This window comes from Paucibacter sp. XJ19-41, from assembly GCF_028462495.1.
GTDB lineage: Bacteria > Pseudomonadota > Gammaproteobacteria > Burkholderiales > Burkholderiaceae_C > Roseateles_E.
Genome location: NZ_JAQOWX010000037.1, coordinates 1 through 43,127 on the forward strand (window position 1 = coordinate 1; position 43,127 = coordinate 43,127).

Sequence of the window (43,127 nt, forward strand, 5' to 3'; positions counted from 1 at the left end):
GACGCCGCGCTGCGCCAGCGCCTGGCCGGGCGGGTTGCGGCGGCCTGCCTGCCCGAGGGCGCGCTGGCCACGCTGCACCCGCTGATGCAGGCCATCACGCTGACCATGCTGGAGGCCCGCTGGGAAGGGCTGGAGGCGGGCTATGGGCAGGAGATGGTGCTGTCGGGTGAGGCGCGCTCGCGCGGCCTGGCCATCGTCTCGCTGGAAACCGTGCGCCAGCAGCTCGATGCGCTGCTGCCCGCCGATGCCCGGGAAGCGCGCCGCCTGACCGCCGATACGCTGGAACAGCTGGAGCAGGGCAAGGTCCGGCCCATGCTCAGGCGCCTGGTGCAGGCCTGGGAACAGGGCGATCTGCAGACGCTGGCCGACTATGAACGCTGGTGCGACTGCGCCGACACACCGGTCGACCGTGCCTTTCTGCGGCGATTGATCGAGGGTCGCAATCCGGCGCTGGCCGCGCGCATAGCCGCGCTGCACGCCGAGGGTCGCCAGGTCTTTGCCGCCGTCGGTGCGCTGCACATGACCGGCCCGCGAGGCCTGCCGGCCCTGCTGGCGCAGCGCGGCTACCGGGTCGAAAGAATGGAACTGAAGCGATGAACGCGAGAATCCTGATCGTCGAGGACCAGGCCGACATTCGCCGCCTGATCCGCTGGGCGCTGGAAGACAGTGGCCACCGCCTGCACGAGGCCGCCAACGGGGCGCTGGCGCTGCAGATCGTGCAGGCGATGCGGCCCGACCTGATGCTGATCGATGTGGTGATGCCCGGCGAGATCAGCGGCCTCGATCTCTGCAAGCAGATCAGGCAAGACCCGACCCTGGCCGGGATCCGGCTGGTGGTGCTGAGCGCCAGCGCCGCCCTGCACGAACAGCACGCGGCACTGGACGCTGGCGCCGACGCCTTTCTAGCCAAGCCCTTCAGCCCCGGCCGGCTGCGTGAGCTGGTCGAGGAGCTGCTGCACGGCTGAACCGGGCAACAGGAAGCCATGACCATTGCCCGCAAGCCCTATCTGCTGCGCGCCGGCTTCCACCCCGATGCGCAGCCGGATTTCGACACCTATCCCTTCAGCATCGCGGCGGTGCGCGATCTCGCCCAGATCGACTTCCATCCCGATGTGACCTTCTTCGTCGGCGAGAACGGAGCCGGCAAGTCCACCGTGCTGGAAGCCCTTGCGGTGGCCCTGGGCCACAACCCCGAGGGCGGCACGCGCAATGCCAGCTTTCAAACCACCGGCGCAGCGGTCTCGCCGCTGCACGAGGCACTGCGCCTGGTGCGCAGCGCCTTCCGGCCGAGCGAAGGCTATTTCTTGCGCGCCGAGAGTCTGTTCAATGTGGCGACCTATCTGGACGAGATCGGCGGCCCCGCGCCATCCCTGCATGCCTGCTCGCATGGCGAGGCCTTCATGGCCGTGCTGTTCGAGCAATTGCGCGGCCAGGGCCTGTATCTGCTGGACGAGCCAGAGGCCGCGCTGTCGCCGAACCGCCAGCTGGCCGCGCTGCGGGTGATCGACGAGCTGGTGCGCAAGGGTTCGCAGTTCATCATCGCCACCCATTCGCCCATCCTGCTGGCCTATCCGCGCGCCCGCATCCTGCAGTTCGACGCCGCCGGCATCACCGAGCTGCGCTACGAGGACACCGAGCACTATGCGGTCACGCGCGACTTTCTGAACCACTATCCGAGGCGGCTGGAGCAGTTGCTCAAGGATGAAAACTGACCCGCTCGACGACTCTGTATCGACACTCGTGCTGCTGCCCGGCATGGACGGGACCGGCGAGCTCTTTGCGCGCTTCGTGCGTGCGCTCCCCGCCGAGCTGGATGTGCGCATCGCCCGCTACCCGCTGCGCGAGCCCAGGGCTTATGCCGAACTCGAAGAACAGGTACTGAGCATGCTGCCCACAGACCGTCCCTACGGCTTGTTGGCGGAGTCCTTCTCCGGTCCCATCGGTATTCGGATCGCCGCCCGGGCACCGAAGGGGCTCAGGCGGCTCCTGCTTTGCTGCAGCTTCGCCAGGAATCCTAGGCCCACCCTGGCACCGTTGCAGATGCTGTTGCCGCTGCTGCCCCTGTCACGCCTGCCCCGGTCAATGCTCGGTCGAGTCTTGATGGGAGAACACCATGACCCGACCCTGCAAACCGAACTCGACGCAGCGATGGATCAGGTCTCCCCCGAGGTGCTGCGTGCTCGGCTGCTCGCAGTCATCGATGTGGATGTGCTCGCGCAACTCACGCAGATCGCCGTGCCCATGCTGTACATGCAGGCGGCGAGCGACAGGCTGGTGCCGCGAACGGCCGCCGATCTCCTGCTCGCGCACAGACCCGACATCAGAAAAGTGCAACTGGCCGGCCCGCACTTCCTGCTCCAGACACAGCCCGCAGCAGCAGCGCGCGAGGTGTTGCGGTTTCTAGCAGTTCCGCCGTCGAGATAAATCGAGGATCCAGTGGCCTATCCGGTGCGGCGATGGTGGACCCACGCACCGCAGAACGGCCAGGGATGTGACTCAGTTGGATCCTCAGGGACGTCATTAGGCAGCCCGCCCCTCTCGGTTGGGCAACAAACTTGCGCGGGCTTAGAAATGAACACAACCTTCAGGCTCCATGATCAACGCGCCGCTGGCGCAATTGCCATGCAAACCACCCGCACATCGTGCATCCATCCCGTGATCGGTCTGCTAGTCATCATTGACTTTCGCTACGAAGTACTCCGCGATTCGAACGTCGGGGCGGCTCTCTGGGGCGCCACCCTGTACGTCGCCGACTCTGTGCTGGAGCTACCAAATCGCTGGAGCGCAATGAGCACCTATGGTCTGAGCTTCGATCCAGTCGCCGAAGGAGCGAGGCTTGTTCACAGCCATTTGCTGCCTGATCCGAACGACCTTTCCTGACAAAGCTCTTCGGCCTTTGCTGCACTGGCTTGCTATTAGTCGCAGTTTTGCCCCTGCCAAGCGGCCCAAAGAAGACGCCGCCCGAAGGCGGCCTCAAATCGGCTGGAGACGGGCCTATGGGCCCGCCCGGCCGGTTCTGCGTTTTGCTTACTTGTGGTACGCCGTCTCGCCGTGCGAGGTGATGTCCAGGCCTTCGCGTTCGGCCTCTTCCGGCACGCGCAGACCGATCACCAGGTCGACGATCTTGAAGGCGATCACCGAGACCACACCCGACCAGACGATGGTCAGCAGCACGCCCTTGAACTGGATCCAGACCTGGCTGGCGATCGAGTAGGCGTCCGGTGCCACCATGGCCACCGTGACCCAGTCACCGACGGCGCTGGGGCCGCCCAGGTTGGGCGAGTTGAACACGCCGGTCAGCAGCGCGCCGACGATACCGCCGACGCCGTGGACGCCGAACACGTCGAGCGAGTCATCGGCACCCAGCATCTTCTTCAGGCCCGACACGCCCCACAGGCAGGCAAAGCCGGCGATGAAGCCGATCACGATGCCGCCGCCGATGCCGACATTGCCGGCCGCCGGCGTGATGGCCACCAGGCCAGCCACCGCGCCGGACGCAGCGCCCAGCATCGAGGCCTTGCCCTTCAGCAGCGCCTCACCAATGCACCAGGCCAGCACGGCGGCAGCGGTGGCGGCCAACGTGTTGATGAAGCCCAGCGCGGCGAAGCCATTCGCTTCCAGTGCGGAACCGGCGTTGAAGCCGAACCAGCCCACCCACAGCAGCGAGGCGCCGACCATGGTCAGGGTCAGGCTGTGCGGGGTGAACGATTCCTTGCCATAGCCGACGCGCTTGCCGACCATATAGGCACCGACCAGGCCGGCCACGGCCGCGTTGATGTGCACCACGGTGCCACCGGCGAAGTCCAGCGCGCCCCATTGCCAGATCAGGCCGGCCTTGCCGGTCATCTCGGCAGCCACCTCGGCCGAGGCATAGGCATCCGGGCCCATCCAGAACCAGACCATATGCGCCATCGGCAGATAGCTGAAGGTGAACCAGATCGCCATGAACAGCAGCACGGCGCCGAACTTGATGCGCTCGGCGAAGGCGCCGACGATCAGGCAGGCGGTGATGCCGGCAAAGGTGGCCTGGAAGGCGGCGAACACGATCTCGGGGATGTAGACACCCTTGCTGAAGGTGGCCGCGTTGGCAAAGGTGCCGGCCGCGTTGTCCCAGATGCCCTTCATGAAAAGGCGATCAAAGCCGCCGATGAAGGCATTGCCCTCGGTGAAGGCCAGGCTGTAGCCGTAGATGACCCACAGCACGACGATCATCGAGAAGGTGACCATCACCTGCATCAGCACCGACAGCATGTTCTTGCTGCGCACCAGGCCGCCGTAGAACAGCGCCAGGCCCGGCACCGTCATCATGATGACGAGCAGGGTGCAGACCATCATCCAGGCGGTGTCGCCCTTGTTGGGCACGGGGGCGGGAGCAGCGGCGGCTGCGTCGGCCGCCGGGGCAGCCACGGCGGCCACCGCTTCGGAGGCCGCTGCGACGACCGCCGAGGCGGCCTCGGCGAGGGCGGGCGCGGAAGCAGCCGCGTCTTGGGCCCAGGCTGCAGGGGCGAACACCGCCGCAGCCAGCGCCAGGCTGGCAAGTAGTTTCTTCATGAAGAATCTCCGGGGATTTGTCTGTCTAGTCTTGTGATCGGTGAAGCTCAGAGCGCGTCGGCCCCGGTCTCGCCGGTGCGGATGCGCACCACCTGGTCCAGCGGCGAGACAAAGATCTTGCCGTCGCCGATCTTGCCGGTGCGGGCCGAGGCCTCGATGGCCTCGATGACCTGCTCGACCACCGCATCGTCGACCGCCGCCTCGACCTTGACCTTGGGCAGGAAGTCGACGACGTACTCGGCGCCGCGATACAGCTCGGTGTGGCCCTTCTGGCGGCCGAAGCCCTTGACCTCGGTGACGGTCAGGCCCTGCACGCCGATGGCGCTCAGCGCCTCGCGCACTTCGTCAAGCTTGAAGGGCTTGATGATGGCGGTGATCAGTTTCATTGCGTTCTCCTCACACGGTTTCAGAAGTTGTACTTGACGCTGACCACGACCGCGTTCTTGCCCAGGAACTTGTCCTTGACGGTGTAGAAGCCCTTGTCAGCGTCGGTGCCGACCAGCGCGATGCTGGGCACCAGGCCGCTGAAGTCCTTGGACAGCGCCAGCGAATAGTCGGTGTAGGAACCCACACCGCGCGAGGGGCCGTCAATGCGCTGGTAGCCGATATGGGGCGCCAGCATCCAGCCGTCCATCACTTCGAAGCTGGCCGACAGATCGGCATACCAGCTGTTCTTGCTGTCGGCGTTGCCGAAGGTGTCGGTGACCGCGTGCGAGTACTTGGCCGTGAACGGGCCATAGCTCAGCGCGCCATAGATCTCGGTGGTGTTGGCGCTGGTCGGCAGCTTGTTGCTCGGGTAGATGTAGGTCAGTACACCGATGTCGAGATTGACACCCTTGCTGATCTCGGTCTTGTAGCCGCCGTAGAGGTCGACCTCGACCTTGGCGTCGCCGCCAACGTCCTTGATCCAATTGATCGTCGAAGCCCAGGCGCCCACATAGAAGCCGCTCGGGTGCGCATAGTCCAGCCCGCCTTGCAGCGCCGGCTTCAGCCGGGTCTGCGAGATGCCGCGGTAGCGGTAGTCGCTGGTCAGGCTCGCGTTGAAGGCGACCGATGCGTCCTGAGCCTGGGCCGGCAGCGCACCGAGGGTCATGGCGGCGGCAAGCGTGGCAAGAATCAACTTCATGCGGGACTCCTAGCTGTTTGGAGGGGGAGGAAGCAGGTTCGATCCGGGGATTGCAGCTTCCGTGCCAGGCTCGGCGCCCCAGGCGAAACCGGGAAAGAGGCCCGGATCGCGCAGCGATGCACCAAAAGAGGATGGCCACGCTCGATGCCCGCACTTGGTGCAAGCACTTCATTGGTGCGCCAACGACGGCCCGCCGGGCGCGGCAAACGTGCAGAATCCACCCAGGATCGGTACGCACCGGTCCCGGGGAGGAGGCTATGTCTCTGGCCGTCGTACACAGCCGGGCGCTGGACGGGCTGGCCGCCGCGCCGGTCAGCGTCGAGGTGCATCTGGCCAATGGGCTGCCGATGTTCACCCTGGTGGGCCTGGCCGAGACCGAGGTCAAGGAGTCGCGCGAGCGGGTGCGCGCGGCCCTGCTGAACAGCGGCCTGAGCTTCCCCCACAACCGCCGCATCACGGTCAACCTGGCCCCGGCCGACCTGCCCAAGGAGGGTGGCCGCTTCGATCTGCCGATTGCACTGGGCATCCTGGCGGCCAGCGAACAGATCGACCCCGAGCGGCTGCAAGACATGGAATGCGCCGGCGAGCTGTCGCTGGCCGGCGAGCTGCGGCCGGTGCGCGGCGCGCTGGCGATGAGCCTGGCGCTGCGCCAGTCGGGCCTGGCCCGCGATCTGGTCCTGCCCGAGGCGAATGCCGCCGAGGCGGCCCTGGTCGGCGGCGTGGCGGTGTTCGGCGCCGCCCATCTGCTGGACCTGGTGGCCGCGCTGAGCCCGGGCGGCGATGGGTCGCCGCTGCAGCGCGCCCGCCCCGCCACCGTCTCGCTGGCCCCGGATGCCGCCCCCGATCTGCGCGATATCAAGGGCCAGGCCGGCCCGAAGCGGGCGCTGGAGATCGCCGCCGCCGGCGCGCTGAACCTCTTGCTGATCGGCCCGCCGGGCACCGGCAAATCGATGCTGGCCCAGCGCCTGCTGGGGCTCTTGCCACCGCTGGACGAGGAGCAGGCACTGGAGTCGGCGGCGGTGCTGAGCCTGGCCGGCCAGTTCGAGCCGGCGCTGTGGGGGCGGCGCGTGCTGCGCGCGCCGCACCACAGCGCCTCCAGCGTGGCCCTGGTGGGCGGTGGCTCGCCACCGAGGCCGGGCGAGATCACGCTGGCCCAGCACGGCGTGCTCTTTCTCGATGAGCTGCCCGAGTACCCCCGGGCCGCGCTGGAGGCCTTGCGCGAGCCGATGGAGAACGGCCGCATCCTGATCGCCCGCGCCGCCCGGCATGCCGAGTTCCCGGCCCGCTTTCAGCTCGTCGCGGCCATGAACCCCTGCCCCTGCGGTCAGCTGGGCAATCCGCTGGGCGAATGCCGCTGCTCGCCGGACCAGGTCTCGCGCTACCAGCGCCGGCTCAGCGGCCCTTTTCTGGACCGGCTCGACCTGCTGGTCGAGGTGCCGGTGCTGCCGCCCCAGGTGCTGGCGGCCGCGCCGGACGGCGAGCCCTCGGCCGTGGTCGCCGCTCGCGTCGCGGCCGCCCGTGAACTGGCCCTGGCCCGCCAGGGCTGCTGCAATGCGCTGCTGAGCCCCGCCCTGCTGGAGGCGCATGCCCAGGCCGAGCCGGCCGCTGCCGCGCTGTTGCAGAAAACCGCCACCCGGCTGGGCTGGTCGGGGCGCGGCTACCACCGGGTGCTGCGGGTCGCGCGCACGATTGCCGATCTGGCCGCCAGCCCCTTGATTGCACCGGCGCATATGGCCGAGGCCGTGCAGCTGCGGCGCGGTCTGCAAACCAAGGGTTAACACCAGGCATCAGCAAATCTAGCCACGGTCCATAAAGATTTCTCGGTCGACCTCGGTGCCGGATTGGTAGACATTCGCGCCACTACCCCATTCCATACAAGGAAGCCCGAGATGAAACGCCTGTTGCTCAGCGCCACCGCCGCCGTCCTGCTCTCCAGCACCGCCCAGGCCGCCACCTGGAATATGTCGGCCGAACAGCCCGACGCCAATTACCTGACCGTCAATGTGCGCCAGTTCGCCGAGGACGTGAAGGCCGCCACCGCCGGCCAGCTGGAGTTCAAGGTGCAGAGCAATAGCGTGCTGCTCAAGCGCCCCGAGGTGAAGCGCGGCGTGCAGCAGGGCATCGTGCCGATCGGCGAGGTGCTGATGTCGGCGCTGGGCAACGAGGATGCGATGTTCGAGATCGACAGCGTGCCCTTCCTGGCCAGCTCCTTCGACGCCTCCGAGAAGCTCTGGAAGGCCGCCCGCGAGCAGATCGCCGCCCGTCTGGACAAACAGGGCCTGGTGCTGGTCTATGGCTCGCCGTGGCCGCCGCAAGGCATCTACACCAAGAAGCCGGTGGCCGCGATCGGCGACTTCAAGGGCGCGCGCTTTCGCGCCTACAGCGCCTCGACCAGCCGGATGGTCACGCTGATGGGCGCGGTGCCCACGACGATCCAGACCGCCGAGGTGCCGCAGGCCTTCTCGACCGGCGTGATCGACATGATGATCACCTCGCCGGCCACCGGCGTGGACACCCAGGCCTGGGACTATGTGAAGCACTACTACGACGCCCAGGCCTTCATCCCGCAGGCCATCGTCATCGCCAACAAGCGCTCGCTGATGGCCCTGCCCGAGGCGCAGCGCCAAGCCGTGATGGCCGCCGGTGCCAAGGCCGAGGCGCGCGGCTGGGCCCAGGCCCGCGAGCTGACCGCCAAGCTGACCCAGACCCTGGCCGCCAAGGGCATCACGGTGCAGCCGGTGCCGGCAGCGATCGCCGCCGAGCTGAACAAGGTCGGCGCGACGATGGCCGAGGAATGGACCAAGAAGGCCGGCCCGGACGGCGCCAAGGTCCTCGACGCCTTCAACAAGAAGTAAACGAACGCCATGGCCGTCCTCGACCGTCTCTCCAAGGCCTCCGGGGCGGCCTCGGCCGTCGCGCTGGCCGCCATCGGCCTGGTGATCGCCGCGCAGATCGTCGCGCGCCTGCTAGGCCATCAGATCCCGGCCGCCGATGATTTCGCCGCCTGGGCCATGGCGGCCTCGGCCTTTCTGGCCCTGCCCTATGCGATGCGCCATGGCGACCACATCCGCGTGACGCTGGTGCTGCAGTTCCTGCCCAAGCGCTGGGAGCGCGGCTACGAGCTGCTGGCCTCGGCGCTGGGCGTGGCGCTGGCGGTCTGGGCCGCCTGGCACACGCTGCAGTTCGTCTACGGCTCCTGGCAGTACGAGGAGGTTGCCCAGGGCATGTTGCGGGTGTCGCTGTGGATTCCGCAGCTGGCCATGGCCATCGGCATGCTGCTGCTGGCCCTGATGCTGATCGACCGCCTCTGGCGTGGCCTGCGCGGCCGGCCGCTGAGCGATGCGCCGGACGGCGAGACCGCCCGCACCGAATAGAAAAGGACACCTCATGAGCGATCTTGCACAAGCGGGCGTCCTGATGGCCCTGCTCTTCCTCTTGCTGGGCCTGGGCGTCTGGGTGGCCCTGGCCCTGATCGGCTGCGGCCTGCTGGGCCTGCTGCTGTTCACCGACGCGCCGGCCGGCGTGATCTTCGCGACCACCGCCTGGGGCTCGACCGCAAGCTGGTCGCTGACCGCACTGCCGCTGTTCATCTGGATGGGCGAGATCCTCTACCGCACCCGTCTGGCCGAGGACATGTTCTCGGGCCTGGGCCCCTGGGTCAACGGCCTGCCGGGCCGGCTGGTTCACGTCAACGTACTGGGCTGCGGCATCTTCGCGGCGGTCAGCGGCAGCTCGGCCGCGACGGCCGCCACCATCGGCAAGATCTCGCTGCCCGAACTGAAGGCGCGCGGCTATGACGAGAGCATCAGCATCGGCTCGCTGGCCGGCGCCGGCACGCTGGGTCTCTTGATCCCGCCGTCCATCGTGATGATCGTCTATGGCGTCGCGGCCCAGGTCTCCATCGTCAAGCTGTTCACCGCCGGCATCCTGCCGGGCCTGATGATGATGCTGCTGTTCTCGGGCTATATCGCGATCTGGGCGCTGCGCAATCCGGCCAAGGTGCCGCGCGACGCCGAGCAGGTCGGTTGGGCCGAGCGCTTCAAGCGCCTGCGCCTGCTGGCCCCGGTGGTGCTCTTGATCGTCGGCGTGATCGGCTCCATCTACGCCGGCATCGCCACCGCCACCGAGGCCGCCACCATCGGCGTGATCGGCTCGCTGATCATTGCCGGCCTGGGCGGCTCGCTGGGCCGGGCCTCCTTCGTCGCCAGCCTGATGGGCGCGGCGCGCACCTCCTGCATGATCACCTTCATCCTGCTGGGCGCGGCCTATCTGACCAGCGCGATGAGCTTTACCGGTCTGCCGGCCAATGTCGCGCAGTGGATCGCTTCGATGAATCTGTCGGCCTATGGTCTGCTGGCGGTGCTGACGGTGTTCTTCGTGCTGCTGGGCTGCTTCCTCGACGGCATCTCCATCGTCGTGCTGACCACGGCCGTGCTGCTGCCCGCGGTGCAGGCCGCCGGCATCGACCCGCTGTGGTTCGGCATCTACCTGATCCTGGTGGTCGAGATGGCCCAGATCACGCCGCCGGTGGGCTTCAATCTGTTCGTGATCCAGGGCATCACCGGCAAGGGCCTGTTCACGCTGGCGCGCATGGCCTTCCCCTTCTTCCTGCTGCTGGTGCTGGCCGCCGTGCTGATCACGCTGTTCCCGCAGATCGTGATGCTGCTGCCCAACGCGATGGGCTGATGAAGATGAAAAAGATACTGATTGCCAACCGCGGCGAGATCGCCTGCCGCATCATCCGCGCCTGCAAGGCCTTGGGCATAGCGACCGTCGCGGTGTATTCCGAAGCGGATGCCAAGTCCCTGCACGTGGAACTGGCCGACTTCGCCGAGCCCATCGGCCCGGCGCCGGCCGCGCAGAGCTATCTGAACGGCGAGCGCATTCTTGAGGCCGCGCTGCGCCACGGCGCCGACGGCGTGCACCCCGGCTACGGCTTCCTGTCCGAGAACACCGGCTTCGCCCGCGCCGCCGAGGCCGCTGGCGTCACCTGGATCGGCCCGGCGCCCGACAGCATCGAGGCCATGGGCGACAAAGAGCGCGCCCGCGCCATCGCCCAGGCCGCCGGCGTGCCGACCCTGCCGGGCAGTCCGCGCTTCGCGGTCGACGTACTCGACGGCATCGAACAAGCCGCGCAAGAGGTCGGCTACCCGCTGCTGGTGAAAGCCACCGGCGGTGGCGGCGGCATCGGCATGCGCCGGGTCGACACGCCCGAGCAGCTGCTGGCCGCGGTGGCCGCGACCCAGGCCCTGGCGGCCAAGGCCTTCAAGGACGGCACCGTCTATCTGGAGCGCCTGGTGGCGCGCGCCCGCCATATCGAGATCCAGGTCTTCGGCCATGGCGACGGCACGGCCGTGCATCTGTTCGAGCGCGAGTGCTCGGTGCAGCGCCGCTTCCAGAAGATCATCGAGGAAAGCCCGGCGCCGGGCCTGCCTGCGGCGATGGTCGAGCGCATGGCAGCGGCCGCCGTCGCGCTGGCCGCACACCAGCGCTACCGCGGGCCGGGCACGGTGGAATTCATCGTCGACGCCGACAGCTTGGAGTTCTTCTTCCTGGAGATGAACACCCGCATCCAGGTCGAGCATCCGGTCACCGAGATGGTCACGGGCTGGGACCTGGTCCAGGCCCAGATCCGGCTCGCGGCCGGCACGTTCTCACCGCTTCCGCAGGCGCAGATCGCGCAGCTCGGCGCGGCCATCGAATGCCGGCTCTATGCCGAGAACCCGGCCAAGAATTTCTTCCCTTCGCCGGGGCCCTTGAAGGTCTTCAAGCTACCGCTGGCGATGTCGCATGTGCGCATCGACACCGGCGTGCGCGAGGGCGACCAGATCACGCCCTTCTACGACCCGATGATCGCCAAGCTGATCGTCTGGGGCGAGAACCGCGAGGCCGCGCTGGCACGGCTGCGCGAAGCGCTGGCGGCCAGCCGTATCGAGGGCGTCAAGAACAATCTCGGCTTCCTGGCTGCGGTGGCCGAGCACGCCGACTTCATCGCCGGCGAGGTCGACACCGGCTGGGTCGAGCGCGAGCGCCAGGGCTTGCTGACGGAAGTGACTGCTGTATGACGACTGAAAACTGGCGCATTGACGCGGTCGGTGACCGCTGCCTGCTGGTGGGGCTGGGCACGACCGTGGACCCCGAGACCAGCGCCCGGGTGCACGCCTTTGTGCAGCGCCTGCGCGCCCAGCCGATAGCCGGCCTGCGCGACATCGTGCCCGCCTTCAGCACCGTGGCCCTGCACTACCGCCCCGAGTGCTTCGGACCGACACCGTTCGCGACGCTGAAGGCCCTGCTGCTGGAGCGGCTGGCCCAGCCGCTCGATGCCCAGCAGGCCGCGCCGCGCGTGATCGAGATCCCGGTCTGCTATGGCGGCGACTACGGTCCCGATCTGGAGGATGTGGCCCAGCGCTGCGGCCTGAGCCCCGAGCGCGTGATCGCGCTGCATCTGGAATCGGCGCACCGCGTCTATATGCTGGGCTTCGCACCGGGCTTTCCCTTCATCGGCGGGCTGAACCCGCAGCTCGCGATGCCGCGCCGCACGACACCGCGCACCCATATCCCCCCCGGCTCGGTGGCCATCGCCCGCGAGCAGACCTGCATCTACCCGCTGGAAACCCCCGGCGGCTGGAACATCCTGGGCCGCACGCCGGTGCGCCTGTTCGAGGCCGGCGCCGAGCCGCCCTGCCTGCTGGGCCCGGGCGACGCGATCCGCTTCGTGCGCATCGACGCCATCACCTATGAGGCGATGTTGGAGGCGCGGCAATGAGCATCAGCATCGAAGTCATCAAACCCGGCGCGCAATCGCAGCTGCAGGACCTGGGCCGTTACGGCTACCAGCACCTGGGCGTGCCGGTCTGCGGCGCGATGGACGAGTGTTCGCACCGCCTAGCCAATCTGCTGGCGGGCAATGTGCGGGACGAGGCCACGCTGGAGATCGTGCTGATGGGACCCAGCCTGCGCTTCGCGGCGGCCACCCAGATCGCCATCTGCGGCGCCGACCTGTCGGCCACGCTGGACGGCGCCCCTGTGGCGCTGAACCAGCGCATCGACGTGCCGGCCGGCGCGCTGCTGGCCTTTGGCCGGCGCATCAACGGCCTGCGCAGCTATCTGGCGGTGCGCGGCGGCTTCTCCGTGGCGCCGCTGATGGGCAGCCGCAGCACCTTTGTGCGCGGCGGCTTTGGCGGCCATCTGGGCCGGGCGCTGCGCAAGGGCGATGTGCTGCAGGCGGCCGACTTCCAAGCGGCCGGCGCGCTGCCGGACTTGCCGCTCGTCAGCACCCTGCCCAGCGCCGAGATCACGCCGCTGCGCGTCGTGCTCGGCGAGCACTGGGCCGGCTTCACGGCCGAGGCGCAGGTACTGTTCACCAAGGCCAGCTACCGCATCAGCCCGCAGTCCGACCGCATGGGCTACCGGCTCGAAGGCCCGGCGCTCTCGCGCAGCCAGCCCGGCGAGCTGATCTCGGAAGCGGTCAACTTCGGCAGCATCCAGGTGCCGCCCGATGGTCAGCCCATCGTCCTGATGGCCGAGCGCCAGAGCACCGGCGGCTATCCGAAGATCGGCCATGTGATCAGCGTGGACCTGCCGCTGCTCGCGCAGCTGGCGCCGCAGCAGGCGCTGCGCTTCGTGCCGGTCTCGCTGGAGACCGCGCAGACCCTGTATCTGCAACGTGAGCAGCAGTTCGCCGCTGCACTGGGAGCCGCCTCATGACGAGCAAGACCCTGGATCTCAACTGTGACATGGGCGAAGGCTTCGGCGCCTACACCATGGGCAACGACATCGCCATCCTCGACCATGTGTCATCGGCCAATATCGCCTGCGGCTTCCATGCCGGCGACCCGGGCACGATGCGCCGCATCGTCGGTGCGGCCATCGCCAAGGGCGTCGCGGTCGGTGCCCATCCGGGCCTGCCGGACCTGCAGGGCTTCGGCCGCCGCGAGATGAAGATCTCGCCGGCCGAGGCCTATGCGATGGTGCTCTACCAGATCGGCGCGCTGGCAGGCTTTGCCCGCGCCGCCGGCGGCCGCCTGAACCATGTGAAGCCGCATGGCGCGCTCTACAACATGGCGGTCAAGGATCGCAAGCTCTCCGACGCGATTGTCCAGGCGGTGCGCGACTTCGATCCCGGCCTGGTCTTCTTCGGCCTGGCCGGCAGCGAGATGATCAAGGCGGCCGAAGCCCTGGGCCTGCGCGCGGCCAACGAGGTCTTCGCCGACCGCAGCTACCAGGACGACGGCTCGCTGTCGCCGCGCGGCCTGCCCGGCGCGATGATCGAAGACCCTGAGCAATCGCTGGCCCAAGTCAGGCAAATGCTCGCCGGCAGCGTCACCGCCTTGAGCGGAAACGTCGTGCCGGTCCAGGCCGACACCTTGTGCCTGCACGGCGACCAACCCGGCGCGTTGGAGTTCGCGCGCCATATCCGCGCCGCGCTGACGACCGATGGTGTCGCGCTGCGGGCGCCGGGAGCCCCCGTTCAGCCCTGATCCGGCCCCAGTGGCCGCACCCAGTCGGCCCCGACCCGCTCGCAAAACCCCGCCACCACCTCGCGCACCAGGCCGACCGTCTCACGCACCGCCGTGCTGACCCGGCCTTCGGTGATCACGCTGATCGCCATCGAGGGCAGCGGCGGCCCTTCGCACTGCCATAGCGAGCCCCGCTCCAGCTGCGCGCGCACAAACACCGGCGGGATCGCCGCGATGCCGTAGCCGTCGCTGGCCAATTGGATGATGGACTCGACCGAGGGGAAGCTGCAGACGCGCGGCTCAATGTCGCGGTCGACGAAGAGCGCGCGCACATGGGCTTGCGGGCTCGATGTCTTCGAGAAGGTCAGCAGCGGCACCCGCTCCAGATCCTCCATCGTCAGCCGCCCGCTGGCCGGTAGCAGCTCGGGCCTGGCGACCCAGCGCAGCGGAAACTCGCACAGCGGCGTGACCCGGTAGTCCAGCGTGCCTATGGCCTCGGCAAAGGGGTCGTTCTGGATCATCAGGTCCAGCTTGCGCAGGCGGAACTGGTCCTGCAGATGGCGCGCGGTGTCCACCGTGATGTCCGGGTTGATCTGCGGATAGCGCTCGGCCAGCTGGCGTATCAGCGGCGACAGCCAGGTGTGCACCACCGACTCGATCGCGCCGATGCGCACCCGGCCGGCCGCCGGCGCATCGGGCCGGGTCGAGAGCTTCAACTCGCGCTCCAGCGCCAGCATGCGCTCGGCCTGGCGCAGCACCTGCTCGCCGACCTGGGTCAGGCCCAGCCGGCGCGCGCTGCGGTCCACCAGCTCGGCGCCCAGCTCGTCCTCCAGCGCGGCGATGCGCTGCGAGATCGCCGCCTGCGTGGTGTTCATCACCTGGGCGGTCTCGCGGAAGCTGCCGACCCGGGCCAGCACCACCAGGGTTTCAAGGAATTTGGTGTTCACGGCGCCCAGTGTAGGCCGTGCTCGGCCTGGGGTATTTATCTCTATATCAAGATTAATGCTACAGTTATTTATCTTGAAGTAGAGGCAATAAATGGGCACTGCATCGCAACAATCCTCCGGAGCCGACGCCTGGCTGACGGCGCTGGCGCCCGCCATCTGGGGCAGCACCTATATCGTCACGACCGAGCTGCTGCCGCCCGACCGGCCCTTCACGGCGGCGCTGATACGCTCGCTGCCGGCCGGGTTGCTGCTGGTGCTCTACGCCCGGCGCCTGCCGGCGCGCGGCGACTGGGGCCGCCTGCTGGTGCTGGCGGCGCTGAACCTGGGCTTTTTCCAGGCCATGCTCTTCATCGCCGCCTACCGCCTGCCCGGCGGCCTGGCCGCCGTGGTCGGCGCGATCCAGCCCCTGCTGGTAATCGGCATGAGCTGGGCGGTGGACCGGCGCCGGCCGCCCTCGCTGGCGATAGGCGCCGGCGTCACCGGCGTGCTGGGCATGGCCGCGCTGCTGCTGTCGCCGGGCGCCGTCTGGGACCCGGTCGGCGTGGCGGCGGCCCTGGCCGGCGCGGTCAGCATGGCCGCCGGCACCTATCTGGCGCGGCGCTGGCAGACCGGCATGCCGGTGCTGGCCCTGACCGGCTGGCAGCTGCTGCTCGCCGGGCTGATGCTGCTTCCGCTGGCCTGGCGCGTCGATGCGCCGCTGCCCGCGCTGGGCATGGGCCAAGTGCTCGGCTATGCCTATCTGTCTCTCGCCGGCGCCCTGCTCGCCTATGCACTGTGGTTCCGCGGCATCGCCCGGCTGTCACCGGTGGCCGTGTCCTCGCTGGGTCTGCTGAGCCCGCTGACCGCCGTGCTGCTGGGCTGGCTGCTGCTGGGACAGGCCATGGGCGGCTTGTCCCTGCTGGGCCTGCTGGTCGTGCTCGGCAGCGTGCTGGCGATGCAGCTGGCGATGAACGCGAGGCGCTGACACCCTTCCCCCACTTCAGAAGAAGGAACCCATGCAACACCCCGTCCATGCACTGATAGCCTCGCGCCAATCGGTCACCCGCTACGAACCCGGCCAGGCCCTTGACGATGCCAGCATCGCCGAGCTGGTGCGCCTGGCCACGCTGGCGCCCTCGGCCTACAACTTCCAGAACTGGCATTTCATCGCGGTGCGCACGCCCGCCGCGAAAGCGCGCCTGCAGGCCGCTGCCTACGGCCAGCCCCAGGTGGCCGATGCGGCCGTCACCTTCATCATCAGCGGCCTGCTGGCGGCGCACGAGAGCCTGCCGCGCGCGCTGCGGCCGGCGGTGGGCATCGTCGGCGACGCGGTGTTCCAGAACTGGCTGGCTGCGGCCACCGAGGCCCATGCCCACGACCCGCAGCTGCAGCGCGACGAGGCGATACGATCGGCCTCGCTGGCCGCGATGACGCTAATGCTGGCGGCCCAGGGCATGGGCCTGGCCAGCGGCGCGATGGGCGGCTTCGATGCACAGGCCGTGGCCAGGGAATTCGGGCTCGACGCGCACACCCTGCCCGTCATGCTGGTCACCGTGGGCCGGGCCCGGGCGGACAACTGGCCGCAGAAACCGCGCCTGCCAGTCAGCGAGGTGCTGGTTTTTGCCTGAGCCGTCGGCCGCTGGCGCGATTGTTCAAGACCCGGTCCGGCCGCCGGACCAAGATCGCTGCTCATCTCAAGCAGGGAGTGGCGATGATGGAAGTGATGGTCAATGGCCGGACCCGGGTCGTGCCCGAGGGCTGGCGGGACGAGCAGCTGCTGTGGGTGTTGCGCGAGGCCTGGGGCCTGGTGGGCGCTAAATTCGGCTGCGGCCTCGGCCAGTGCGGCGCCTGCACCGTGCTGCTGGACGGAGCGCCGCAGCGCAGCTGCCTGCTGCCGGTGGCGGCGGTGCAGGGCCGCACGGTGACCACGGTCGAGGGCCTGGCCGATGGCGAGCGGCTGCACCCGCTGCAACAGGCCTGGCTGGACGAGGCCGTGCCGCAATGCGGCTATTGCCAGAGCGGCCACCTGCTCGCCGCTGCGGCCCTGCTGCGGCAGACAGCGCAGCCCAGCGAGACCGAGATCAAGACCGCGCTGGCCGGCCATCTGTGCCGCTGCGGCAGCCAGCCCCGCATGTGCCGCGCGATCCAGCGCGCCGCCCGTTCATCATGAAGCGCCGCGAGCTGCTGGGCGCGCTGCTGAGCGTGCCCCTCCTGGCCGGCTGCTCGATGCTGCCCGTGATCCCGCGTCGCCCCGAGCCCACACGGGCCGACGCGATGGGCTGGATCAGCCATCTGGGCGCGGGCCGTTTCGAGCTGCGGCTGCCGCGCGCCGAGATCGGCCAGCACATCGGCACCGCGCTGCGCCGCATCGCCGCCGACGAGCTGGGCGTGGCCGTGGGCGCGATCAGCCTGGCGCTGCCCGACAGCCGGAGCATGTCACCGGTGCGCGCCACCGTCGGCAGCGACTCGGTCAAGGACTTCGCGCTGCCGCTGGCCCAGGCCTGCGACGCACTGCGCGAGGCCCTGGCCGGTCGCCCGCCGCGCGAGTGGCCGGCCAGCGCGCTGCGCAGCCTGAACGGAGCGCCACGCCAACAGTCCGACGCCCTGGGCTTCGGCCGCGAGATCGTGAGCGGCGCGCCGCTGTTTGCGGCCGATGTGCGGCTGCCGGGCCTGCTTTACGGCCGTGTGCTGCGGGCGCCCGTGTCGCCCGAGCTGGCCTCGCGNGCGAGTGGCCGGCCAGCGCGCTGCGCAGCCTGAACGGAGCGCCACGCCAACAGTCCGACGCCCTGGGCTTCGGCCGCGAGATCGTGAGCGGCGCGCCGCTGTTTGCGGCCGATGTGCGGCTGCCGGGCCTGCTTTACGGCCGTGTGCTGCGGGCGCCCGTGTCGCCCGAGCTGGCCTCGCGGCCCGCCGGTTTCAACGCCGCAGCGGCCCGCGCGCTGCCCGGCTTCGTGGCCCTGGTCGAGCACCCGGGGCTGACAAGCGCCAACAGCCAGGGCCTGGGCCTGCTGGCCCGCACGCCGGGCGCACTGGACCGCATCGAGGCGGCGCTGGCCCTGCAGTGGCAGGTCGAGGACGGCGATGCCAACGACATCGAGCGCCTGCTGCAGCTGCCCCCGCAGGGCCGGCTGCGCCACCAACTGCGCGAGGACGAGGTGTCCGAGGCCGGCCCCTGGGACGTGGACCTGGTCTTCGAGACCCCGCTGGCGGCGCACAACGGCATCGAGCCGCGCTGCGCCGTCGCCGACTACCGGGCGGCCGACCAGAGCCTGCGGCTATGGACCGGCACGCAGGACCTTTTCTATGTTCGCGACACGCTGGTGCGGCGGCTGGCGCTGGATGAGGCCAAGGTCCAGGTGCAGGCCTGCCGCGCCGGCGGGGCTTTCGGGGCCCGCACTTTGGTGCTGGTGGAGCCGGAGGCGGCCCTGCTGTCGCGCGCGGTCGGCGCGCCGGTCAAGGTGCAGTGGACCCGCGCCCAGGAGCTGCAGCAGGGCTTTCACCGCCCGCCCTCGCGCCACCGCCTGCGGGCGCGGCTGCAGGACGGCCGGGTGAGCGACTGGTGGCACCGGCTGATCAGCAGCCACATCCTGTTCACACCGGCGGCGATGCCGCGCTGGATGCAGGGCCTGGCGGACATCAAGGGCGATGGCGGCGTCGCGCGCGGCGCGCTGCCGCCCTATGCGCTGCCGCGCCAGCGTATCGAGTTCGACGCCCGCAGGCTGCCTGTGCACACCGGCCCCTGGCGTGGCCTGGGCGCGGGGCCCAACTGCTGGGTGATCGAGAGCGCGATCGACGAATGCGCCCACCTGGCCGGTATCGACCCGCTGGCCTTCCGCCTGGCGCAGCTGGACAACGCCCGCCTTCGTCGCGTGCTGGAGCGCGTCGCGCAGAGTGCCGGCTGGCCGCAGCAGCCGGCCAGCGATGAAAACACCCTGCGCGGCCGCGGCCTGGCCTGCGGCATCTACAAGGGCAGCGCTTATGCAGCGGTGATTGCCGAGGTCGAGGTCGAGCGGGCCAGCGGCGCCGCCCGGGTGAGCACGATGCACTGCGCCCATGACTGCGGCCGCATCATCCAGCCCGATGGCGTGCGCGCGCAAATCGAGGGCAATCTGGTCTGGTGTCTGGGCATGGTGCTGATCGAGGCGCTGCCGGTGGACAAGCAGGCGGGCATCGCGGCCAGCGGCTTCGCCGAGGCGCCGATCCCGCGCATCCACGATCTGCCGGCCCTGCATATCGAGCTGATCGATACCAGCGAGCCCAGCGGCGGCGCCGGCGAGACCGCGATGGTGGCCGGCGCCGGGGCCATCGCCAACGCGCTGCGGGCCGCCACCGGCCTGCGCTTCACGCGGCTGCCGGTGCGTGCCGACGATTTGAGAGCAGCAGCGGGCACACTGGCGCGATGAACACCGCCGACTTCGCCAGCGCGACGATGCTGCGCCTGCTGCTGCGCGGCATGGCCGCGCAAGGCCTGAACCCGCCGCTGCCGCTGCCCGAGGGCGCGCGGGTGGCGCATCAGGACAAGCGACGTGTCGTCGCGGCCATCGTCGAGCAGGGCGGCCTGGCCACGCTGCTGGCACTGGCGCGCGAGGTCAGTCATATCGAGGGCGAGCCGCTGCACCAGGTGCTGGTGGCGGCGCGCGCGCCGCTGGACTTCATGCGGCGCTGGCAGCGGCTGGAGCGCTATATCCACGCCGAGCACCGCGTGCTGATCGAGGACGAACCGGACGAGGGCCGGATCAGGCTCAGGCACAGCGGCCCCGCACCGCAGTCGGCCGAGAGCCTGGCGGTGCTGGGCGTGCTGATCGGCGGCTTCGAGGCTTTGGGCACGCAAGCGCTGCAGGTGTGGATCGCCGGTCAGCCGGTGCATCCACAGGCCGACGAGGCCACGCTGCGCCAGCTGGCCGCCGATGATGCGATGCGGGCCTGGCAGTTCCGCTGGCGGGCGCTCAGCCCTTTGCCAAGCAGACCTTGCGCACCGGCCGATCTGCTGGCGCCGCTGCGCTGGCCACCGCTGGCGCTGGCACTGGCGCAGCGCCAGCTGGCCGACCCGGCTGCGGCGCTGCGGCTGGCCGAGGTCGCCGATGGCCTGGGCCTGTCGGGCCGCAGCCTGCAGCGCCAGCTGGCCGCCCATGGCCTGAGCCTCAGCGGCGTGATCGCCGAGACCCGCTCAAGGCTGGCGGCCTGGTGCCTGGGCAGCAGCGCGCATGGCATCGCCGAGATCGGCTTTCTGTGCGGCTTTGCCGACCAGGCCCACTTCACCCGCGAGTTCACCCGCCGGGTCGGGCTGCCGCCGGCACGCTACCGGCAGGCCGGCGCTCAATGATCCCTCAGTGACGACGCAGCTCGCCGTCGCGCAGTTCGACGATGTCGCCGGCCTTCAGGCCCGGATCGCTGGCGCGTTCCAGGGTGCGGCTGCTGCCGTCCTTGTGCTCGAGGCGGACGATCCAGACGCGCTTGCTCTTCTGGCGCTTCTCGATCTCGTTGCCGGCATAGCCACCGGCCACCGCGCCACCGACCGTGGCAATCTTCTTGCCGCTGCCGCCGCCGACCTGGTTGCCCAGGATGCCACCGATCACCGCGCCACCGATCGCACCGAGGCCGCTGCCCTCGCCCTCGCGCTCCTCGCTGCGCACCGAGACGACGCGTGAGCAGTCATTGCAAAGCCGGGGTTCGGCCACAGGCTTGGGCTCGGCGGCGGGCTTGGGGGCCGGCTTCGGCACCTCGGCTTGAGCGAGCTTGGCCGGTGCGGGCTTGCTGTCCTCGACCACGGCGGCCAAAGGCGCAGGCGCAGGGGTCGGGTCTTGCGTGGAACGGCCCAGCGCGTAGGCGCCGGCCACCAGAGCGGCCGCTACCGCCACGATGGCAATGGTCTGGCTGGAATTCAAGGGCATGCTCATAGGGTCAACTCCGGAAACAGGGATGACACCTTAACGCAGACCGCCGGGCCGGCGCCGACCGGCAGATGTAAGCGCATGTCAGCCCAGCAGCGGCGCCAGCGCGCGCTTCGCGGCTGCTTCGTCCAGCGCCATCCGCGCCGCCCAATCCTGCATCTGATCGTCGCCGATGGTGCCGACATTGAAATAGCTGGCCTCAGGGTGCGAGAAATAAAAACCGCTGACGCTGGCGGCCGGTGTCATCGCCATGCTGTCGGTCAGGCCCATCTGGATGTCCTCGGGGGTCAGTACCTTGAACAGATCGCGCTTGGACAGATGGTCCGGGCAGGCCGGGTAGCCGGGTGCCGGGCGGATGCCGCGGTACTGCTCGGCAATCATCTGCTCGTTGCTCAAGGCCTCATCGGCCGCATAGGCCCAGAACTCCTGGCGCACACGCTGGTGCAGACGCTCGGCAAAGGCCTCGGCCAGGCGGTCGGCCAGGGCCTTCAGCATGATGGCCGAGTAGTCGTCGTGGTCGGCCAGGAACTGCGCTTCCTTCTTGTCCACACCCAGGCCGGCGGTAACGGCGAACAGGCCGATGTAGTCCGGCACCGAGCCCTTGGCGGCGACGTAGTCAGCCAGGCAGCGGTTGGGCCGCATCACGCCGTCTACCACCGGGCGCTCCGACTGCATGCGCAGGCCTCGCCAGGTCATCAAGACCTCGCTGCGGCTTTCGTCGCTGTACATCTCGATATCGTCGTCATTGACCTGGGCAGCGGGGTAAAGGCCGAACACGCCGTTGGCGGTCAGCCAGCGGCCATCGATCAGACGCTGCAGCATGCGCTTGCCATCGCTGAAGACGCGCTGCGCCTCGTGGCCAACGATCTCGTCCTTCAGGATGGCCGGGAAGGGGCCGGCCAGGTCCCAGGTCTGGAAGAACGGCGCCCAGTCGATGTGCTGGGCCAGCTCGGCCAGGTCGTAGTTCTTGAAGACACGGCGGCCGATGAACTTCGGCACCGGCGGGCGATAGCCGGCCCAGTCGAGCTTGGTCTTGTTGGCACGCGCCTGGGCCAAGGTCACCAGCGGGGTCTTCTTCTTGTTGGCGTGCTGCTGCCGCACCTTGTCGTAGTCGGCCTTCAGCTCGTCGATATAGGCGGCCGCGCGGTCGTCGCTGAGCAGCTCGGTGCAGACGCCCACCGAGCGCGAGGCATCGGGCACATAGACGACCGGGCCTTCGTAGTGCGGCGAGATCTTGACGGCAGTGTGAACGCGGCTGCAGGTCGCGCCGCCGATCAGCAGCGGGATCTTCTTGATGCGGAAGTAGTCGTCGCGCTGCATCTCGGCGGCCACATGCTGCATCTCTTCCAGGCTGGGCGTGATCAGGCCCGAGAGGCCGATGATGTCGGCCCCCTCGACCTTGGCGCGCGCAAGGATGTCCTGGCAGGGCACCATCACGCCCATATTGACGACCTCGTAGTTATTGCACTGCAGGACCACGGTGACGATGTTCTTGCCGATGTCGTGCACATCGCCCTTCACGGTCGCGATGACGATCTTGCCCTTGGGCTTGACGTCGCCACCGGCGGCCTCCAGCTGGCGCGTTTCTTCCGCGATGTACGGGATCAGATGGGCCACGGCCGACTTCATCACCCGCGCGCTCTTGACCACCGGGGGCAGGAACATCTTGCCCTGGCCGAACAGGTCGCCGACGATATTCATGCCGGCCATCAGCGGGCCTTCGATCACATGCAGGGGCCGCCCGCCACCGGCCTGGATCGCGACCCAGGCCTCCTCGGTGTCTTCGACGATGAAGTCGGTGATGCCGTGCACCAGCGCATGCGAGAGCCGCGCATTGACATCGCCGGCGCGCCAGGCCAGCCGGGCCGTGTCGTCCTTGGCCAGGCCCTTGGCGCTCTCGGCGACCTCGATCAGGCGCTCGCCGGGGGAGACGTAAGGCTCCCCTTCGGGGATCCGGGGCCGGCGGTTCAGCACCACGTCCTCGACGCGCTCTCTCAGCGTGGCTTCCAGATCGTCGTAGACGCCCACCATGCCGGCGTTGACGATGCCCATGTCCATGCCGGCCTGGATCGCGTGGTACAGGAAGACCGTGTGGATGGCCTCGCGCACCGGGTCGTTACCGCGGAAGCTGAAGCTGACGTTCGAGACCCCGCCCGACACCTTGGCGCCGGGCAGGTTCTGCTTGATCCAGCGGGTCGCGTTGATGAAGTCGACCGCGTAGTTGTCGTGCTCCTCGATGCCGGTGGCGATCGCGAAGATGTTCGGGTCGAAGATGATGTCTTCGGCCGGGAAACCAACCTCGTCGACCAGAATCTTGTAGGCCCGCGCGCAGATCTCGATCTTGCGCTCGAAGGTGTCGGCCTGGCCCTTCTCGTCGAAGGCCATCACGACGGCGGCCGCGCCATAGCGGCGCACCAGATTGGCCTGGCGGCGGAACTCGGCCTCGCCCTCCTTCATCGAGATCGAGTTGACGATGCCCTTGCCCTGGATGCATTTCAGGCCGGCCTCGATCACCTCCCATTTGGAGCTGTCGATCATGATGGGCACGCGCGCGATCTCGGGCTCGGAGGCGATCAGGTTCAGGAAACGCACCATCGCCGCCTTGCTGTCCAGCATGGCCTCGTCCATATTGATGTCGATGACCTGGGCGCCGTTTTCGACCTGCTGGCGCGCCACCGCCAGCGCCTGCTCGAACTGCCCGGCCAGAATCATGCGGGCAAAGGCCTTGGAGCCGGTGACATTGGTGCGCTCGCCGATATTGACGAAGAGTGTGCCGGCGCCGATCCGCACCGGTTCCAGCCCCGAGAGCTTCATCGGGGGCGGCGTGGTCTGGGGGGTAGCGGTATTCATGGCGGCCTCGGCGAAAGATCGGACCGCAGGCTCACCTCGGCCACGACAAAATCATGGATCGGTGAGCGTCGTTGAAAAGGCTGGTGCCCTTGCAGATCCAAGCCTGGCGGGCTGCTGCATGATCGCAGACCCCGTCGCAACGCTCCTCGGACCGTGGCGCATTTTACGCTGCGTCCCGGCCGCCGACTCAAGCCGGCTGCCGGCGCGCCGACAATCCGTACAGAGCTCTAGCGAACCACCGTGGATCTGATACCCCTGCCCCCTCACAGCCTGCGCATCGGCCAGGTCTTGGACTTTTCCTTGCGCGACGCCGAGGGCAAGCTGCTGATCGCGCGCGGCCAGGTGCTCAGCGACAGCCCCCTGGTCCAGGCGCTGATACAGCGCGGTGCCTGGGTGCAGGCCCATGAGACCAAGGACTACCAGCGCGCGCTGGCCCACAAGGTCGACACGATGATGCACCAGGGCGCCACGCTGGGCGCCATCGCCCGCGCCCAGACCAGCTACCGGCCCGAGCGGGGCGGCGCCGCCGTGCCCCAGGTCAGCGACCAGGCAGCCTGGGCCGATCTGCAGCTGCGCGGCCATGCGTTGCTGCGCGAGCCCAGGGCCGAGGACTTCCTGCCACGTTTCCAGACGCTGCAGCAAGAGATGCTGGCGCGGGTCCAGCAGCAAACCGATGCGGCACTGATGCTGCTGATCTTCGAATCCAGCCAGGACTTCCAGCACTACAGCGCCCGTCACGCGCTGCTGAGCCTGCTGCTGTGCGAGCTCTGCGCTCGCCAGCTGGGCTGGGCCGAGGATCTGCGCCTGGTGCTGGGGCAGGCGGCGCTGTCGATGAATATCAGCATCAGCGCGCTGCAGGACCGGCTCGCCGGCCGGGACGAACGCCCCAGCGAGGCCCACCGGGCGGTGCTGCTCGGCCATGGCGACCGCAGCGCCGAGCTGCTGCGCACGCTGGGCGTGCACGACTCGCTCTGGCTGCAGATCGTGCGCCTGCATCATGAGGCCGGCCCCGGGCCCCTGGCCGCGCGCTCGGTGCCCGAGCAGATGGCGCGGGTGCTGCGCCGCGTCGATCTCTACGGCGCGCGGCTGAGCCCGCGGCGCTCGCGCAAGGCCCTGTCGGGCGCCCAGGCGGCGCGTGCCGTCTATCTGGACGAGCTGCAGCAGCCCGACGAGGCCGGCGCCGCGCTGATCAAGGCCGTCGGCCTCTACCCGCCCGGCTCGCTGGTGCGCCTGGCCAATGGCGAGGTCGGCGTCGTCGCCAAGCGAGGCCACAGCGCCAACGAACCCCTGGTCGCCGCGCTGCTGGGCAAGAGCGGCGCGCCGCTGAGCGAGCCGGTGCCGCGCGACACCCGCCTGGCCAGCCAGGCGATTGCCGCCAGTCTGGCGCCGCATGAGCTCAAGCTGCTGGTGAATATGGAGCGGCTGCTGAAGCTGTATTGATCCAGGCTTTCATCTGTTACTCAGATGGCATGCCTAGACTGGCGCCGGGATCAGCAAGCAAGAGAGCGCCAACGATGATGATGATGGTTTCCAGACTGGGCTTGATGGCCCTGCTGCTCAGCGGCTGCGCCGCGAGCAACCCGCTGCCGGCCATCTTTGATGGCCCCAACCTTCACACCAAGATCCAGGGCCAGGGCCGCCCGGGGGTGGTGCTTGAGTCCGGGGCCGGCGATGGCATCGATTCATGGACCGGCCTGAGCGCGCGCCTGGCGGACAAGACGACGGTGTTCAGCTACCAGCGCTCCAGGCGCGGCGGCGAGCCGCGCACCGGGGCCCAGGTGGCCGAGCAACTGCTGGACACCCTCCGTCAGAAGGGCATGGACCCACCCTACATCCTGGTCGGTCATTCGATTGGTGGCCCCTTTGTGCTGAGCTTTGCCAAGCGCTACCCGGATCTGGTGGCTGGCCTGGTGCTGGTGGACGGCCGCCCCCCGGGCTTCAAGGCGGCCTGCGAAGCCGGCGGCGGCACGATGTGCGACATCCCCGCCTGGGCGCTGATGCTGACCGAGCCCTGGGTGCGCGCCGAGGTGCAGGGCCTGCCCGCCACCTATGCCGAACTCGGCGATCTGGCGCGCTTGCCCGCCGTACCGGCCGTCGTTATCTCCGCGACCGAGCCGCCGCCGCTGTCCAACGCCGCCTTCATGACGGCCTGGCTGGCCCAGCAGCGCGAGATGGCCCGATCACTGCCGCAAGCCCGTTATGTCCAGGCAGATGGCAGCGGCCACTATGTTCACAAGGAGCGGACCGATCTGGTGGCCCGCGAAATCCTGACTCTGGTCCGTGCGGCAGGTCAGACGGCCAACAATTCGCTGAACAAGCCCGCGCCGCAGGCGCGCGGCTTGTAGACCGAGACCTTTTGCGCGATGGCCGCGATATGGGCCGGGGTCGTGCCGCAGCAGCCGCCGGCGATGTTCAGGAAACCGGCGGCGGCAAACTCGCCGACCAGGCGGCCGGTGACCTCAGGCGTCTCGTCGAAGCCGGTGTCACTCATCGGGTTGGGCAGGCCGGCGTTCGGGTAGCAGCTGATCGCGGTGTCGCCGGCCGCCTTGGCCAATTCCTCGATATAGGGCCGCATCAGCGTCGCGCCCAGCGCGCAGTTCAGGCCTATGGCCAGCGGCTTGGCATGGCGCACCGAATGCCAGAAGGCGGTGACGGTCTGGCCCGAGAGAATGCGGCCCGAGGCATCGGTGACGGTGCCGGAGATGATGACCGGCAGGCGCTCGCCGGTGTCTTCCATCAGCTCGTCGAGCGCGAAGATCGCCGCCTTGGCGTTCAGCGTGTCGAAGATGGTCTCGACCAGGAACAGGTCCACCCCGCCGTCCAGCAAGCCCTTGGCCTGCTCGTAGTAGGCGGTCTTCAGGGTATCGAAGTCGACATTGCGGGCGCCGGGGTCATTGACATCGGGGCTGATGCTGGCGGTGCGCGGCGTCGGGCCCAGCGCGCCGGCAGCGAAGCGCGGCTTGTCCGGCGTGCTGTACTTGCCGCAGGCGGCGCGGGCCAGCCGGGCGGCGGCCACATTCATCTCGAAGGCATGCTCGCCCAGCTCGTAATCCTCCTGGGCCACCGAGGTGGTGCCGAAGGTATTGGTCTCGATGATGTCGGCGCCTGAGGCCAGGTACTGTTCGTGGATCTCGCTGATGACCTCGGGCTTGGTCAGCACCAGCAGGTCGTTATTGCCCTTCAGGTCCTTGCCATGGCCGGCAAAGCGCTCGCCCCGATAATCGGCCTCGGACAGCTTATAGCGCTGGATCATCGTGCCCATCGCGCCGTCGAGGATGACGATGCGTTGTTGCAGAATCTCGGGCAGCTGCGCGCCGCGCGTGTAGGGTCGGGTGGAAGCGTTCATCCGGCCATTTTAGAGAGCGCGTCAATACCCCCATGAAACATCTGCTCCCCGTCGAGGCCCAGGCCTATCTGCAAGAACACCCCGAGTCCCTGTTCCTCGATGTGCGCATGGAGCTGGAGTACCTCTATGTCGGCCATCCGCCCGGCATCGTCCATGTGGCCTGGTACGAGTATCCGGAGATGCAGCCCGATGTGGAGCGCTTCGTGGCCCAGGTCAAGCGCGAGGCCGGTGGCGACCTGAACAAGCCGCTGGTGCTCCTGTGCCGCTCCGGCACCCGCACGGTCGCGGCCGGCCAGGCGCTGGAGGCGGCCGGCTTTGCCGAGGTCGTCAACATCGTCCATGGCTTCGAGGGCGACCCGGACGAGAACTTCCAGCGCGGCCGGCTCAATGGCTGGCGCCATGACGGCCTGCCCTGGGAGCAGATGTAGGTCGGCCCATATTCCAATCCCCGTTAAAGTCACCTCCACAACGAGCCGTGCAGATGCTCCGCTTTGGACATCAAGCGGCCAACCCAGGGGGTGGTGAGCATGGACGCGAGCAGTCAGGCGCTGGCACTCGACGCCAGGACCATGCTGGCAGCAATCAGCATGGTCGGCTTCATGATGGCGGTGATGGCCTTCAGCACCGCACGCGCAATACCCGAGCAACCGATGGGTCTGCGGGAGTGGGGCGTGTCGATGGCGGCCACCGGAGGCGCCTGCCTGCTGTTCTTCCTGCGCGGCCATGCGCCCTGGCTGCTGACCTTTCTGTTCGCCAACGTGCTGATCATGGCGGTCACCGTGTTCGGTGTGCTGGCCCTGGCGCGACTGACCGAGCAGCGGGTGACGCGGCATCATCTGGTCTTGCTGAGCAGTTTCGGCATCGGCGGCACCTTGCTGACCTATCTGGAGTTGGCACCGTGGGCCGTCACCGTTTTCACCATGTCCTGCGCGCTGGCGCTGATGCTGGCCCGGATGGCCTGGCTGGTGCTGCGCTACGCCCGTCGGACCGGTTTGCCGGTCGCCTATCTGACCGCAGCGGTGGCGGCGGTGATGGCGACCGCATTCGCAATGCGCGCCCTCTTCAGCGCCGGCGGCGCCAGCACCCAGGTAGCCCCGGCCGCCAGTTCCACGCCGCAACTGTTCGCGCTGGCGATGGCCACGCTGTTCGTGGTCGCGGCCTCGATCGGCTTTTTCAGCATGGCCCATGAACGGCAGCGTCGCGAGCTGCAGGAGCTCAGTCGCCGTGACGGCCTGACCGGGCTGTACAACCGCAGGGCCTTCTTCGAGCTGGCAGCCGCCATTGAGCAGGCCCGGCCGGCCGAAGCCTTTGCCGTGCTGATGGTCGACCTCGACCACTTCAAGCAGATCAATGACCGCTACGGCCATGGCGGCGGGGACTTGGTGCTCGCCCACGCCGCGCGCATGATGGCCGGCGCCGTGCGGCTGAGCGATATCGCCGGCCGCTACGGCGGCGAAGAATTCTGCCTCTTGCTCCGGGGCTGTGCCACTTCCGTCGAGGCGGCCCAGCGCGCCGAAGCCTTGGTCCAGGCAGCCAGCGCCAGCACCGTGCGGGTCGGTGAGCAAGGACGTGTCGTTTTTACGCTGTCGATCGGATACGCCTGCCGCAGGCGTGATACGGCGGCCTTGCCGGAGTCGCTAAAGTCGGTGCTGGAGCGTGCCGACCATGCCTTGTATGCAGCCAAGAACTCCGGTCGCAACCGCGCGCTAAGCGCGGAGATCTCGACGCCCGGTTCGCCCGCACACCCTTTGGTGGCATAGGCAAGACCCGACCCCGCTGTTAGCCTGCGCGGCGCGGCCGACTGGGCCGTTCAAGGACTGCCATGAACCGAAGCCTCGTCTCCTGGGTCGCCAAGATCGCCGCCATCCTGGTCGGTGTCTATCTTGTCTTCACGTTGATCAACCCGATACGCATCGTGCAGTCGGGCACGCGCGGCGTGATCACGACCTTCGGCAAGGTCGACCCCGAACCGCTGGGCGAAGGCATCCACTTCGTCGTGCCGCTGGTGAACCGTGTCCACATGATCGATGTGCGCTTGCAGAAGAGCGAGGGCAAGGGCGTGGCCGCCTCGCGCGATCTGCAGCAGGTCTCGGTCTCGGCGGCGCTGAACTGGCGGCTCGATCCGGCCTTGGTGGCCCAGACCTACCAGGCCATAGGCAACGAGCATGCGGTGGCGGCGCGCGTCATCGAGCCGGCAGCGCAGGAGGCCACCAAGGCCATCGCGGCACAGTACACGGCCGAGGAACTGGTGACCAAGCGCACCGAGGTCAGCGGCAAGATCCGTGACGCGCTGGAGGCGCGGCTGAAGCGTCACGGCGTCATCGTCGACTCGCTGGCTGCGGTCAACTACGACTTCTCGGCCGTCTTCGACAAGGCCATCGAGGCCAAGGTCGAGGCCGAGCAGAAGAAGCTGACGGCCGAGCGCGATCTGGAGCGTATCCGGGTCGAGGCCGAACAGGCCCTGGCCAAGGCACGCGGCGAGGCCGAGTCGCTGAAGGCCAAACGCCTGGAAATCACGCCCGACCTGCTGCGTCTGAAACAGCTGGAGAACGAGAGCGAAGCCATCAGGAAGTGGGACGGCAAACTGCCGCAGTACACCGGGGCGGGGACGCCCTTCGTGCAGCTGGCGCCGCCGGCGGGGCGCTGAGCCCAGCGCTGCAGCGCGGCCCGCTCAATGCATCGCCGCATCCAGCGCACGGCAGGCGCCGAGCAGGGCCGCTTCGTCGCTGGCGCTGACGACATAGGCCGGGATCGCAGCCAGATAGTCGCGAAAGCGGCCCTTGGCCTCGAAGCGCTCGCGAAAGCGCGAGCGGTCAAAGCGCGCGCCCAGGCGCGGCACGATGCCACCACCGATATAGAGGCCGCCGCGGGCGCCCAGGGTCAGCGCCACATTGCCGGCCACATTGCCCAGCAGGCTGCAGAACAGCTCCACAGTGTCGCGCGCCAAATGGTCCTCGCCGGCGGTGATGGATTGGGCGTTCCGCTCGGGCACAACCTGACCCCGCACGCCGGCCAGAGCCTGGTACAGGTTCTCCAGCCCAGGCCCGGACAGCGCGCGCTCAGCCGAGGCATGGCCGAAGCGGCGCTGCAGCACGCGCAGCACCGCGTCCTCCTCGGGCTCGAAGGAGGACAGGGTCACATGGCCGCCCTCGCCGCCAATCGGGGCCAGGCCGGCGCCGCCGACGCCGGGCAGCAGCCCAGAGACGCCCAGGCCGGTGCCGGGGCCGACCAGACCGATCGGCGCGCCGTCCACCGCCGCGCCGCCTCCGACCTGGCGGCGCGACCCAGGGGCCAGCGCCGGCAGGGCCAGCGCCAGTGCAGTGAAGTCATTGATGACCAGCAGGCGCTCGGCGCCCAACGCCTGGCGCAGCGCCTCGATCGAGAAGGACCAGTGGTGGTTGGTCATCTGCACCTGGTCGCCGGTGATCGCGGTGGCGATGCCGATGGCGCAGCAGCGCGGCCGCTCCAGGCCCTGGATGCGCAGATGGTGCTGCATCGCATCCCACAGGCTGGCGTGATCGGCGCAGGCATAGCTGGCCATGCCCAGCAGCGGGCCCTGCGGCAGGTACTGGCTGGCGAAGCGCACATTGGTGCCGCCGACATCGGCCACCAGGCGCGGAAACGATGCCGCGCTCATGCGCGCGGCTCCAGGCGCAGCCCCTGGGCATCGAAGGCCAGCAAATGCTCGGGTCGCCATTGCAGGCCGACGCGCTGGTGGCGCTGCCAGTCCTGGCCGGCCGCCAGCTTGACGGCCAGCGGCTGCTGCTGGGGGTCAGTACCGGCGATGCGCACATAGGCGATGCTGGTGTCGCCCAGATGCTCGATCAACGCCAGCTCGCCACCCAGACCGGTGCCGGCCGCAACAAGGTTCAGGTGCTCGGGCCGCAGGCCGACCGTTTCGGTACCAGCTGGCAAGGCCGTGTGGATCAGGCCGGCCGGCAGAAAATTGATGCGCGGCGAGCCGAGGAAAGCGGCGACGAAACGGTTCACCGGCCGCTCATAAACCTCCCTCGGCGCGCCGACCTGCTCGATGCGGCCCTCGTTGAAGACCGCGATGCGGTCGCCCAGCGTCATCGCCTCGACCTGGTCGTGGGTCACATAGACGATGGTGGCGCCCAGCTCCTCGTGCAGGCGGGCCAGCTCCAACCGGGTCTCGTGGCGCAGCGCGGCGTCCAGATTGGACAGCGGCTCGTCGAACAGAAAGACCTGGGGCTGGCGCACGATGGCGCGGCCGATGGCCACGCGCTGGCGCTGGCCGCCCGAGAGCTCACGCGGCTTGCGCTCCAGCAGCGCCTCCAGCTGCAGGCTGCGCGCGGCCTTCAGCACCGCAGCCGCCACCTCGGCCTTGGGCCGGCCGGCCATCTTCAAGGCGAAACCCATGTTCTCGGCCACGCTCATATGCGGATACAGCGCATAGCTCTGGAACACCATCGCGACGCCGCGTTCGGCCGGCGGCACCGTCGTGACCTCGCGGGCGCCGATGAAAATCTGGCCGGCGCTGACCTCCTCCAGCCCGGCGAGCATGCGCAGCGAGGTGCTCTTGCCGCAGCCCGAGGGGCCGACCAGCACCATGAACTCACCGTCCTGCACCTCCAGGTCCAGCGCGCGCACGACCGGAGCCTTGTCGCCGTAGCGTTTGGCCACCCCCTTGAAGCTGAGGCCGGCCATCTCAGCCGCCCGCCTTGGCGGTCTCGATGAAGCCGCGATACCAGTGCGCGCTGTCCTTGGCCAGGCGCTCTTGCGTCGCATAGTCCACATGGAAGAGGCCGAAGCGCTTGGTGTAGCCGGAGTTCCACTCGAAGTTGTCGAGCAGGCTCCAGTAGAAATAGCCGCGCACATCGACCCCCAGTTCCACCGCGCTGGCCAAGGCCTGCAGATGGCTGCGCAGATAGGCGATGCGCTCGACATCGGGCACCTTGCCGTCGACCACCGTGTCGGCATTGGCCATGCCGTTCTCGGTGATGAAGATGGGCGGCGGCGAGTATTCGCGGGTGATGCGCACCAGGTGCTGGGTCAGCGCCTTCGGGTAGATCTCCCAGCCCATATCGGTGAAGCCCTGCTTGCCGGGTGCCGGCAGGGCCGGGCTTTGCGTGGAGATGAAGCTGCGGGTGTAGAAGTTGACGCCCAGGAAATCCAGCGGCTGCTGGATCGCGGCCAGGTCGCCCTCCTCGATCTTGGGCGCATCCTCGCCCAGGTGCTCGATGATGTCGGCCGGGTACTGGCCGCGGAACACCGGGTCCATATACCAGCGCACGTTCAGGCCGTCATCGATGCGGGCGGCGCGGCGGTCGTCCTCCCGCAGATTGTCGGCTGGAAAGGCGGGGGTGTGGTTCAGCACGATGCCCAGCTTGCATTTAGTCACTGCTCGCATCGCCTTGATCGCCTCGCCGTGCGCCAGCAGCAGGTGGTGCGAAACCTGGGCGGCCGTCGCGCGGCTGGTCTGGCCGGGGGCGAACTGGGCGGTCTCGTAGCCCAGGGTGGCGACGCACCAGGGCTCGTTCAAGGTGGAGATGCTCTCCAAGCGGTCACCGAAGCGGCGCGCGACCTCGGCCGCGTAATCGGCGAACAGCGGCACGATCTGACGCGAAGGCCAGCCGTCGAACTCGTCATGCAGGGCGGCCGGCAGGTCCCAGTGGTACAGCGTCGCATGGGGTTTGATGCCGGCAGCCAGCAACTCATCGATCAGACGGTCGTAGAAGGCGAAGCCCGCCTCGTTCCAGGTACCCCGGCCCAGCGGCTGCACGCGCGGCCAGGCGATCGAAAAGCGGTAGGCCTGCAAACCCATCCACTTCATCAGCGCGACATCATTCTTGTAGCGGTGGTAGTGATCGCAGGCGATGGCGATATTGGAGCCATCGTTGATGCGACCGGGCTCGGCGCAGAAGCGGTCCCAGATCGACGGGCCCTTGCCATCGAGTGCGGCCGCGCCCTCGATCTGCGCGGCGCTGGTGGCCGAGCCCCATTGGAAGTCCGTGCGGAAGACGCGGCTCAGATCGCTGAGGGCAGAAGGATTGGGATCGATGGCGTTCATGGGCGGTTTCAAGTAATGCGGGAGAAGAAAGAAGACAGCAGGGGTCAGCCGCGCACGGCGCCCGAGGTCAGGCCGGCCACCAACCGCCGGGCGCTGAAGAAATAGGCGATCAGGAGTGGCAGCATCGCGATGGCACTGCCCATCATCAAAGCGCCCCACTCGGTGTTGTTGGGCGCCTGCATCGAGCGCAAGGCCAGCGGCAAGGTGTAGTTCTCGGCCGAGCGCATCACGACCAGCGGCGCGACAAAGTTGTTCCACGAGGCGATGAAGGTGATCAGGCCCAGCGTGCCCATCGCCGGCTTCAGCAAGGGCATCACGACGCTCCAGAAGATGCGCAACTCGCCGCAGCCATCCATGCGCGCGGCGTCCAGCAGGTCCTTCGGTATCGCCGAGCCGATGTACTGGCGCATCAGGAAGATGCCCAGGGCGCTGGCCGCCGCCGGCACATAAAGCGCGCGCGGCGTATCGATCCAGCCCAGGAAGTCCATCACCATGAAGCTGGGGATCATGTTGAGGAAGCTAGGCAGCATCATCGAGCCGAGCACGATGGCGAACAGCGTCTTCTTGAAGCGAAACTCGTAGACTGCGAAGCCATAGCCGGCCAGCGAGCACAGCAAGAGGTTCAGCGCCGTCGTCAGGCTGGCCACATACAGGCTCATGCCCAGATTGCGCCAGAAGGGCAGGCGCTGCTCCAGCAGTTCCAGATTCGACAGCGAGGACAGGCCGAACCACAGCGGCGGCGGCGAGTTGAAGATCTCGCTGCGGCCGTGGCTGGCGAACACAAAGGTGAAGTACAGCGGCGCGACCAGCAGCACGGCGCCGAGGCCGACCAGCAGCCAGGCCAGCCAGGGCCGGTCTTTCCAGGTCGAAGAGCTGTTGCGCATGGGCCTGACGAGCAGGGTGGGATCAGCGTGCTGCATGCTCACCTCGCGCGTCGCTGCCGAACAATTTCGCGTTGAGCCAGGTCAGCGCGGCGATCAGGAAAAACAGCAGCCAGGAGACGGCCGAGGCGGTGCCGAAATCGCCGTCCGAGAAGGCCAGCCGGTACATGAAGATCGCGCTGGTCATCACCGACTGGCTGGCGCCGCGCTCGCTGTCCACCAGGATGAAGGGCTCCTCGAAGAGCTGCAGGCTGCCGATGATGGTCAGGCTCACCGCGAAGAACATCATCGGGCGCAGCAGCGGCAAGGTGATGTAGCGGAACTGCTGCCAGGGCTTGGCGCCGTCCAGCGTCGCGGCCTCGTACAGGTCCTTGTCAATGACCTGCAGGGCTGACAGATAGAGCACCAGGTTCCAGCCCAGATAGCGCCAGAACACGACAAAGGCCACGGCCGGCTTGGTGGTGTCGGCATCGCCCAGCCAGTCGATCGCGCCGCCGCGGCTTTGCAGCACCGCCTCCAGCGGGCTGCCCAGCAGCGGGATGCGGGTCAGCTCGGCCAGCACCGCGTTGACCAGGCCGTAGTCCTTGGAGAGCAGGGTCGTGAAGATCAGCGCGATCGCGACGCTGGAGGTGATGTAGGGCACGAAGTAGGCACCGACCAGCAGGTTGCGGCCACGCTTGACGCGCTGGTGGATGAAGAAGGCCAGCGGCAGCGCCACCAGATGCTGCGGGAGGCCGGCGACCAGCGCGAACCAGACAGTGTTGTAGAGCGAGTCGTGGAACCAGGGGTCGGTGACGGCGTACCAATAGTTCTCCAAGCCGACCCAGTGCATGGTGTGCAGGCCCTCGGCCGGGTTCCACTGGTGCAGCGACAGATAGATCGAGAACAGCAGCGGGAACAGACCGAACACCGCGAACAGCAGGAAGAAGGGCGCGATGAAGAGATAGGGCGCCCAGCGGCGCGACAGCAGGGGCCGGGCCATCACGCATCCCTCCCCGGGCGGCGGCGTGTGCGGCGCTCGATCAGCTCGCGCGCATCCTTCAGCGCGGTGGCGATGTCCTTGCCGCGTGTGATGACCTTCTCGAACTCGTCACGGATGATGGTGGTGGCCAGCACATCGAAGGGGCTGACCGGCGTGGCCGGCACGCGGGCCGCCGTCTCGCGCCACATCTGACGCGCCACCTGGCCGCCGAGAAAGGCGATCGGCTCGTCCATCAGCGGGTCCTGGTGGGCGGCCAGCAAGGCCGGGTAGCTGTCCAGCACGCGCAGCGAGTTGATCTGCACCGCCTTGTCGGCCGTCATCAGGCGGATGAAGTCCCAGGCCGCGTCCTTGTGCTGAGCCTTCTTCGGGATCGCGTAGAAGGAGCCGCCATAGGCCGCCTGCACGCCGCCGGGCAGGGGTGCGGAGCGCCACAGCCCGGCGGTGTCCGGCGCCAGCCAGTTCTTCAGATGGCCGACCAGCCAGGCCCCCATCATCTGGGTCGCGATGCGGCCCTGCTTGAAGCCGGCCGCCCAGTCGTTGCTCCAGGCCGAGGCGTGGGCGTCGAGCCCGGCGGCGCGCGCCGCACGGCCCAGCTCGAAGGCCTTGCGAAAGCGCTCGCTCTCGACCAGCACCTTGCCCTGCTCATCGAAGTAGATACCCTCCCCGTCCTTCAGGCCCTGACGCAGTGCGATATCGCGCAGGTCGGCGGCGTCGGCCATCAGCAAGGCGCCGGTGGCGGCCTTGATCTTCTTGCCGGCGGCCAGGTAGGAGGCCCAGTCCTTGGTGATCTCGGCCTCGCTGACGCCGGCCTTGTCGAGGATGTCCTTGCGGTAGAGCAAGGTGCCGGGGCCGATATCGGCCGGCATCGCGAGCTGCGCGCCCTTGCGGCTCTGGCCCTGGATCAGCGCATAGCGCACATAGTCGCCGGCCATCGCGCCGGCGTTGTAGGGCGCCTGGTTCAGATCGACAAAGCCGCCCGAGGCCGCGAACTTGCCGATGAAGCGCAGATCGATGGCCATCACATCGGGCAGGCCGGAGCCAGTGGCCAGGGCCGTGGTCATCGCCATATGGTGGTCGGCGTACTGCATCGAGACGATCTTCAGCTCGATGCCGGGGTGGCGCTGGGCCCAGATCGCGGCCGCGGCCTTGGCGGCGCGGTCGAGATCGGGGAAGGTGGCGACCCGGAGCTGCGGCGGCTGGGCCAGGGCGAGGCTGCCGAGCATCAGCAGGGTCAGCGCGATGAGGCTGGTCTTGAGTGTCACCGGTATCTCCGTGAGCTGCTTGTGCGGTGGTTCAGCCTAAGGGCTTTGCCGACTCACGGGAATGCAGACTTGCCGCCATCACGCTGCCCTCGCTCGGCCGCCTCAGAAGCGGTAAGCCGCCTTGACGCCATAGGTGCGCGGCGGGTTGTAGAAGCTCACCCAGGTGCTGGTGTCGCCGATCCAGGAGGCATCGGTCTTGACCATCTTGTCGGTGGCGTTGTTGACAAAGGCCTCCAGCTCCCAGCGGCCCTTGCCGTCCTCGTAGCGCAGGCTCAGGTCGACCTTGCTGTAGGCCTTTTGCGTGCGCGCCTCGGCGAAGGAGCCGGGCTTCACCGCGGCGGTAGGCGCGGTGTTGAAGTTGCTCAGATAGCTGCGGGCCTGGTAGTGCACGCCGATGCGCGGCGTCAGCCGGCCGCTACCCAGCGCGAAGTCATGCTCGAAGGCCAGCGTGGTGCTGAACTTGGGCGCATGCGGCAGCTTCGAGCCCTTCAGATTGACGAAGTTGGCGGTGTTATTGCAGTCCAGAAGGGCCGAATCGCAGGTCAGGAAGTCGTCGTACTGCGCGTTCAGCACCGAGGCATTGCCCATCAGCCGCGCGTCGCGCGTCAGGCGCCAGCTCAGCTCGGCCTCGACGCCCTTGATCGTCGCCTTCGCGGCATTGCTGGTGACGAGCTGCTGCTGGCCATTGGGCTGGTACTCGATGGCCGAGACCTGCATGTCCTTGTACTTCATCCAGAAGGCCGCGAGGTTCAGCGCCAGGCTGCGCTGGAAGAACTCGGCCTTGGCACCCAGCTCCACATTGGTCAGCTTTTCCGGCAGGTGGCGCCGGCCGCCGTCCGACAGGCCGCCGGACTTGAAGCCGGTGGACAGGGTCGCATAGGTCAGCAGATCGGGGCTGGCCTTGAACTCGCCGCGCAGCAGATAAGTGGAGGCGTCGTCGCTGGTGCGGCCATCATTGGCACCGCCGCCGGGCCAGGTGCCGGGCGCATGGACGCTGCCGCAGCTGGCCACATCGACCGGCCCGCCGGGGCCGATCAGGCGGCCGCCGTTGGCGATGGTGGCGCCGAAGTCGGGGCAGACCCAGTTGCGGCCGCCGACGTCCTGCTTCTTCTCGTCGGTGTAGCGGGCGCCGGCGGTCAGCTTCAGGTCCTTGGTTAAGGCAAAGGTCCCCTGACCGAACACCGCCTTGGAATCCAGGGTGCGCTTGGGCTGGATGAAGGACATGGCCCAGGCCACATCGGTCGGCAGCACCGGATTGATCACGATGGGACCGGCGCCGGCCGCGACCGCCGTCTTCGAGATGTCGATGTCGAAGCGGATCTTGTTGTCTTCCTTGATCATGAAGGCGCCGGCGATCCACTGGAAGGGCCCGCTGCCAGTGCTCTTCAGATTGACTTCATGGGTGTAGTTGTCGAACTGCGACCACTCGGTGCGGTGCTCCTGCTTGAAGCCCGGCTGGGTGCCGGCATCGTTGTCGCTGGCGTTCTGGCGCTTGAGCCGGCTCCAGCTGCCGATATAGCTGAACTCGATCGCATCGCTGGGCCGCCAGTCGACACGGCCGCGGTAGGTGATGATGTCCTGGTCCAGATGTCCGGGCGTGTCGATCAGCGCCGAGCGCAGTTTCTGGCCGGGGCGCGGCTGCTGCATCAGCGAGACCTGGCCGGTGCCCTGGTCGCGGTAGTACTCGGCCGCGACGGTGGCGGTCAGCGCGGGGCTGGGCTCCCAGAGCAGGGTGCTGCGCACGCCGGCTTGGTCGGAAGCGCCGTATTTGCGCGCGCCCGGCTGCACATTGGAGCGGGCCTGGAAGTCCACCCAGCCGTCCTGCTTTTCCTGGATCGCGGCGACCCGCAGCGCCAGCGTCTCGCCCAGCGGCACATTGAGCGCGCCCTGCAGCGTCGTGCGGTTGCGGTCGCCCAGCAGCATGCTGCCCGAGCCGCCGAACTGGCCAAGCTTGGGCTTGGCGGTGTTCAGATTGACCGAGCCGGCCGTCGCATTGCGGCCGAACAGGGTGCCCTGCGGGCCGCGCGCCACCTCGACGCTCTCCAGGTCATACATCAGCACCGTCGCGCCCTGCGGCCGCGGCGAGTAGACGCCGTCCACATGGAAGGCCACGGCCGGATCGCCCAGCTCGGTATGGTTGGTCGAGCCGATGCCGCGCAGGAAGACGTGGACGCCGCCCGAGTCGCCGTGCTGCTCGATGCTCAGGTTGGGCACCAGGGCCTGCATCGTCGACAGATCCTTGACGCCGGCGCGCTCCAGCTCTTTTTGCGTCAGCGCGGTCACGGCCAGCGGCGTGTCCTGCACAAAGGTCAGGCGCTTGGTGGCCGACACCGTGACGCGCTCCAGCGCGGTCGGCGCCTCGGTGCTGGACTGGGCCATGGCTGGGCCCGAAGCGCCGAATCCGGCCAGGATCGCGGCGGGCACCAGGGCCAGCCGCAGGCATGCGGTCTTGTTTGCGATCATCTTTGTCTCCATCCATCGGTGTGGTCGGAACGCCGTCGGGTGGGCCCGGCGACGCGGTGGAATCCGGCCCGGTCTGATGCCGCGCCTGTTGTCTTCCTACGCAATTGACAACGTTGTCTTTATTGCTTGAGCGAATTCTGACAACGTTGTCATTCCTGGTCAACAAAGGGTCTTCCCGTAGTTTTGCTTCAGGCTTTCTGGACCGCCCCACGGCGACGCCCGGACGGCGCATGCGGCAGTGCCGAGGTCGAATCGCGCACCACCAACTCATGCGCAATCACCCGGGGGCCGGGCTCGCCATCGGGCGCGATCAGCAGGTCCACCGCCGCGCGCGCCATCGCCGCGACCGGCTGGCGCACCGTGGTCAGCGGCGGCCAGACCAGGCTGGCCGCCGGCGAATCGTCGAAGCCGGCGATCGACAGATCGGCCGGCACCGCCAGGCCCAGACGCTGGGCCGCCGCCAGCACGCCCAGCGCCATATCGTCATTGCTGGCAAACACCGCCGTGGGCCGCTGGCGCCGGCTCAGCAAGGCGTGCGCGCCCTCGACGCCGGACGGGTAGGTGAAGTCGCCCTGGTAGACCAGCTCGGGCTCGACCGCCAGCCCATGGGCCTGCATCGCCTGCGCAAAGCCCTGATAGCGCAGCGCGGAGGCGGCCTGGTCGGTGGCGCCGCGGATGAAGCCGATATGGCGATGACCCAGGCTCAGCAGCAGATTCGTCACCTCCTCGGCCGCCTGCACATCGTCCATGCGCACGACCGCGCTGCGCTCGTCGGGCAGCCCGGGCGACATCTGCACGCAGGGCGTGTTGCTGTCGCGCAGTGCCTTCAGCACCTTGGGGTTGTCGCAGATCGGCGGCGCCAGAATCATGCCGTCCGGCCGCAGCGCCGACAGCATGCGCTCGACCTGGCTCTCGATGTCCGGCGCATCGTTGTCCAGCGACTCCACCACCAGGTGATAGCCGGCCTCGCGGCAGCGCAGGGTCGCGCCCTGCTGCACGCCGCCGACAAAGGCCGCGCTGGGGTCGTAGTACAGCAGCCCGATCAGGAAGGAGCGCGCCCCGGCCAGGCTGCGCGCCGACAGCTTGGGCCGGTACTTCAGCTCGGCCACCACCTTCAGCACCTGCTCGCGCGTCTCCTCATGCACGCCCGGCTCATGGTTCAGGACCCGCGAGACGGTCTTGATGGAGACGCCGGCCTGTGCGGCGACATCGACAATGGTGGGGGCGCGGGGGTTCATGGGTTCGCAGTATGGCTGCGGCGAGGGCTAGGCCACCGTGTTGATGACGGCCTCGATACGCCAACCGTCCGGATCGACAACATAGGCAGCGTAGTAGTCGGGGCCGTAGTCGGGCCGAAGACCGGGGGCACCATTGTCTTGCCCACCGCTGCGCATGGCGGCCTCGTAGAAGCTGTCGACCGCCTCCCGGCTTGGCGCCGAGAAGGCGAGATGAAACCCCGGGCCAGGGGCGACGGCTCCGTTCGGACACTGCTTCAGCGCCAGCTTGTCGCCGCCGCCGGGCTCCCCGTAGCCCACCGCTTGCGTGTCTTCATCGCCCTCGAAATCCGTCCACACACGCACATAGCCCAGAGGCTGCAGGACCGCGTCGTAGAAATCGGCGGCCCGCCGCAGGTTTCGAACGCCGAACGAGAGGTGATGGAGCATAGGCACGGCCTTGAGAAACTGTATAAAAAATCAGTATATCGAGGCAGCCGGCCCGCTCCACTCAATACATCGTCAGCCGCTGCCGCTCCTCCAGCGCCGCGTCATAGGCGGCGCCATCGACCCGCGCGCTCAGGGCCTGCAGGATGCTGCCGGTCGACGGCAAGGCGCTGCGCTCGATCTGGGCGGCCGGCTCCCACAGCCCCGAGCGCTTGATCGCGCGGGCGCACTGGAAGAACACCAGCTTCACCTCGATGACCAGCACCGAGCGGGGCAGCTTGCCCTCGAACTCGAAGCGCTGCAGCAGGGCCGGCGCCGCGCTGATGCGGGCCCTGCCGTTGACACGCAAGGCCTCGCCGATGCCGGGGATCAGGAAGAGCAGCGCGACCTCGGGGTCGTGCAGCACATTGCGCAAGCTGTCGATGCGGTTGTTGCCGCGCCGGTCGGGCAGCAGCAGGGTCTTCTCATCGGCCACCGTGACGAAGCCCGGCGCATCGCCGCGCGGCGAGGTGTCCAGCCCGCGCGGGCCGCGCGTGGCCAGCACCGCGAAGGGCGCGGCCTCGATAAAGGGCCGGTACAGCGGATGGATGTGGTCGCACTCCTTGTCCAGCGTGGCCGGCGCCTCGGGCGGCGGATAGAGGCTTCGCAGCTGGTCCAGGCTGCCGAGGTCGTGGCTGCGGTCCTGCCAGGCTGAACTCATCACAGCGCTCCGAAGACCTTCTTCAGGATCGCGCTGCCGGTGCCGACCGGGTCCTTGCGGATCTTCTTTTCCTCCTCGCCGATCATCAGGAACAGACCGTCCAGCGCCTTGCCCGTCACATACTGCTGGATATTGGCGTCCTCGCTGCGGATCAGGCCCATGCCGGCCGCCTTGCCGGCCACCGCGTTGTACTTGTCGGCCAGCTTCACCTTCTGGGTCGCCCGGCTCACGATGGGCAGGAACTTCTGGCCCAGCGGCTCGCGGGTCTTGCCGGCAAAGAACTGGGTGGCGGCATCGTCGCCGCCGCGCAGAATCTTCAGGCCGTCCTCGACGCTCATGCTCTTCACCGCCGCCACCAGCAGGCTCTTGGCTTCCGGCACCGCCGCCTCGGCCGCGCGGTTCATCGCGGTCAGCAGCTCGTCGACGCGCTTGCCCTGGCCGGTGGCCTTCAGCAGCTTGGCGCCATCCTTCAGATAACCCGGCAGCTCGATGCGCACCAGCGGGTTGCCCAGAAAGCCATCGGGCTTGCCGAGCAGACCGACGGCGGCGATCGCGCCGCGCTCCAGCGCCGTGCGGATGCCGGACGCGGCATCGGTCTCATTGAGCGCGGCCCGCGCGCCAAAGGCCGGCAGCAGCAGCACAGCAGAACAGACAAAGTGACGACGATGCAGCATGACGCGAGGCTCCCTTGAATCGAGGGCCTATCTTGCCATCAGCCGAGCCGGGCCAGCCGCTCGGTGATCAGCGCATAAAAACCATCGGCATCCAGTCCGCCCAGCACATGGGCGTTGGCCGGCTTGCCGGTCACGCCCCACCAGTCGATCACGGTCATGCCCTGGGTCAGCGGGCTGGCGGTCTCGATCGCGACATGGCAGTCGCGGCCGGTGAACAGCTCGGGGCGCAGCAGCCAGGCGATCACGCAGGGGTCGTGCAGCGGCCCGCCCTCCTGGCCATACTTCTGCTCGTCGAAGCGCTCGAAGAACTCCAGCCATAGCGCGACGGCCTCGCCCAGCAGCGTGCCCAGCGCCCGGATCGCGGCGACGCGCGCTCGCGTGGTCAGCGCCTGGTGCGTGACATCCAGCGGCGCCATCGTGATCGGCACGCCGGAGCGGAACACCAGATCGGCCGCATGCGGGTCCACATAGATATTGAACTCGGCCGCCGGCGTGATGTTGCCGCCCTCGAAGCCGCCTCCGCCCATCAGCACGATGCGCTCGATGCGGGCCGCGATGCGCGGCTCGCGCGCCAGCGCCAGCGCGATATTGGTCAGCGGACCCAGCGGGCACAGGGTCACGCTGTCCTCGCGCATCAAGGTGTCGATCAGGAAGTCCACCGCATGGCCCTCGGCCAGCGCCAGCGTCGGCTCCGGCAGCGTCGGGCCATCGAGCCCGGTCTTGCCATGGACGAACTCGGCGGTCACCAGCGGTTTGAGCAGCGGCCGGTCGGCACCGGCGTAGACCGGGATGTCGCGTCGGCCGGCCAGCTCGCAGACCATCAGCGCATTGCGGCTGGTCAAGGCCAGCGGCACATTGCCGGCCACCGTCGTCAGGCCCAGCACCTCCAGCTCCGGGCTGGCCAGCGCCAGCAGGATCGCGACCGCATCGTCCTGACCCGGGTCGGTGTCGATGATGATCTTCTTGCGTGGGTTCGTCGTCATGCCAAGGCCTCCACATCCTGGTCGATCGCGCTGAAGGGGCTCAGCCCGTCCGCGCTCTTGAGTTCGAGGCGCAGCGAGTCGCCGAATTTCAGTGCTGGCAAGGCCTGCAGGTCCAGCGGCTCGCTGCCGACGAGGCTGCCGGCCCGCAGCCGGCGCGTCCGGGCCGCATGGGCGATCAGCTGCCCCAGATGCCAGCGCCCCCCCGTCTCGCTGCCGACGCCGCCACTCTTGCGTCCGTTCACCATGGCCTGCAGCGTCAGCCGGGCGCGCCCGCCCTGCCAGGCCTCGCCGAGCTCGTCGGGCGTCAGCGCCACCGGCGCGAAGGCGGTGGCGGGCCGGCT

At 68.5% G+C, this 43,127-nt stretch carries 41 protein-coding genes, 2 pseudogenes and 1 riboswitch; of the genes and pseudogenes, 23 read left to right on the top strand and 20 right to left on the bottom strand.

The window, feature by feature from the left end; genetic code table 11:
• The 5 genes from PO768_RS11710 to PO768_RS11730 all read left to right on the top strand — a co-directional run.
• Window positions 1-597 (top strand): TraB/GumN family protein (locus PO768_RS11710; RefSeq protein WP_272646204.1); only part of this gene is annotated, 597 nt, incomplete at its 5' end.
• Entirely contained in the window at window positions 594-965 is a 372-nt protein-coding gene (locus PO768_RS11715; protein ID WP_272646205.1) for a response regulator, read from the top strand. The genes PO768_RS11710 and PO768_RS11715, both read left to right, overlap by 4 nt.
• Window positions 966-983: 18 nt before the next feature.
• On the top strand, window positions 984-1,712 hold the full coding sequence (locus tag PO768_RS11720) for an AAA family ATPase (RefSeq protein ID WP_272646206.1): 729 nt from the start codon (window positions 984-986) through the stop codon (window positions 1,710-1,712).
• Window positions 1,702-2,424 (top strand): alpha/beta fold hydrolase, encoded by a 723-nt coding sequence (locus tag PO768_RS11725; RefSeq protein ID WP_272646207.1) that lies wholly within the window; start codon window positions 1,702-1,704, stop codon window positions 2,422-2,424. Before PO768_RS11720 ends, PO768_RS11725 begins: the two co-directional genes overlap by 11 nt.
• A gap of 147 nt (window positions 2,425-2,571) precedes the next feature.
• Window positions 2,572-2,880: a hypothetical protein gene (locus PO768_RS11730; protein WP_272646208.1), complete on the top strand. Its 309-nt coding sequence runs from the start codon at window positions 2,572-2,574 to the stop codon at window positions 2,878-2,880.
• Between the two features lie 147 nt (window positions 2,881-3,027).
• Here the strand turns inward: PO768_RS11730 and amt are convergent, their stop codons facing one another.
• From amt to PO768_RS11745, 3 genes are read right to left on the bottom strand one after another with little or no spacing between them, the layout of a single operon-like run.
• Window positions 3,028-4,551 carry an ammonium transporter gene (gene amt, locus PO768_RS11735; protein ID WP_272646209.1) on the bottom strand — a complete coding sequence of 508 codons (1,524 nt, stop codon included), beginning with the start codon at window positions 4,549-4,551 and terminating at the stop codon, window positions 3,028-3,030.
• Window positions 4,552-4,598: 47 nt separating this feature from the next.
• On the bottom strand, window positions 4,599-4,937 hold the full coding sequence (locus PO768_RS11740; RefSeq protein ID WP_137942742.1) for a P-II family nitrogen regulator: 339 nt from the start codon (window positions 4,935-4,937) through the stop codon (window positions 4,599-4,601).
• A 20-nt stretch (window positions 4,938-4,957) separates the two neighbouring features.
• Window positions 4,958-5,677 carry a TorF family putative porin gene (locus PO768_RS11745; protein WP_272646210.1) on the bottom strand — a complete coding sequence of 240 codons (720 nt, stop codon included), beginning with the start codon at window positions 5,675-5,677 and terminating at the stop codon, window positions 4,958-4,960.
• A 257-nt stretch (window positions 5,678-5,934) separates the two neighbouring features.
• Between PO768_RS11745 and PO768_RS11750 the strand changes: the two genes are divergently transcribed.
• From PO768_RS11750 to PO768_RS11785, 8 genes are all read left to right on the top strand, one after another.
• Window positions 5,935-7,455 (top strand): YifB family Mg chelatase-like AAA ATPase, encoded by a 1,521-nt coding sequence (locus tag PO768_RS11750; protein ID WP_272646211.1) that lies wholly within the window; start codon window positions 5,935-5,937, stop codon window positions 7,453-7,455.
• A 111-nt stretch (window positions 7,456-7,566) separates the two neighbouring features.
• Window positions 7,567-8,532, top strand: a complete 966-nt coding sequence (locus PO768_RS11755) for a TRAP transporter substrate-binding protein (RefSeq protein ID WP_272646212.1) — start codon at window positions 7,567-7,569, stop codon at window positions 8,530-8,532.
• A 9-nt stretch (window positions 8,533-8,541) separates the two neighbouring features.
• Complete coding sequence (locus tag PO768_RS11760) at window positions 8,542-9,051, top strand: TRAP transporter small permease (protein WP_272646213.1); 510 nt, start codon at window positions 8,542-8,544, stop codon at window positions 9,049-9,051.
• A gap of 13 nt (window positions 9,052-9,064) precedes the next feature.
• Window positions 9,065-10,363, top strand: coding sequence for a TRAP transporter large permease (locus tag PO768_RS11765; RefSeq protein WP_272646214.1), 1,299 nt, complete (start codon window positions 9,065-9,067; stop codon window positions 10,361-10,363).
• Window positions 10,363-11,742 (top strand): acetyl-CoA carboxylase biotin carboxylase subunit, encoded by a 1,380-nt coding sequence (locus PO768_RS11770; RefSeq protein WP_272646215.1) that lies wholly within the window; start codon window positions 10,363-10,365, stop codon window positions 11,740-11,742. The genes PO768_RS11765 and PO768_RS11770 overlap by 1 nt, the downstream gene beginning before the upstream one ends.
• Window positions 11,739-12,443: a 5-oxoprolinase subunit PxpB gene (gene pxpB / locus PO768_RS11775; RefSeq protein WP_272646216.1), complete on the top strand. Its 705-nt coding sequence runs from the start codon at window positions 11,739-11,741 to the stop codon at window positions 12,441-12,443. Before PO768_RS11770 ends, pxpB begins: the two co-directional genes overlap by 4 nt.
• The gene (locus PO768_RS11780; RefSeq protein WP_336297763.1) at window positions 12,440-13,384 is read left to right on the top strand and encodes a biotin-dependent carboxyltransferase family protein; all 945 of its coding nucleotides are present in this window, start codon (window positions 12,440-12,442) and stop codon (window positions 13,382-13,384) included. The genes pxpB and PO768_RS11780 overlap by 4 nt, the downstream gene beginning before the upstream one ends.
• On the top strand, window positions 13,381-14,157 hold the full coding sequence (locus tag PO768_RS11785) for a LamB/YcsF family protein (protein WP_272646217.1): 777 nt from the start codon (window positions 13,381-13,383) through the stop codon (window positions 14,155-14,157). Before PO768_RS11780 ends, PO768_RS11785 begins: the two co-directional genes overlap by 4 nt.
• Here PO768_RS11785 and PO768_RS11790 read toward each other — a convergent pair.
• Entirely contained in the window at window positions 14,148-15,083 is a 936-nt protein-coding gene (locus tag PO768_RS11790) for a LysR family transcriptional regulator (RefSeq protein WP_269839999.1), read from the bottom strand. The two genes, PO768_RS11785 and PO768_RS11790, sit on opposite strands and share 10 nt — an antisense overlap.
• Before the next feature lie 91 nt (window positions 15,084-15,174).
• On the opposite strand from PO768_RS11790, the gene PO768_RS11795 reads away from it, so the two are divergent.
• The 5 genes from PO768_RS11795 (at window position 15,175) to PO768_RS11820 (ending at window position 20,385) form a co-directional block, all read left to right on the top strand.
• Window positions 15,175-16,047: an EamA family transporter gene (locus PO768_RS11795; protein WP_272646218.1), complete on the top strand. Its 873-nt coding sequence runs from the start codon at window positions 15,175-15,177 to the stop codon at window positions 16,045-16,047.
• Window positions 16,048-16,078: 31 nt separating this feature from the next.
• Window positions 16,079-16,690, top strand: a complete 612-nt coding sequence (locus PO768_RS11800) for a nitroreductase family protein (protein WP_272646219.1) — start codon at window positions 16,079-16,081, stop codon at window positions 16,688-16,690.
• An 86-nt stretch (window positions 16,691-16,776) separates the two neighbouring features.
• Window positions 16,777-17,232 carry a (2Fe-2S)-binding protein gene (locus PO768_RS11805; protein ID WP_272646240.1) on the top strand — a complete coding sequence of 152 codons (456 nt, stop codon included), beginning with the start codon at window positions 16,777-16,779 and terminating at the stop codon, window positions 17,230-17,232.
• 637 nt (window positions 17,233-17,869) lie between these two features.
• Entirely contained in the window at window positions 17,870-19,465 is a 1,596-nt protein-coding gene (locus PO768_RS11815; RefSeq protein ID WP_272646221.1) for a xanthine dehydrogenase family protein molybdopterin-binding subunit, read from the top strand.
• Window positions 19,462-20,385, top strand: coding sequence for a helix-turn-helix transcriptional regulator (locus PO768_RS11820; protein ID WP_272646222.1), 924 nt, complete (start codon window positions 19,462-19,464; stop codon window positions 20,383-20,385). Before PO768_RS11815 ends, PO768_RS11820 begins: the two co-directional genes overlap by 4 nt.
• Before the next feature lie 4 nt (window positions 20,386-20,389).
• Here the strand turns inward: PO768_RS11820 and PO768_RS11825 are convergent, their stop codons facing one another.
• Both PO768_RS11825 and metH read right to left on the bottom strand, forming a co-directional pair.
• Window positions 20,390-20,959 carry a glycine zipper 2TM domain-containing protein gene (locus tag PO768_RS11825; RefSeq protein WP_272646223.1) on the bottom strand — a complete coding sequence of 190 codons (570 nt, stop codon included), beginning with the start codon at window positions 20,957-20,959 and terminating at the stop codon, window positions 20,390-20,392.
• A 78-nt stretch (window positions 20,960-21,037) separates the two neighbouring features.
• Window positions 21,038-23,815: pseudogene (gene metH, locus PO768_RS11830) on the bottom strand (methionine synthase); the annotation flags it as partial.
• 44 nt (window positions 23,816-23,859) lie between these two features.
• Window positions 23,860-23,957: riboswitch (S-adenosyl-L-homocysteine riboswitch) on the bottom strand.
• A gap of 86 nt (window positions 23,958-24,043) precedes the next feature.
• Between metH and PO768_RS11835 the strand changes: the two are divergent.
• Both PO768_RS11835 and PO768_RS11840 read left to right on the top strand, forming a co-directional pair.
• On the top strand, window positions 24,044-25,243 hold the full coding sequence (locus PO768_RS11835; RefSeq protein WP_272646224.1) for an HD-GYP domain-containing protein: 1,200 nt from the start codon (window positions 24,044-24,046) through the stop codon (window positions 25,241-25,243).
• An 80-nt stretch (window positions 25,244-25,323) separates the two neighbouring features.
• On the top strand, window positions 25,324-26,148 hold the full coding sequence (locus tag PO768_RS11840; protein WP_272646225.1) for an alpha/beta fold hydrolase: 825 nt from the start codon (window positions 25,324-25,326) through the stop codon (window positions 26,146-26,148).
• Here PO768_RS11840 and PO768_RS11845 read toward each other — a convergent pair.
• Window positions 26,094-27,149 (bottom strand): homocysteine S-methyltransferase family protein, encoded by a 1,056-nt coding sequence (locus PO768_RS11845; RefSeq protein WP_272646226.1) that lies wholly within the window; start codon window positions 27,147-27,149, stop codon window positions 26,094-26,096. The two genes, PO768_RS11840 and PO768_RS11845, sit on opposite strands and share 55 nt — an antisense overlap.
• 32 nt (window positions 27,150-27,181) lie before the next feature.
• Here PO768_RS11845 and PO768_RS11850 point away from each other — a divergent pair, with 32 nt between their 5' ends.
• The 3 genes from PO768_RS11850 (at window position 27,182) to PO768_RS11860 (ending at window position 29,796) form a co-directional block, all read left to right on the top strand.
• On the top strand, window positions 27,182-27,577 hold the full coding sequence (locus tag PO768_RS11850; protein WP_272646227.1) for a rhodanese-like domain-containing protein: 396 nt from the start codon (window positions 27,182-27,184) through the stop codon (window positions 27,575-27,577).
• A gap of 99 nt (window positions 27,578-27,676) precedes the next feature.
• Window positions 27,677-28,909 carry a GGDEF domain-containing protein gene (locus tag PO768_RS11855; protein ID WP_272646228.1) on the top strand — a complete coding sequence of 411 codons (1,233 nt, stop codon included), beginning with the start codon at window positions 27,677-27,679 and terminating at the stop codon, window positions 28,907-28,909.
• 62 nt (window positions 28,910-28,971) lie between these two features.
• Complete coding sequence (locus PO768_RS11860) at window positions 28,972-29,796, top strand: prohibitin family protein (RefSeq protein WP_269839992.1); 825 nt, start codon at window positions 28,972-28,974, stop codon at window positions 29,794-29,796.
• Between the two features lie 24 nt (window positions 29,797-29,820).
• Here PO768_RS11860 and glk read toward each other — a convergent pair whose 3' ends face one another.
• The 13 genes and pseudogenes from glk to PO768_RS11925 all read right to left on the bottom strand — a co-directional run.
• Window positions 29,821-30,786 carry a glucokinase gene (glk, locus tag PO768_RS11865; protein WP_272646229.1) on the bottom strand — a complete coding sequence of 322 codons (966 nt, stop codon included), beginning with the start codon at window positions 30,784-30,786 and terminating at the stop codon, window positions 29,821-29,823.
• Window positions 30,783-31,817, bottom strand: a complete 1,035-nt coding sequence (locus tag PO768_RS11870) for an ABC transporter ATP-binding protein (protein WP_272646230.1) — start codon at window positions 31,815-31,817, stop codon at window positions 30,783-30,785. The genes glk and PO768_RS11870 overlap by 4 nt, the downstream gene beginning before the upstream one ends.
• A gap of 1 nt (window position 31,818) precedes the next feature.
• Window positions 31,819-33,180: a GH1 family beta-glucosidase gene (locus tag PO768_RS11875; protein WP_272646231.1), complete on the bottom strand. Its 1,362-nt coding sequence runs from the start codon at window positions 33,178-33,180 to the stop codon at window positions 31,819-31,821.
• A gap of 44 nt (window positions 33,181-33,224) precedes the next feature.
• Window positions 33,225-34,064 carry a carbohydrate ABC transporter permease gene (locus tag PO768_RS11880; RefSeq protein ID WP_272646232.1) on the bottom strand — a complete coding sequence of 280 codons (840 nt, stop codon included), beginning with the start codon at window positions 34,062-34,064 and terminating at the stop codon, window positions 33,225-33,227.
• A gap of 22 nt (window positions 34,065-34,086) precedes the next feature.
• Window positions 34,087-35,043, bottom strand: a complete 957-nt coding sequence (locus PO768_RS11885) for a carbohydrate ABC transporter permease (RefSeq protein WP_272646233.1) — start codon at window positions 35,041-35,043, stop codon at window positions 34,087-34,089.
• Window positions 35,043-36,305: an ABC transporter substrate-binding protein gene (locus tag PO768_RS11890; protein ID WP_272646234.1), complete on the bottom strand. Its 1,263-nt coding sequence runs from the start codon at window positions 36,303-36,305 to the stop codon at window positions 35,043-35,045. Before PO768_RS11890 ends, PO768_RS11885 begins: the two co-directional genes overlap by 1 nt.
• A gap of 102 nt (window positions 36,306-36,407) precedes the next feature.
• The gene (locus PO768_RS11895; protein ID WP_272646235.1) at window positions 36,408-38,768 is read right to left on the bottom strand and encodes a TonB-dependent receptor; all 2,361 of its coding nucleotides are present in this window, start codon (window positions 38,766-38,768) and stop codon (window positions 36,408-36,410) included.
• Window positions 38,769-38,956: 188 nt separating this feature from the next.
• Complete coding sequence (locus tag PO768_RS11900; RefSeq protein ID WP_137942718.1) at window positions 38,957-40,006, bottom strand: LacI family DNA-binding transcriptional regulator; 1,050 nt, start codon at window positions 40,004-40,006, stop codon at window positions 38,957-38,959.
• A 27-nt stretch (window positions 40,007-40,033) separates the two neighbouring features.
• Entirely contained in the window at window positions 40,034-40,432 is a 399-nt protein-coding gene (locus PO768_RS11905) for a VOC family protein (protein ID WP_137942717.1), read from the bottom strand.
• A 61-nt stretch (window positions 40,433-40,493) separates the two neighbouring features.
• Window positions 40,494-41,129, bottom strand: a complete 636-nt coding sequence (locus PO768_RS11910) for a pyridoxamine 5'-phosphate oxidase family protein (protein ID WP_272646236.1) — start codon at window positions 41,127-41,129, stop codon at window positions 40,494-40,496.
• Window positions 41,129-41,800: a DUF4197 domain-containing protein gene (locus PO768_RS11915; protein WP_442953219.1), complete on the bottom strand. Its 672-nt coding sequence runs from the start codon at window positions 41,798-41,800 to the stop codon at window positions 41,129-41,131. Before PO768_RS11915 ends, PO768_RS11910 begins: the two co-directional genes overlap by 1 nt.
• Before the next feature lie 41 nt (window positions 41,801-41,841).
• A complete protein-coding gene (locus PO768_RS11920; protein WP_272646237.1) occupies window positions 41,842-42,786 on the bottom strand; it encodes a nucleoside hydrolase in 945 nt (314 codons plus the stop codon).
• Window positions 42,783-43,127, bottom strand: a pseudogene (locus PO768_RS11925) (fumarylacetoacetate hydrolase family protein); the annotation flags it as partial. The pseudogene PO768_RS11925 and the gene PO768_RS11920, both read right to left, overlap by 4 nt.

What these genes read in the sequence shown, in the direction of transcription:
- PO768_RS11755 (WP_272646212.1), top strand. Translation starts at nt 7,567, where the DNA reads ATGAAACGCCTGTTGCTCAGCGCCACCGCCGCCGTCCTGCTCTCCAGC.
- PO768_RS11805 (WP_272646240.1), top strand. Translation starts at nt 16,777, where the DNA reads ATGGAAGTGATGGTCAATGGCCGGACCCGGGTCGTGCCCGAGGGCTGG.
- pxpB (WP_272646216.1), top strand. Translation starts at nt 11,739, where the DNA reads ATGACGACTGAAAACTGGCGCATTGACGCGGTCGGTGACCGCTGCCTG.
- glk (WP_272646229.1), bottom strand. Translation starts at nt 30,786, where the DNA reads ATGAGCGCGGCATCGTTTCCGCGCCTGGTGGCCGATGTCGGCGGCACC.
- PO768_RS11795 (WP_272646218.1), top strand. Translation starts at nt 15,175, where the DNA reads ATGGGCACTGCATCGCAACAATCCTCCGGAGCCGACGCCTGGCTGACG.
- PO768_RS11895 (WP_272646235.1), bottom strand. Translation starts at nt 38,768, where the DNA reads ATGATCGCAAACAAGACCGCATGCCTGCGGCTGGCCCTGGTGCCCGCC.
- PO768_RS11770 (WP_272646215.1), top strand. Translation starts at nt 10,363, where the DNA reads ATGAAGATGAAAAAGATACTGATTGCCAACCGCGGCGAGATCGCCTGC.
- PO768_RS11745 (WP_272646210.1), bottom strand. Translation starts at nt 5,677, where the DNA reads ATGAAGTTGATTCTTGCCACGCTTGCCGCCGCCATGACCCTCGGTGCG.
- PO768_RS11825 (WP_272646223.1), bottom strand. Translation starts at nt 20,959, where the DNA reads ATGAGCATGCCCTTGAATTCCAGCCAGACCATTGCCATCGTGGCGGTA.
- PO768_RS11765 (WP_272646214.1), top strand. Translation starts at nt 9,065, where the DNA reads ATGAGCGATCTTGCACAAGCGGGCGTCCTGATGGCCCTGCTCTTCCTC.
- PO768_RS11820 (WP_272646222.1), top strand. Translation starts at nt 19,462, where the DNA reads ATGAACACCGCCGACTTCGCCAGCGCGACGATGCTGCGCCTGCTGCTG.
- PO768_RS11850 (WP_272646227.1), top strand. Translation starts at nt 27,182, where the DNA reads ATGAAACATCTGCTCCCCGTCGAGGCCCAGGCCTATCTGCAAGAACAC.
- PO768_RS11840 (WP_272646225.1), top strand. Translation starts at nt 25,324, where the DNA reads ATGATGGTTTCCAGACTGGGCTTGATGGCCCTGCTGCTCAGCGGCTGC.
- PO768_RS11760 (WP_272646213.1), top strand. Translation starts at nt 8,542, where the DNA reads ATGGCCGTCCTCGACCGTCTCTCCAAGGCCTCCGGGGCGGCCTCGGCC.
- PO768_RS11880 (WP_272646232.1), bottom strand. Translation starts at nt 34,064, where the DNA reads ATGCGCAACAGCTCTTCGACCTGGAAAGACCGGCCCTGGCTGGCCTGG.
- PO768_RS11725 (WP_272646207.1), top strand. Translation starts at nt 1,702, where the DNA reads ATGAAAACTGACCCGCTCGACGACTCTGTATCGACACTCGTGCTGCTG.
- PO768_RS11785 (WP_272646217.1), top strand. Translation starts at nt 13,381, where the DNA reads ATGACGAGCAAGACCCTGGATCTCAACTGTGACATGGGCGAAGGCTTC.
- PO768_RS11845 (WP_272646226.1), bottom strand. Translation starts at nt 27,149, where the DNA reads ATGAACGCTTCCACCCGACCCTACACGCGCGGCGCGCAGCTGCCCGAG.
- PO768_RS11905 (WP_137942717.1), bottom strand. Translation starts at nt 40,432, where the DNA reads ATGCTCCATCACCTCTCGTTCGGCGTTCGAAACCTGCGGCGGGCCGCC.
- PO768_RS11920 (WP_272646237.1), bottom strand. Translation starts at nt 42,786, where the DNA reads ATGACGACGAACCCACGCAAGAAGATCATCATCGACACCGACCCGGGT.
- PO768_RS11720 (WP_272646206.1), top strand. Translation starts at nt 984, where the DNA reads ATGACCATTGCCCGCAAGCCCTATCTGCTGCGCGCCGGCTTCCACCCC.
- PO768_RS11875 (WP_272646231.1), bottom strand. Translation starts at nt 33,180, where the DNA reads ATGAACGCCATCGATCCCAATCCTTCTGCCCTCAGCGATCTGAGCCGC.
- PO768_RS11885 (WP_272646233.1), bottom strand. Translation starts at nt 35,043, where the DNA reads ATGGCCCGGCCCCTGCTGTCGCGCCGCTGGGCGCCCTATCTCTTCATC.
- PO768_RS11740 (WP_137942742.1), bottom strand. Translation starts at nt 4,937, where the DNA reads ATGAAACTGATCACCGCCATCATCAAGCCCTTCAAGCTTGACGAAGTG.
- PO768_RS11860 (WP_269839992.1), top strand. Translation starts at nt 28,972, where the DNA reads ATGAACCGAAGCCTCGTCTCCTGGGTCGCCAAGATCGCCGCCATCCTG.
- PO768_RS11780 (WP_336297763.1), top strand. Translation starts at nt 12,440, where the DNA reads ATGAGCATCAGCATCGAAGTCATCAAACCCGGCGCGCAATCGCAGCTG.
- PO768_RS11900 (WP_137942718.1), bottom strand. Translation starts at nt 40,006, where the DNA reads ATGAACCCCCGCGCCCCCACCATTGTCGATGTCGCCGCACAGGCCGGC.
- PO768_RS11855 (WP_272646228.1), top strand. Translation starts at nt 27,677, where the DNA reads ATGGACGCGAGCAGTCAGGCGCTGGCACTCGACGCCAGGACCATGCTG.
- PO768_RS11910 (WP_272646236.1), bottom strand. Translation starts at nt 41,129, where the DNA reads ATGAGTTCAGCCTGGCAGGACCGCAGCCACGACCTCGGCAGCCTGGAC.
- PO768_RS11800 (WP_272646219.1), top strand. Translation starts at nt 16,079, where the DNA reads ATGCAACACCCCGTCCATGCACTGATAGCCTCGCGCCAATCGGTCACC.
- PO768_RS11730 (WP_272646208.1), top strand. Translation starts at nt 2,572, where the DNA reads ATGAACACAACCTTCAGGCTCCATGATCAACGCGCCGCTGGCGCAATT.
- PO768_RS11870 (WP_272646230.1), bottom strand. Translation starts at nt 31,817, where the DNA reads ATGGCCGGCCTCAGCTTCAAGGGGGTGGCCAAACGCTACGGCGACAAG.
- PO768_RS11715 (WP_272646205.1), top strand. Translation starts at nt 594, where the DNA reads ATGAACGCGAGAATCCTGATCGTCGAGGACCAGGCCGACATTCGCCGC.
- amt (WP_272646209.1), bottom strand. Translation starts at nt 4,551, where the DNA reads ATGAAGAAACTACTTGCCAGCCTGGCGCTGGCTGCGGCGGTGTTCGCC.
- PO768_RS11750 (WP_272646211.1), top strand. Translation starts at nt 5,935, where the DNA reads ATGTCTCTGGCCGTCGTACACAGCCGGGCGCTGGACGGGCTGGCCGCC.